This is a genomic window from Pseudomonas sp. FSL R10-0399 (genome assembly GCF_009600165.1).
Classification (GTDB): Bacteria; Pseudomonadota; Gammaproteobacteria; order Pseudomonadales; family Pseudomonadaceae; genus Aquipseudomonas; species Aquipseudomonas helleri.
The window spans coordinates 1-51,995 of sequence record NZ_WIWK01000034.1 but is presented as its reverse complement, the minus strand read 5'-3'; the positions used below and the strand labels follow the sequence as shown (position 1 = coordinate 51,995).

The 51,995-nt window shown below is 55.5% G+C and carries 56 protein-coding genes, 4 tRNA genes and 1 rRNA gene; 52 read left to right on the top strand and 9 right to left on the bottom strand.

All coding sequences use genetic code 11. The features are described 5' to 3' along the window. Nucleotides 1–213 precede the first annotated feature (213 nt). From rrf to bfr, 50 genes are all read left to right on the top strand, one after another. Nucleotides 214–329, top strand: a 5S ribosomal RNA gene (gene rrf, locus GHO41_RS12465). Nucleotides 330–524: 195 nt separating this feature from the next. Continuing rightward, a complete protein-coding gene (gene birA, locus GHO41_RS12460) occupies nucleotides 525–1,472 on the top strand; it encodes a bifunctional biotin--[acetyl-CoA-carboxylase] ligase/biotin operon repressor BirA (RefSeq protein ID WP_082148813.1) in 948 nt (315 codons plus the stop codon). Then, entirely contained in the window at nucleotides 1,462–2,205 is a 744-nt protein-coding gene (locus GHO41_RS12455; RefSeq protein WP_048373867.1) for a pantothenate kinase, read from the top strand. The genes birA and GHO41_RS12455 overlap by 11 nt, the downstream gene beginning before the upstream one ends. Nucleotides 2,206–2,212: 7 nt before the next feature. Continuing rightward, on the top strand, nucleotides 2,213–2,692 hold the full coding sequence (locus tag GHO41_RS12450; RefSeq protein WP_048373861.1) for a hypothetical protein: 480 nt from the start codon (nucleotides 2,213–2,215) through the stop codon (nucleotides 2,690–2,692). A 110-nt stretch (nucleotides 2,693–2,802) separates the two neighbouring features. Further along, a tRNA-Tyr gene (locus tag GHO41_RS12445) sits at nucleotides 2,803–2,887 on the top strand. Between the two features lie 24 nt (nucleotides 2,888–2,911). Then, nucleotides 2,912–2,985, top strand: a tRNA-Gly gene (locus tag GHO41_RS12440). Between the two features lie 25 nt (nucleotides 2,986–3,010). Continuing rightward, nucleotides 3,011–3,086, top strand: a tRNA-Thr gene (locus tag GHO41_RS12435). A 241-nt stretch (nucleotides 3,087–3,327) separates the two neighbouring features. Further along, a tRNA-Trp gene (locus tag GHO41_RS12430) sits at nucleotides 3,328–3,403 on the top strand. 45 nt (nucleotides 3,404–3,448) lie between these two features. Further along, nucleotides 3,449–3,817 carry a preprotein translocase subunit SecE gene (secE, locus tag GHO41_RS12425; protein WP_016779165.1) on the top strand — a complete coding sequence of 123 codons (369 nt, stop codon included), beginning with the start codon at nucleotides 3,449–3,451 and terminating at the stop codon, nucleotides 3,815–3,817. Nucleotides 3,818–3,826: 9 nt separating this feature from the next. Further along, complete coding sequence (nusG, locus tag GHO41_RS12420) at nucleotides 3,827–4,360, top strand: transcription termination/antitermination protein NusG (protein ID WP_026014126.1); 534 nt, start codon at nucleotides 3,827–3,829, stop codon at nucleotides 4,358–4,360. Nucleotides 4,361–4,480: 120 nt separating this feature from the next. Then, a complete protein-coding gene (gene rplK, locus GHO41_RS12415) occupies nucleotides 4,481–4,912 on the top strand; it encodes a 50S ribosomal protein L11 (protein WP_048362305.1) in 432 nt (143 codons plus the stop codon). Then, entirely contained in the window at nucleotides 4,912–5,607 is a 696-nt protein-coding gene (gene rplA / locus GHO41_RS12410) for a 50S ribosomal protein L1 (RefSeq protein ID WP_048373858.1), read from the top strand. Before rplK ends, rplA begins: the two co-directional genes overlap by 1 nt. Nucleotides 5,608–5,802: 195 nt before the next feature. Then, nucleotides 5,803–6,303: a 50S ribosomal protein L10 gene (gene rplJ / locus GHO41_RS12405; RefSeq protein ID WP_048373856.1), complete on the top strand. Its 501-nt coding sequence runs from the start codon at nucleotides 5,803–5,805 to the stop codon at nucleotides 6,301–6,303. Between the two features lie 80 nt (nucleotides 6,304–6,383). Beyond that, on the top strand, nucleotides 6,384–6,749 hold the full coding sequence (gene rplL, locus GHO41_RS12400; protein ID WP_048373854.1) for a 50S ribosomal protein L7/L12: 366 nt from the start codon (nucleotides 6,384–6,386) through the stop codon (nucleotides 6,747–6,749). A 219-nt stretch (nucleotides 6,750–6,968) separates the two neighbouring features. After that, nucleotides 6,969–11,042 (top strand): DNA-directed RNA polymerase subunit beta, encoded by a 4,074-nt coding sequence (gene rpoB, locus GHO41_RS12395; protein WP_048373853.1) that lies wholly within the window; start codon nucleotides 6,969–6,971, stop codon nucleotides 11,040–11,042. A gap of 64 nt (nucleotides 11,043–11,106) precedes the next feature. After that, nucleotides 11,107–15,306: a DNA-directed RNA polymerase subunit beta' gene (gene rpoC, locus GHO41_RS12390; RefSeq protein ID WP_048373851.1), complete on the top strand. Its 4,200-nt coding sequence runs from the start codon at nucleotides 11,107–11,109 to the stop codon at nucleotides 15,304–15,306. Between the two features lie 214 nt (nucleotides 15,307–15,520). Beyond that, entirely contained in the window at nucleotides 15,521–15,892 is a 372-nt protein-coding gene (rpsL, locus tag GHO41_RS12385; RefSeq protein WP_002555494.1) for a 30S ribosomal protein S12, read from the top strand. Between the two features lie 124 nt (nucleotides 15,893–16,016). Next, on the top strand, nucleotides 16,017–16,487 hold the full coding sequence (rpsG, locus tag GHO41_RS12380) for a 30S ribosomal protein S7 (RefSeq protein WP_019409900.1): 471 nt from the start codon (nucleotides 16,017–16,019) through the stop codon (nucleotides 16,485–16,487). 30 nt (nucleotides 16,488–16,517) lie between these two features. Continuing rightward, a complete protein-coding gene (fusA, locus tag GHO41_RS12375) occupies nucleotides 16,518–18,620 on the top strand; it encodes an elongation factor G (RefSeq protein ID WP_048373849.1) in 2,103 nt (700 codons plus the stop codon). 35 nt (nucleotides 18,621–18,655) lie between these two features. Continuing rightward, entirely contained in the window at nucleotides 18,656–19,849 is a 1,194-nt protein-coding gene (tuf, locus tag GHO41_RS12370) for an elongation factor Tu (protein WP_048373848.1), read from the top strand. A gap of 143 nt (nucleotides 19,850–19,992) precedes the next feature. Next, nucleotides 19,993–20,304: a 30S ribosomal protein S10 gene (rpsJ, locus tag GHO41_RS12365; RefSeq protein ID WP_003186070.1), complete on the top strand. Its 312-nt coding sequence runs from the start codon at nucleotides 19,993–19,995 to the stop codon at nucleotides 20,302–20,304. A gap of 81 nt (nucleotides 20,305–20,385) precedes the next feature. Then, nucleotides 20,386–21,021, top strand: coding sequence for a 50S ribosomal protein L3 (gene rplC / locus GHO41_RS12360; RefSeq protein ID WP_019409902.1), 636 nt, complete (start codon nucleotides 20,386–20,388; stop codon nucleotides 21,019–21,021). A 12-nt stretch (nucleotides 21,022–21,033) separates the two neighbouring features. Then, complete coding sequence (rplD, locus tag GHO41_RS12355) at nucleotides 21,034–21,636, top strand: 50S ribosomal protein L4 (RefSeq protein ID WP_048373846.1); 603 nt, start codon at nucleotides 21,034–21,036, stop codon at nucleotides 21,634–21,636. Next, nucleotides 21,633–21,932, top strand: coding sequence for a 50S ribosomal protein L23 (rplW, locus tag GHO41_RS12350; protein WP_003444375.1), 300 nt, complete (start codon nucleotides 21,633–21,635; stop codon nucleotides 21,930–21,932). Before rplD ends, rplW begins: the two co-directional genes overlap by 4 nt. Nucleotides 21,933–21,946: 14 nt before the next feature. After that, nucleotides 21,947–22,771 (top strand): 50S ribosomal protein L2, encoded by an 825-nt coding sequence (gene rplB / locus GHO41_RS12345; RefSeq protein ID WP_048373844.1) that lies wholly within the window; start codon nucleotides 21,947–21,949, stop codon nucleotides 22,769–22,771. Nucleotides 22,772–22,787: 16 nt separating this feature from the next. Further along, on the top strand, nucleotides 22,788–23,063 hold the full coding sequence (gene rpsS, locus GHO41_RS12340) for a 30S ribosomal protein S19 (protein WP_003232420.1): 276 nt from the start codon (nucleotides 22,788–22,790) through the stop codon (nucleotides 23,061–23,063). A 13-nt stretch (nucleotides 23,064–23,076) separates the two neighbouring features. Beyond that, the gene (gene rplV / locus GHO41_RS12335) at nucleotides 23,077–23,409 is read left to right on the top strand and encodes a 50S ribosomal protein L22 (RefSeq protein ID WP_003444373.1); all 333 of its coding nucleotides are present in this window, start codon (nucleotides 23,077–23,079) and stop codon (nucleotides 23,407–23,409) included. A 13-nt stretch (nucleotides 23,410–23,422) separates the two neighbouring features. Then, nucleotides 23,423–24,109, top strand: a complete 687-nt coding sequence (gene rpsC / locus GHO41_RS12330; RefSeq protein ID WP_003176422.1) for a 30S ribosomal protein S3 — start codon at nucleotides 23,423–23,425, stop codon at nucleotides 24,107–24,109. Nucleotides 24,110–24,121: 12 nt separating this feature from the next. Then, a complete protein-coding gene (rplP, locus tag GHO41_RS12325; protein WP_019409905.1) occupies nucleotides 24,122–24,535 on the top strand; it encodes a 50S ribosomal protein L16 in 414 nt (137 codons plus the stop codon). Further along, nucleotides 24,535–24,726 (top strand): 50S ribosomal protein L29, encoded by a 192-nt coding sequence (gene rpmC, locus GHO41_RS12320; protein ID WP_003444371.1) that lies wholly within the window; start codon nucleotides 24,535–24,537, stop codon nucleotides 24,724–24,726. Before rplP ends, rpmC begins: the two co-directional genes overlap by 1 nt. 2 nt (nucleotides 24,727–24,728) lie before the next feature. After that, nucleotides 24,729–24,995 (top strand): 30S ribosomal protein S17, encoded by a 267-nt coding sequence (gene rpsQ, locus GHO41_RS12315; RefSeq protein WP_003176419.1) that lies wholly within the window; start codon nucleotides 24,729–24,731, stop codon nucleotides 24,993–24,995. Nucleotides 24,996–25,018: 23 nt separating this feature from the next. Then, nucleotides 25,019–25,387, top strand: a complete 369-nt coding sequence (gene rplN / locus GHO41_RS12310) for a 50S ribosomal protein L14 (RefSeq protein WP_011063774.1) — start codon at nucleotides 25,019–25,021, stop codon at nucleotides 25,385–25,387. Between the two features lie 11 nt (nucleotides 25,388–25,398). Beyond that, on the top strand, nucleotides 25,399–25,713 hold the full coding sequence (gene rplX / locus GHO41_RS12305; RefSeq protein ID WP_048373841.1) for a 50S ribosomal protein L24: 315 nt from the start codon (nucleotides 25,399–25,401) through the stop codon (nucleotides 25,711–25,713). Between the two features lie 22 nt (nucleotides 25,714–25,735). After that, nucleotides 25,736–26,275, top strand: a complete 540-nt coding sequence (gene rplE, locus GHO41_RS12300) for a 50S ribosomal protein L5 (RefSeq protein WP_003186044.1) — start codon at nucleotides 25,736–25,738, stop codon at nucleotides 26,273–26,275. A 13-nt stretch (nucleotides 26,276–26,288) separates the two neighbouring features. Further along, a complete protein-coding gene (gene rpsN, locus GHO41_RS12295; RefSeq protein ID WP_048373839.1) occupies nucleotides 26,289–26,594 on the top strand; it encodes a 30S ribosomal protein S14 in 306 nt (101 codons plus the stop codon). Between the two features lie 212 nt (nucleotides 26,595–26,806). After that, nucleotides 26,807–27,199, top strand: a complete 393-nt coding sequence (rpsH, locus tag GHO41_RS12290; protein WP_048373837.1) for a 30S ribosomal protein S8 — start codon at nucleotides 26,807–26,809, stop codon at nucleotides 27,197–27,199. A 12-nt stretch (nucleotides 27,200–27,211) separates the two neighbouring features. Further along, a complete protein-coding gene (gene rplF, locus GHO41_RS12285) occupies nucleotides 27,212–27,745 on the top strand; it encodes a 50S ribosomal protein L6 (protein ID WP_003176412.1) in 534 nt (177 codons plus the stop codon). A 10-nt stretch (nucleotides 27,746–27,755) separates the two neighbouring features. Then, nucleotides 27,756–28,106: a 50S ribosomal protein L18 gene (gene rplR, locus GHO41_RS12280; protein WP_003444364.1), complete on the top strand. Its 351-nt coding sequence runs from the start codon at nucleotides 27,756–27,758 to the stop codon at nucleotides 28,104–28,106. Between the two features lie 3 nt (nucleotides 28,107–28,109). Continuing rightward, the gene (rpsE, locus tag GHO41_RS12275; RefSeq protein WP_003186035.1) at nucleotides 28,110–28,610 is read left to right on the top strand and encodes a 30S ribosomal protein S5; all 501 of its coding nucleotides are present in this window, start codon (nucleotides 28,110–28,112) and stop codon (nucleotides 28,608–28,610) included. 2 nt (nucleotides 28,611–28,612) lie between these two features. Continuing rightward, nucleotides 28,613–28,789 carry a 50S ribosomal protein L30 gene (rpmD, locus tag GHO41_RS12270; protein WP_003176408.1) on the top strand — a complete coding sequence of 59 codons (177 nt, stop codon included), beginning with the start codon at nucleotides 28,613–28,615 and terminating at the stop codon, nucleotides 28,787–28,789. A 3-nt stretch (nucleotides 28,790–28,792) separates the two neighbouring features. Further along, complete coding sequence (gene rplO, locus GHO41_RS12265; RefSeq protein WP_153433721.1) at nucleotides 28,793–29,230, top strand: 50S ribosomal protein L15; 438 nt, start codon at nucleotides 28,793–28,795, stop codon at nucleotides 29,228–29,230. Then, nucleotides 29,231–30,559 (top strand): preprotein translocase subunit SecY, encoded by a 1,329-nt coding sequence (gene secY, locus GHO41_RS12260; protein ID WP_003444361.1) that lies wholly within the window; start codon nucleotides 29,231–29,233, stop codon nucleotides 30,557–30,559. Between the two features lie 28 nt (nucleotides 30,560–30,587). Then, nucleotides 30,588–30,704, top strand: a complete 117-nt coding sequence (gene rpmJ, locus GHO41_RS12255) for a 50S ribosomal protein L36 (protein ID WP_002555468.1) — start codon at nucleotides 30,588–30,590, stop codon at nucleotides 30,702–30,704. Between the two features lie 129 nt (nucleotides 30,705–30,833). Beyond that, complete coding sequence (gene rpsM / locus GHO41_RS12250) at nucleotides 30,834–31,190, top strand: 30S ribosomal protein S13 (protein ID WP_048373831.1); 357 nt, start codon at nucleotides 30,834–30,836, stop codon at nucleotides 31,188–31,190. Between the two features lie 30 nt (nucleotides 31,191–31,220). Then, a complete protein-coding gene (gene rpsK / locus GHO41_RS12245) occupies nucleotides 31,221–31,610 on the top strand; it encodes a 30S ribosomal protein S11 (RefSeq protein WP_002555466.1) in 390 nt (129 codons plus the stop codon). An 18-nt stretch (nucleotides 31,611–31,628) separates the two neighbouring features. After that, nucleotides 31,629–32,249, top strand: a complete 621-nt coding sequence (gene rpsD, locus GHO41_RS12240) for a 30S ribosomal protein S4 (RefSeq protein ID WP_003444359.1) — start codon at nucleotides 31,629–31,631, stop codon at nucleotides 32,247–32,249. A 22-nt stretch (nucleotides 32,250–32,271) separates the two neighbouring features. Further along, on the top strand, nucleotides 32,272–33,273 hold the full coding sequence (gene rpoA, locus GHO41_RS12235; RefSeq protein WP_003176403.1) for a DNA-directed RNA polymerase subunit alpha: 1,002 nt from the start codon (nucleotides 32,272–32,274) through the stop codon (nucleotides 33,271–33,273). A 42-nt stretch (nucleotides 33,274–33,315) separates the two neighbouring features. Next, entirely contained in the window at nucleotides 33,316–33,702 is a 387-nt protein-coding gene (rplQ, locus tag GHO41_RS12230; RefSeq protein ID WP_016779185.1) for a 50S ribosomal protein L17, read from the top strand. Between the two features lie 173 nt (nucleotides 33,703–33,875). Further along, on the top strand, nucleotides 33,876–35,324 hold the full coding sequence (locus GHO41_RS12225) for a catalase (protein WP_048373827.1): 1,449 nt from the start codon (nucleotides 33,876–33,878) through the stop codon (nucleotides 35,322–35,324). A 155-nt stretch (nucleotides 35,325–35,479) separates the two neighbouring features. Continuing rightward, nucleotides 35,480–35,944, top strand: coding sequence for a bacterioferritin (gene bfr, locus GHO41_RS12220; protein ID WP_048373825.1), 465 nt, complete (start codon nucleotides 35,480–35,482; stop codon nucleotides 35,942–35,944). A gap of 70 nt (nucleotides 35,945–36,014) precedes the next feature. Here bfr and uvrA read toward each other — a convergent pair whose 3' ends face one another. After that, nucleotides 36,015–38,849: an excinuclease ABC subunit UvrA gene (uvrA, locus tag GHO41_RS12215; protein WP_048373823.1), complete on the bottom strand. Its 2,835-nt coding sequence runs from the start codon at nucleotides 38,847–38,849 to the stop codon at nucleotides 36,015–36,017. A gap of 227 nt (nucleotides 38,850–39,076) precedes the next feature. On the opposite strand from uvrA, the gene GHO41_RS12210 reads away from it, so the two are divergent. Further along, entirely contained in the window at nucleotides 39,077–40,468 is a 1,392-nt protein-coding gene (locus GHO41_RS12210; protein WP_153433720.1) for an MFS transporter, read from the top strand. Nucleotides 40,469–40,477: 9 nt separating this feature from the next. Next, entirely contained in the window at nucleotides 40,478–40,999 is a 522-nt protein-coding gene (locus GHO41_RS12205; RefSeq protein WP_048373818.1) for a single-stranded DNA-binding protein, read from the top strand. Between the two features lie 263 nt (nucleotides 41,000–41,262). On the opposite strand, the gene GHO41_RS12200 is transcribed toward GHO41_RS12205, so the two are convergent. The 8 genes from GHO41_RS12200 to GHO41_RS30095 all read right to left on the bottom strand — a co-directional run bounded on the left by GHO41_RS12200 (nucleotide 41,263) and on the right by GHO41_RS30095 (nucleotide 51,838). Continuing rightward, entirely contained in the window at nucleotides 41,263–42,840 is a 1,578-nt protein-coding gene (locus GHO41_RS12200) for an aldehyde dehydrogenase (NADP(+)) (RefSeq protein WP_153433722.1), read from the bottom strand. Nucleotides 42,841–42,910: 70 nt separating this feature from the next. Beyond that, nucleotides 42,911–44,335: an FAD-binding oxidoreductase gene (locus tag GHO41_RS12195; RefSeq protein ID WP_153433719.1), complete on the bottom strand. Its 1,425-nt coding sequence runs from the start codon at nucleotides 44,333–44,335 to the stop codon at nucleotides 42,911–42,913. After that, nucleotides 44,332–44,874, bottom strand: a complete 543-nt coding sequence (locus GHO41_RS12190; protein ID WP_153328512.1) for a permease — start codon at nucleotides 44,872–44,874, stop codon at nucleotides 44,332–44,334. Before GHO41_RS12190 ends, GHO41_RS12195 begins: the two co-directional genes overlap by 4 nt. A 46-nt stretch (nucleotides 44,875–44,920) precedes the next feature. Beyond that, the gene (locus GHO41_RS12185; protein ID WP_153433718.1) at nucleotides 44,921–46,012 is read right to left on the bottom strand and encodes an ABC transporter permease; all 1,092 of its coding nucleotides are present in this window, start codon (nucleotides 46,010–46,012) and stop codon (nucleotides 44,921–44,923) included. After that, nucleotides 46,005–47,000 carry an ATP-binding cassette domain-containing protein gene (locus GHO41_RS12180; RefSeq protein WP_153433717.1) on the bottom strand — a complete coding sequence of 332 codons (996 nt, stop codon included), beginning with the start codon at nucleotides 46,998–47,000 and terminating at the stop codon, nucleotides 46,005–46,007. Before GHO41_RS12180 ends, GHO41_RS12185 begins: the two co-directional genes overlap by 8 nt. 2 nt (nucleotides 47,001–47,002) lie before the next feature. Then, nucleotides 47,003–48,064 (bottom strand): TauD/TfdA family dioxygenase, encoded by a 1,062-nt coding sequence (locus GHO41_RS12175; protein ID WP_153433716.1) that lies wholly within the window; start codon nucleotides 48,062–48,064, stop codon nucleotides 47,003–47,005. A 25-nt stretch (nucleotides 48,065–48,089) separates the two neighbouring features. After that, complete coding sequence (locus GHO41_RS12170) at nucleotides 48,090–48,752, bottom strand: class I SAM-dependent methyltransferase (RefSeq protein WP_048373904.1); 663 nt, start codon at nucleotides 48,750–48,752, stop codon at nucleotides 48,090–48,092. A gap of 77 nt (nucleotides 48,753–48,829) precedes the next feature. Next, nucleotides 48,830–51,838, bottom strand: a complete 3,009-nt coding sequence (locus GHO41_RS30095; protein WP_218580255.1) for a citrate/2-methylcitrate synthase — start codon at nucleotides 51,836–51,838, stop codon at nucleotides 48,830–48,832. Between the last annotated feature and the right edge of the window lie 157 nt (nucleotides 51,839–51,995).

The window sequence follows — 51,995 nt, the reverse complement described above, 5'->3', positions numbered from 1 at the left end:
AAGCGCTGTGAGGCGTTGAGCTAACCAATACTAATTGCCCGTGAGGCTTGACCATATAACACCCAAGCAATTTGAGTAGGCTTTAACCAAAGCGACCAGATTGCGGTGTGTGAAGACGATACAAACCGAAAGTTTGCAACTCACAAAACACCGACTCTATTACATACCCATTCGCTGGAGCGTTACGTAAGTAACGACCTGGGTACCGAATTTCTTGACGACCATAGAGCATTGGAACCACCTGATCCCATCCCGAACTCAGTAGTGAAACGATGCATCGCCGATGGTAGTGTGGGGTTTCCCCATGTGAGAGTAGGTCATCGTCAAGATTAAATTCCAAAATCCCTGTCTGCTCACGCAGACAGGGATTTTGTTTTTGTGCTCGAAAAACACTGTCGACGGGGCAGGGTGCGTTACAGCGTTGCGTTGCTTGTCAGTGTTGTACAGTCCTTCTCTTACAGGGTTTCTATGCAATAGCGTGGCTCGTCGTTATTATGCGTGCCTGATTGTGAGGCGTAACTTGCATGCTGACGTTGTTGAAGCTTCTTAAAGATGGTCGTTTTCATTCTGGGCAAGCGCTGGGTGCTGCGCTCGGCATAAGCCGTAGTGCGGTCTGGAAGCAGTTGCAGCGTTTGGAAGCTGACCTGAACCTGCCTATCCATAAAGTTCGTGGTCGTGGCTATCAATTGGCCGCGCCGCTTGAGCTTCTCGAGCGCGATCAGCTCGCTGATAGCCCTTATCCTGTTTCCATACATGAGTCCCTCGATTCGACGAACGCAGAAGCTTTGCGCGAAATTTCGGGAGGAGTTCAGGCGCCTTTTGTAATTCTGGCCGAGCAGCAGAGCGCAGGTCGAGGACGCAGGGGGAGAAAGTGGATCAGCCCGTTTGCCGAAAATATTTATTACAGCCTGGTACTTCGAATTGATGGTGGCATGCGTCAGCTTGAAGGACTGAGTTTAATTGTCGGTCTGGCGGTTTTGAGTTCGCTTCGTGAATTTGGTAGTCGCGATGCGGGTTTAAAGTGGCCCAACGATGTACTGGTGGGCAATAAAAAAATCGCCGGTATTCTGCTGGAGCTGGTGGGTGATCCAGCTGATGTGTGTCATGTCGTTATAGGCATCGGCATCAACGTTAATATGATGGTCGCCAGTGATGTCGATCAGTCCTGGACATCCGTTCGCTTGGAGGCGGGTCAGGCGATCAATCGGAATGAGCTGATTGTTGCCTTGGGTCGCAATTTGCAGGGTTATCTGATTCGCCACGAGGCTGAAGGATTTGCTGCTATTCAGGCAGAGTGGGAGTCCAACCATTTGTGGCAAGGGCGTGAGGTTACGTTGATTGCGGGTACACACACTGTTGATGGCGTGGTCGCTGGTGTGGATCAGCAGGGGGCATTGCGTCTTAATGTCGCGGGTCAGGAGAAGGTTTTTAGTGGTGGCGAGCTGAGCTTGAGGTTGCGCCATGATTCTTGAAATGGATTGCGGTAACAGTTTTATCAAGTGGCGAGTACTTGATAGCAATACTGTGGTCGATGGTGGCGTTGTAGATTCCGATGTTGGTCTCATAGCCGCGCTCTTGGCTAGCCCGTTGCTGCGCATCACGCGCTGCCGTTTGGTGAGTGTGCGCAGTGACGGTGAAACTGCGAGTCTGGCTGCTCTTTTGTCGTCCACATTCTCGGTAGAAGTAGTGTGTGCAAGCCCGGCAAGAGTGATGGCGGGAGTAACGAACGGCTATGAGGACTTTGAGCGTCTAGGCTTGGACCGCTGGCTAGCCTTGATCGGCGCTTATGAGCTCTCCAGGCGCGCCTGTCTTGTCCTGGATCTGGGTACAGCCGTAACAGCCGATTTTGTGGCTAAAGACGGTAAGCATTTGGGTGGGTTCATATGCCCTGGATTACCGTTAATGCGTAACGAGTTGCGCACGCATACCCGGCGAATCAGATATGACAACCTTTCGGCTGAGCAGGCGTTGTTGCGAAATAGTCCCGGGCGGACGACTGTTGAAGCTGTGGAGCGTGGCTGTCTAATGATGTTGCGAGGGTTTGTCCTGAGTCAGTTGCAATTGGCACGTGATTACTGGGGGGATGATTTCGAGGTGTTTCTCACGGGCGGTGATGCAGATCTCGTGGCTTGCGCTGTGCCTGAGGGTCGTTTGGTGAAAGATCTTGTGTTCATAGGCTTGGCTGCAGCTTGTCCTATTTATTGAGGTTTCTATGCGCTGGTTGTTTCTGCTGCTTGTTGTATTGAATATTTTCTACTTTGTATGGCATCAGCAAGAGGCTCCTCTTAAAGCGAAGGAGGTTGTATCTCTATCGTTGTACAAAGGAAGCAAGCAGGAAATACAGCTGCTGAGTGAAACGCGAACAGGGCTTGTCCCTGTACAGTCTGGAGAAAGCGCGAGCAGTGATAAAGGTGTCTGCTTCTACCTGAGCGGGTTGATCCGTTCTGACGCTGAGGCCAAGATTAAAAAAAGTTTGTCAGATGCAGGAATAAAGAGTGGTTTGGACAGCCTGGAAGGTGCGGGCGCAGGTGATTTTGTCCTGGTCCTTTCTCCATCGGACAATGTGCAGGCTGTTGAAAAGGTTCTACAAAGTCTTCTCAATGAATTCAATGAGTTGAAATACGAAAAAAAGCAGTGCCAGGGGTTGCAAGCGTCCGATAGTTTGCATAGAATGGCGCCCGCTCCACAGTGAACACCGGAAACGGTTTTAAATGTGAAGTGAGTCATAAAGCTAACTTAATGATTTAATTGAGAAAAGCGGTTGACAAAGGGTTGGGATGCTGTAGAATCCCGCTCAGCTCAGGAGGGGTTCCCGAGCGGCCAAAGGGATCAGACTGTAAATCTGACGTCTACGACTTCGAAGGTTCGAATCCTTCCCCCTCCACCATATTTGCGCTAATCAGCATGATTTGCGGGTGTAGTTTAGTGGTAGAACCTCAGCCTTCCAAGCTGATGATGCGGGTTCGATTCCCGCCACCCGCTCCATTCGCGCTGGTTTCAATGGTGTTTTGCTCTTGTAGCTCAGTTGGTAGAGCACACCCTTGGTAAGGGTGAGGTCAGCGGTTCAAATCCGCTCAAGAGCTCCATATAAACAAGGCAGATATGAAAATATCTGCCTTTGTTTTAACGGGCTGAAAAGCTTGTCCGGAGTGTTTGCTGGTGGCGCTGTTGTAAGGTGTTGCTGCTCTGGTTGGCGATTGCTGTCGTTGGTGGCCTGCATTCTGCTGCTGACGTGTCGTTAGGTTTTGGGCTTGGCGATAAAGTAATTGCAAAGGTTGTTGAAAAGTCTCTCTCGGGTCTGCATAATCGGCGGCTCGATAATGTTTTAGGTCAGTAGCTCAATTGGCAGAGCGACGGTCTCCAAAACCGTAGGTTGGGGGTTCGATTCCCTCCTGACCTGCCAGATTCGCTCAATGCGTCTGGCTTTCTTTTCACAGGATCCTCTTTGATGACTCCCAAGGCTGAAGTTCAAGGCTCTCGCTTCGATCTCCTCAAGTGGCTAGTAGTGGTTGCCCTTGTGGTAGTTGGCGTTGTTGGGAATCAGTATTATTCTGGTTCGCCGATCCTGTATCGCGTCATTGCACTTCTTGTGATTGCTGCTGTTGCTGCCTATGTGGGTTTGCAAACCGCGAAAGGCAAGTCGTTTGCTGTCTTGGTAAAGGAAGCTCGTACTGAGATTCGTAAAGTCGTATGGCCGACTCGCCAAGAAACTACGCAGACTACGTTGATCGTAGTGGCTGTTGTTCTTGTTATGGCGTTGCTGTTGTGGGGTTTGGATTCCCTGCTCGGCTGGCTTGTTTCCTTGATTGTTGGCTAAGGGTGTCCCGTGGCTAAGCGTTGGTACGTAGTGCATGCTTATTCGGGTTACGAAAAGCATGTTATGCGCTCTTTGATTGAGCGTATTAAGCTGGCAGGCATGGAAGATGGCTTCGGCGAAATTCTGGTTCCCACTGAAGAAGTGGTTGAAATGCGTAATGGCCAGAAACGCAAAAGCGAACGCAAGTTCTTCCCTGGCTATGTGCTAGTCCAGATGGACATGAGCGAAGGTACTTGGCACTTGGTCAAGGATACCCCTCGTGTGATGGGATTCATCGGTGGCACTGCTGATAAGCCTGCACCGATTACAGACAAAGAGGCAGAAGCAATTCTGCGTCGCGTTGCTGATGGCAGCGACAAGCCCAAGCCGAAGACACTGTTCGAGCCGGGTGAAGTTGTTCGCGTCACCGACGGTCCGTTTGCCGACTTTAACGGCACGGTCGAAGAAGTTAACTACGAAAAGAGTCGCATCCAGGTGGCTGTACTCATTTTCGGACGTTCCACTCCGGTGGAGCTAGAGTTTAGCCAGGTCGAAAAGGTCTAGCTGGACACGCATCCCAACCCCACGGCTTCGGTCGTGGGGTTTTGTCGTCACTGGGATAAACACGCAAGTAACCGGGGAGCCTTTTAAGTTAGGCGTCTGAACCCGTAATTGGAGTGCCTCATGGCCAAGAAGATTACCGCTTACATCAAGCTGCAAGTGAAGGCCGCTCAGGCCAACCCAAGCCCACCTGTTGGTCCAGCTTTGGGTCAGCACGGTGTGAACATCATGGAATTCTGCAAAGCTTTCAACGCCCGTACCCAGGGTATTGAGCCAGGCCTGCCGACTCCAGTGATCATCACTGTATACAGCGACCGTAGCTTCACATTCGAAACCAAGTCGACCCCTGCTTCGGTTCTGCTGAAGAAGGCTGCTGGTCTGACTAGCGGTTCGGCTCGCCCTAACACCGTTAAGGTTGGCACCGTTACCCGTGCTCAGCTGGAAGAAATCGCGAAAACCAAAAACGCGGATCTGACTGCAGCTGATTTGGATGCAGCCGTGCGTACCATCGCCGGTTCTGCTCGTAGCATGGGCCTTAACGTGGAGGGTGTGTAATGGCTAAGCTGACTAAGCGTCAAAAGGCAATCGCCGGTAAAATTGAAGCTGGCAAGTCTTACAACTTTGTAGACGCTGCTGCTTTGCTGGCTGAGCTGTCGACTGTTAAGTTCAGCGAGTCTTTCGACATCGCTGTTAACCTGGGCGTAGACCCACGTAAATCTGACCAGGTTGTTCGTAGCGCAACTGTGCTGCCACACGGCACTGGCAAGACTGTACGTGTAGCTGTGTTCACCCAGGGTCCAGCTGCTGAAGCTGCTTTGGCTGCTGGCGCTGATCGCGTTGGTATGGACGACCTGGCTGCCGAAATGAAAGGCGGCGACCTGAACTACGACGTAGTTATTGCTTCCCCGGACGCAATGCGTGTTGTAGGTCAGTTGGGTCAGATCCTCGGTCCACGTGGTCTGATGCCTAACCCTAAGGTTGGTACTGTAACTCCAGACGTAGCGACTGCGGTTAAGAACGCAAAAGCTGGTCAGGTTCGTTATCGCACCGACAAAAACGGTATCATCCACACTTCCGTTGGCAAGGTCGGTTTCGACGCTGTTCAACTGAAGGAAAACGTTGAAGCCCTGATCGCTGATTTGAAGCGTATCAAGCCAGCTTCCTCGAAAGGTATTTATGTTAAGCGCGTTACTCTGAGCACCACTATGGGCCCAGGCCTGGTCATCGACCAAGGTTCGTTGAACGCGTAAGACAAATTGGCGCAGCATGCTGCGCCAATGAAAGATTGGGGTCCCTGCCTGGCGGGGGCTATCCAAGACCGTAGGCGGCGCAAGTCTTAAACCTCAAGCCTACGCAGATGGTGCTCCCGGTTCCTTACCGAATCAGACACCAAAACGACATCCGACTCAGGTCAGATGAAACGGTAACAAGCAGGAGTTAAACCCGTGGCAATTAAACTCGAAGACAAGAAGGCCATCGTCGCTGAAGTCAACGAGGCTGCCAAAGTTGCCCTGTCTGCTGTTGTGGCTGATGCCCGCGGCGTGACAGTTGGCGCTATGACCGGACTCCGTAAAGAGGCTCGTGAAGCTGGCGTATACGTACGTGTTGTACGTAACACCCTGCTCAAGCGCGCTGTTGCTGACACTGAATACAGTGTTCTCAACGACGTGTTCACTGGCCCGACCTTGATCGCATTCTCCAACGAACACCCAGGCGCTGCTGCCCGTTTGTTCAAAGAGTTCGCTAAAGGTCAGGATAAGTTCGAGATCAAGGCAGCTGCGTTCGAGGGCAAGTACCTCGCAGCTAATCAGATCGACGTACTGGCAAGCCTGCCGACCCGTGACGAAGCAATTTCTCAGCTGATGAGCGTGATTCAAGGCGCTACCAGCAAATTGGCTCGTACTCTGGCGGCACTTCGCGACCAGAAAGAAGCAGCTGCAGCTTAAGGCTGAGCAACTCCTTTCAGCGTTTATTGTTTATTTCGATGGCCGCATAGGCTGTCACCCCAATACAGGAATTTATAGTCATGTCTCTGACTAACGAGCAAATCATCGAAGCAATCGGCGAGAAATCCGTTCTGGAAATCGTTGAGCTGATCAAAGCAATGGAAGAGAAGTTCGGCGTTTCGGCTGCTGCTGCTTCTGCTGGTCCTGCTGTTGCTGCTGCTGTCGTTGAAGAGCAAACTGAATTCAACGTCATGCTGCTGGAAGCTGGCGAGAAGAAAGTTAACGTGATCAAGGCTGTTCGTGAACTGACTGGTCTGGGCTTGAAAGAAGCCAAGGCAGTAGTTGACGGCGCTCCAGCAATGGTTCTGGAAGCTGTTGCTAAAGACGCAGCTGACAAAGCCAAAGCTGCTCTGGAAGAAGCAGGCGCTAAAGTCGAGCTGAAGTAAGCATCGACCTTGCGTCTCCAGCCCAAGCGTTAAGCTGAGGCTGATGGCTGGTGGCTCATGCCACCGGCCTTTTTCCGTTCTTGGCAGCCGACTGGGTTGGCGCCATAAACGAGCTGTAACCACCCTGTGCGGTGGAGCAAACCAAGGGGTTTGCACGATTTTCTGGCTGCTCCCGTCGGGAGAGGCCAAACAAGCAGGTGACCAAGCTGGGGAACGCTGATGGCTTACTCATATACTGAGAAAAAACGTATCCGCAAGGACTTTAGCAAGTTGCCGGACGTCATGGATGTGCCGTATCTCTTGGCAATCCAGCTGGATTCGTATCGTGAATTCTTGCAGGCGGGAGCGACTAAAGATCAGTTCCGCGACGTGGGCCTGCATGCGGCCTTCAAATCCGTTTTCCCGATCATCAGCTACTCCGGCAATGCTGCGCTGGAGTATGTCGGTTATCGCCTGGGCGAACCGGCATTTGATGTCAAAGAATGCGTGTTGCGCGGTGTGACTTACGCCGTACCTTTGCGGGTGAAGGTTCGTTTGATCATTTTCGACAAAGAATCGTCGAATAAAGCGATCAAGGACATCAAAGAGCAAGAAGTCTACATGGGTGAAATCCCCCTGATGACTGAAAACGGTACCTTCGTAATCAACGGTACCGAGCGTGTAATTGTTTCCCAGCTGCACCGTTCCCCGGGCGTGTTCTTTGACCACGACCGCGGCAAGACGCACAGCTCCGGTAAGCTGCTGTATTCCGCGCGTATCATTCCTTACCGTGGTTCGTGGTTGGACTTTGAGTTCGACCCTAAAGACTGCGTGTTCGTACGTATTGACCGTCGTCGCAAGCTGCCTGCGTCCGTATTGCTTCGCGCGCTCGGCTATAGCACTGAGCAAGTACTGGAAGCGTTCTACACCACTAACGTTTTCCACGTTCAAGGCGAAAGCATCAGCCTGGAACTGGTGCCTCAGCGCCTGCGCGGTGAAATCGCGGCCATCGACATTACCGATGACAAAGGCAAGGTGATTGTTGAGCAGGGCCGTCGTATCACTGCTCGCCATATCAACCAGCTGGAAAAAGCCGGTATCAAAGAGCTCGTTATGCCTCTGGACTATGTCCTGGGTCGCACAACGGCCAAAGCTATCGTGCACCCGGCGACCGGCGAAATCATTGCTGAGTGCAACACCGAGCTGACCACTGAAATCCTGGCAAAAGTTGCCAAGAGCCAAGTCGTACGCATCGAAACGTTGTACACCAACGATATCGACTGCGGTCCGTTCATTTCGGACACGCTGAAAATTGACTCCACCAGCAACCAACTGGAAGCGCTGGTTGAGATCTATCGCATGATGCGTCCTGGCGAGCCTCCAACCAAGGATGCTGCCGAGACTCTGTTCAACAACCTGTTCTTCAGCCCTGAGCGCTATGACCTGTCTGCGGTCGGCCGGATGAAGTTCAACCGTCGTATCGGTCGTACCGAAATCGAAGGTTCGGGCGTGTTGTGCAAAGAAGACATCGTCGCGGTACTGAAGACTCTGGTCGACATCCGTAACGGCAAAGGCATCGTCGATGACATCGACCACCTGGGTAACCGTCGTGTTCGCTGCGTAGGCGAAATGGCTGAAAACCAGTTCCGCGTTGGCCTGGTACGTGTTGAGCGTGCGGTCAAAGAGCGTCTGTCGATGGCTGAAAGCGAAGGCCTGATGCCGCAAGACTTGATCAACGCCAAGCCAGTGGCTGCGGCAGTGAAAGAGTTCTTCGGTTCCAGCCAGCTGTCCCAGTTCATGGACCAGAACAACCCGCTGTCCGAGATCACCCACAAGCGCCGTGTTTCTGCACTGGGCCCGGGCGGTCTGACGCGTGAGCGTGCCGGCTTTGAAGTTCGTGACGTACACCCGACTCACTACGGTCGTGTATGCCCGATTGAAACGCCAGAAGGTCCGAACATTGGTCTGATCAACTCCTTGGCTGCCTATGCGCGCACCAACCAGTACGGCTTCCTCGAGAGCCCGTACCGTGTAGTGAAAGACGCGTTGGTTACCGACGAGATCGTGTTCCTTTCTGCTATTGAAGAAGCGGATCACGTTATCGCTCAGGCTTCGGCCACCATGAACGATCAGAAAGTCCTGGTTGATGAACTGGTAGCTGTTCGTCACTTGAACGAATTCACCGTTAAGGCGCCGGAAGACGTCACCTTGATGGACGTTTCGCCGAAACAGGTAGTTTCGGTTGCTGCGTCGCTGATTCCGTTCCTCGAGCACGACGACGCCAACCGTGCGTTGATGGGTTCGAACATGCAGCGTCAAGCTGTACCAACACTGCGCGCTGACAAGCCGCTGGTAGGTACTGGCATGGAGCGTAACGTAGCTCGTGACTCCGGCGTTTGCGTCGTGGCTCGTCGTGGCGGCGTTATTGATTCCGTCGATGCAAGCCGTATCGTGGTTCGTGTTGCTGATGATGAAGTTGAGACCGGCGAAGCTGGTGTTGATATCTACAACCTGACCAAATACACCCGCTCCAACCAGAACACCTGCATCAACCAGCGTCCGCTGGTGCGTAAAGGTGATCGGGTTCAGCGCAGCGACATCATGGCCGATGGTCCGTCCACCGATATGGGTGAATTGGCTCTGGGTCAGAACATGCGTATCGCCTTCATGGCATGGAACGGCTTCAACTTCGAAGACTCCATCTGCCTGTCGGAACGTGTTGTTCAAGAAGACCGTTTCACCACGATCCACATTCAGGAACTGACCTGTGTGGCCCGTGACACCAAGCTTGGCCCTGAAGAAATCACTGCAGACATCCCGAACGTGGGTGAAGCTGCACTGAACAAGCTGGACGAAGCCGGTATCGTTTACGTCGGCGCCGAAGTTGGCCCGGGCGACATCCTGGTAGGTAAGGTCACTCCGAAAGGCGAGACCCAACTGACCCCGGAAGAAAAACTGCTGCGTGCAATCTTCGGTGAAAAAGCCAGCGACGTTAAAGACACCTCCCTGCGCGTACCAACCGGTACCAAAGGTACTGTCATTGACGTACAAGTCTTCACTCGTGATGGCGTAGAGCGCGATGCTCGTGCCCTGTCGATAGAGAAGACTCAGCTGGACGAAATCCGCAAGGATCTGAACGAAGAGTTCCGCATTGTTGAAGGCGCTACATTCGAACGTCTGCGCTCTGCCCTGGTCGGTCAAATTGCCGAAGGTGGTGCCGGTCTGAAGAAAGGCCAGGAAATCACCAATGAAGTCCTGGACGGTCTTGAGCACGGTCAGTGGTTCAAGCTGCGCATGGCTGAAGATGCTCTGAACGAGCAACTTGAGAAAGCTCAGGCTTACATCATCGATCGCCGTCGTCTGCTGGACGACAAGTTCGAAGACAAGAAGCGCAAACTGCAGCAGGGCGATGACCTGGCTCCAGGCGTGCTGAAAATCGTCAAGGTTTACCTGGCAATCCGTCGTCGCATCCAGCCGGGTGACAAGATGGCCGGTCGTCACGGTAACAAAGGTGTGGTCTCCGTGATCATGCCGGTTGAAGACATGCCGTACGATGCCAATGGCACCCCGGTTGATGTTGTCCTCAACCCGTTGGGCGTACCTTCGCGTATGAACGTTGGTCAGATTCTCGAGACCCACTTGGGCCTTGCAGCCAAAGGTTTGGGCGAGAAGATCAACCTCATGATTGAAGAACAGCGCAAGGTTGCTGACCTGCGTAAGTTCCTGCATGAGATCTACAACGAAATTGGCGGTCGTCAAGAAAGCCTGGATGACTTCTCTGATCAAGAAATCCTTGATCTGGCGAAGAACCTTCGCGGCGGTGTACCGATGGCTACCCCGGTGTTCGACGGTGCCAAAGAAAGCGAAATCAAGGCAATGCTTCGTTTGGCAGACCTGCCAGACAGCGGCCAGATGGTGCTGACTGATGGTCGTACCGGCAACAAGTTCGAGCGTCCGGTTACCGTTGGCTACATGTACATGCTGAAGCTGAACCACTTGGTAGACGACAAGATGCACGCTCGTTCTACTGGTTCTTACAGCCTGGTTACCCAACAGCCGTTGGGTGGTAAGGCGCAGTTCGGTGGTCAGCGTTTCGGGGAGATGGAGGTCTGGGCGCTGGAAGCTTACGGCGCGGCATACACTCTGCAAGAAATGCTCACAGTGAAGTCGGACGATGTGAACGGTCGTACCAAGATGTACAAAAACATCGTGGACGGCGATCACCGTATGGAGCCGGGCATGCCCGAGTCCTTCAACGTGTTGATCAAAGAAATTCGTTCCCTCGGCATCGATATCGATCTGGAAACCGAATAACACGTGACGCGAATCGAGAGCGGGGCTGCACTGCCCGCTCTCTGCTCCGCCAGGAGGAAAGGCCTTGAAAGACCTACTGAATTTGCTGAAAAACCAGGGTCAAGTCGAAGAGTTCGACGCCATCCGTATTGGATTGGCATCGCCTGAGATGATCCGCTCGTGGTCGTTCGGTGAAGTTAAAAAGCCGGAAACCATCAACTACCGTACGTTCAAGCCTGAGCGTGACGGCCTGTTCTGCGCCAAAATCTTTGGCCCGGTAAAGGATTACGAGTGCCTGTGCGGTAAGTACAAGCGCTTGAAGCACCGCGGTGTGATCTGTGAGAAGTGCGGCGTTGAAGTTGCACTGGCCAAGGTCCGTCGTGAGCGCATGGCTCACATTGAACTGGCCTCGCCAGTTGCCCATATCTGGTTCCTGAAATCGCTGCCGTCCCGTATCGGCTTGCTGATGGACATGACCCTGCGTGATATCGAACGTGTTCTCTACTTCGAGAGCTATGTTGTTATCGATCCAGGCATGACCACCCTTGAAAAAGGTCAGCTGCTGAACGACGAGCAGTATTTCGAAGCGCTGGAAGAGTTCGGCGACGACTTCGATGCCCGTATGGGTGCCGAGGCTGTACGTGAGCTGCTGCACGCTATCGATCTGGAACACGAGATTGGCCGTCTGCGTGAAGAAATTCCGCAAACCAACTCCGAAACCAAAATCAAGAAGCTGTCCAAGCGCTTGAAGTTGATGGAAGCCTTCCTGGGCTCCGGCAACCTTCCTGAGTGGATGGTGCTGACCGTTCTGCCGGTTCTGCCGCCAGATCTGCGTCCGTTGGTTCCGTTGGACGGTGGTCGTTTCGCGACTTCCGACCTCAACGATCTGTATCGTCGAGTGATCAACCGTAACAACCGCTTGAAGCGCCTGCTTGATCTGTCCGCTCCGGACATCATCGTGCGTAACGAAAAGCGTATGTTGCAAGAAGCTGTCGACGCCTTGCTGGACAACGGTCGTCGTGGCCGCGCCATCACGGGTTCGAACAAGCGTCCTCTGAAATCCTTGGCTGACATGATCAAGGGTAAACAAGGTCGTTTCCGTCAGAACTTGCTCGGTAAGCGTGTTGACTACTCGGGTCGTTCGGTAATTACCGTAGGTCCGACCCTGCGTCTGCACCAGTGCGGTCTGCCTAAAAAAATGGCACTCGAGCTGTTCAAACCGTTCATCTTCGGCAAGCTGGAAATGCGTGGTCTTGCTACCACCATTAAAGCTGCCAAGAAAATGGTTGAGCGTGAGCTGCCAGAGGTATGGGACGTTCTTGCTGAAGTAATTCGCGAACACCCGGTGCTCCTCAACCGTGCGCCAACGCTTCACCGTCTGGGTATTCAGGCATTTGAACCGGTACTGATCGAAGGTAAGGCTATCCAGCTGCACCCTCTGGTCTGTGCTGCGTACAACGCCGACTTCGACGGCGACCAGATGGCTGTACACGTACCGCTGACACTGGAAGCCCAGTTGGAAGCCCGTGCGTTGATGATGTCGACCAACAACATTCTGTCGCCAGCGAACGGTGAGCCAATCATCGTTCCTTCGCAGGACGTTGTATTGGGTCTGTACTACATGACTCGTGAAGCGATCAACGCCAAAGGCGAAGGTCGTGTATTCGCGGATCTGCAAGAAGTTGACCGTGTGTTCCGTGCCGGCGAAGCCGCACTGCACGCCAAGGTTAAAGTACGGATCACCGAAACCGTTAACGACCGTGATGGCGGCAGCGTGACCAACACCCGTATCGTCGACACCACTGTCGGCCGTGCGCTGTTGTTCCAGGTTGTTCCAAAAGGCCTGTCGTACGACGTCGTCAACTTGCCAATGAAGAAAAAGGCAATCTCCAAGCTGATCAACCAGTGCTACCGCGTGGTTGGTTTGAAAGAGACTGTGATCTTCGCTGACCAGTTGATGTACACCGGTTTCGCTTACTCGACTATTTCCGGCGTTTCGATCGGTGTTAACGACTTCGTTATCCCGGATGAAAAAGCGCGCATCATCGGTGCTGCTACCGACGAAGTGAAAGAAATCGAAAGCCAGTACGCCTCGGGCCTGGTTACACAGGGCGAGAAGTACAACAAAGTAATCGACCTTTGGTCGAAAGCTAACGATGAAGTTTCCAAGGCGATGATGTCGAACCTCTCGAAAGAGAAGGTTATCGACCGTCACGGTGATGAAGTTGAGCAAGAGTCGTTCAACTCCATGTACATGATGGCCGACTCCGGCGCACGGGGTTCTGCTGCGCAGATCCGTCAGCTGGCCGGTATGCGTGGTCTGATGGCCAAGCCGGACGGTTCCATCATCGAAACGCCGATTACTGCGAACTTCCGTGAAGGTTTGAGCGTACTTCAGTACTTCATCTCCACTCACGGTGCTCGTAAGGGTCTTGCGGATACCGCCTTGAAAACGGCTAACTCCGGTTACTTGACGCGTCGTCTGGTAGACGTAGCGCAGGATCTGGTAGTAACTGAAGTCGACTGCGGTACCGAACACGGTCTGCTGATGACTCCGCACATTGAAGGCGGCGACGTTGTAGAGCCGTTGGGTGAGCGCGTACTGGGTCGAGTAATCGCCCGTGACGTATTCAAGCCAGGTACTGATGAAGTTATCGTTCCTGCTGGCACCCTGGTTGACGAGAAGTGGGTTGAGTTCATCGAGCTGAACAGCATCGACGAAGTGATCGTTCGTTCGCCAATCAGCTGCGAAACCCGTTTCGGTATCTGCGCCAAGTGCTACGGTCGCGATCTGGCTCGTGGTCACCAGGTGAACATCGGTGAAGCTGTCGGCGTAATCGCTGCTCAGTCGATCGGTGAGCCAGGTACACAGCTGACAATGCGTACGTTCCACATCGGTGGTGCGGCAAGCCGGACCTCTGCTGCTGACAGCGTTCAGGTGAAGAATGGCGGTACTGTCCGTCTTCACAACCTGAAGCACGTTGAGCGTGTAGATGGTTGCCTGGTAGCAGTATCGCGTTCGGGTGAGCTGGCAATCGCTGATGACTTCGGTCGTGAGCGTGAGCGTTACAAACTGCCGTATGGTGCCGTAATTTCGGTTAAAGAAGGTGACAAGGTTGACGCTGGCTCGATCGTAGCCAAGTGGGATCCGCACACTCACCCAATCGTTACCGAAATGAAAGGTACCGTGACCTACGTGGGCATGGAAGAAGGCATCACGATCAAGCGTCAGACTGACGAATTGACCGGTATGACCAACATTGAAGTGCTTGACGCCAAAGACCGTCCAGCTGCCGGCAAAGAAATTCGCCCGGCCGTTAAGATGGTAGGTGTTGATGGTAAGGATCTGCTGTTGCCAGGTACCGACGTACCGGCCCAGTACTTCCTGCCAGCCAACGCATTGGTTGGTGTAGCGGATGGTGCGGAAATCGCGATCGGTGACGTTATCGCTCGTATTCCGCAAGAAACTTCGAAAACTCGAGACATCACCGGTGGTCTGCCACGCGTTGCTGACTTGTTCGAAGCGCGTCGTCCGAAAGAAGCCTCTATTTTGGCTGAAGTCAGCGGCACCATCGCGTTCGGTAAAGAAACCAAAGGCAAGCGCCGTCTGGTTATTACCCCGAACGACGGTACCGATCCGTACGAAGAGCTGATTCCAAAGTGGCGTCACCTGAACGTCTTCGAAGGCGAGCAAGTGAACCGCGGCGAAGTTATCTCCGACGGTCCAAGCGATCCACACGACATCCTGCGTTTGCTGGGTGTGAGTGCGCTGGCCAAGTACATCGTTAACGAGATTCAAGACGTTTACCGTCTGCAAGGCGTGAAGATCAACGACAAGCACATCGAGACCATCCTGCGTCAGATGTTGCGTAAAGTTGAAATTTCCGAGTCTGGCGATTCCTCCTTCATCAAGGGCGACCAGATGGAGCTCACGCAGGTACTGGTCGAAAACGAGCGCCTGGGTAACGAAGACAAATTTGTCTCCAAGTTCACTCGCGTTCTGTTGGGTATCACCAAAGCGTCGTTGTCGACTGAATCGTTCATCTCCGCGGCCTCTTTCCAAGAGACAACCCGCGTACTGACCGAAGCAGCGGTAACTGGCAAGCGCGACTACCTGCGCGGCCTGAAAGAAAACGTTGTCGTGGGTCGTTTGATTCCGGCAGGTACTGGTTTGGCCTACCACAGCGAGCGTAAGCGTCGCCGTGATGCAGACAAGCCATTGCGCGTAAGCGCCAGTGAAGTGGAAGCTGCACTGACCGAAGCGCTGAACTCCAGCGGTAACTGAGTTCTGCGATAAATAAGGGTAGGCCCCGGTCTTTCCGTTCATCGAATCAAGACAATTAGTCGAGCTTTGATGGGGGAGGGGTCGGGGCTTTGCCTTGACTGGGGGCAGGATCCTCTTTAGACTCTTGTACCCCTAAATTTGGCGGGGATTCGTTCCTGCCATTTTGCTTTTCTTGCAAGACAATAGCGTCGCAAGACAACAGTGGAGCTAGTAGATGGCAACTATCAACCAGCTGGTACGTCAGCCGCGTAAGCGTATCGTCGAGAAATCCGACGTACCTGCGCTGCAAAACTGCCCGCAACGTCGTGGCGTATGCACCCGTGTGTATACCACTACGCCGAAAAAACCTAACTCGGCACTGCGTAAAGTATGCCGTGTGCGCCTGACCAACGGTTTCGAGGTTTCCTCGTACATCGGTGGTGAAGGTCACAACCTGCAAGAACACAGCGTGGTACTGATCCGTGGCGGTCGTGTAAAAGACTTGCCAGGTGTTCGTTATCACACCGTTCGCGGCTCTTTGGATACTTCCGGCGTTAAAGGTCGTAACCAAGGTCGTTCGAAGTACGGTACCAAGAAGCCGAAGTAGTCTTCGGTCGCTGGTAAATAAATGCAGATTTCTTTTTTTCTGAGTCGATAAGAGTAAGGTCGGGCGTGCATCCACAGGATGTAATGGTCCCGAGCTAACCTGAAGACCGTTTGAGGGCTTATCCATGCCAAGAAGACGCGTAGCAGCCAAGCGCGAAGTGCTTGACGATCCAAAATACGGAAGCCAAATCCTGGCCAAGTTCATGAACCACGTGATGGAAAGCGGTAAAAAAGCCGTTGCCGAGCGTATCGTTTATGGCGCGCTGGAAAAGGTTAAAGAACGTAAGAACGGCGATCCCCTGGAACTCTTCGAGAAAGCACTCGACGCCATCGCTCCGCTGGTCGAAGTGAAGTCGCGCCGTGTAGGCGGTGCTACTTACCAGGTTCCGGTCGAAGTTCGTCCTTCCCGTCGTAACGCTTTGGCAATGCGCTGGTTGGTAGACTTCGCACGTAAGCGTGGCGAAAAGTCTATGGCTTTGCGCTTGGCTGGCGAACTGCTGGACGCTGCTGAAGGCAAGGGCGCAGCAGTTAAGAAGCGTGAAGACGTGCACCGTATGGCTGAAGCTAACAAAGCTTTCTCGCACTACCGCTTCTAATTTCAGCGCTATTCACTTTGCGAGGGCTTTATGGCTCGTACTACACCGATTAACCGCTACCGTAACATTGGTATCTGTGCACACGTGGACGCGGGTAAAACCACGACTACTGAGCGGGTACTTTTTTACACTGGCAAAAGTCACAAGATGGGCGAGGTGCATGATGGCGCCGCGACCACAGACTGGATGGTGCAGGAGCAGGAGCGTGGTATTACCATTACTTCTGCTGCGATCACTACCTTTTGGCAGGGTTCTAACAAGCAGTACGATAACTACCGCTTCAACGTAATCGATACCCCGGGCCACGTAGACTTCACTATTGAAGTTGAGCGTTCCCTGCGTGTACTCGATGGCGCGGTTGTTGTGTTCTGCGGCACCTCGGGTGTTGAGCCTCAGTCCGAAACCGTATGGCGTCAGGCCAACAAGTACGGCGTTCCGCGTCTTGTTTACGTAAACAAGATGGACCGTGCTGGTGCGAACTTCCTGCGCGTGATCGGTCAGATCAAAACTCGTCTGGGTCACACTCCGGTGCCTATCCAGTTGGCTATCGGTTCCGAAGACAACTTCCAGGGTCAGATCGATCTGATGACCATGGAAGCGGTTTACTGGAGCGATGCTGACAAGGGTATGACTGCTCGTCGTGAAGCTATTCCTGCAGAACTGCAAGAGTTGGCTGAAGAGTGGCGCAGCAACATGGTTGAGGCAGCTGCCGAAGCCAGCGAAGAGCTGATGAACAAGTACCTGGAAGGTGAAGAACTCACCATCCCGGAAATCAAAGCGGCTCTGCGTCAGCGTACTATCGCCGGCGAGATCGTTTTGGCTGTTTGCGGTTCTTCCTTCAAGAACAAGGGCGTTCCCCTGGTTCTCGACGCCGTGATCGACTACCTGCCGGCCCCGGTAGATATTCCTGCCATCAAGGGTACTGACCCGGATGACGAGACTATCGAGCTGGAGCGTCATGCAGATGACGCAGAACCGTTCTCGGCTCTGGCGTTCAAGATCGCGACTGACCCATTCGTTGGTACTTTGACCTTCGTCCGCGTTTACTCGGGCGTGTTGAACTCCGGTGACGGCGTAATCAACTCGGTTAAAGGCAAGAAAGAGCGCGTGGGTCGTATGGTGCAAATGCACGCTAACGCCCGCGAAGAGATCAAGGAAGTACGCGCTGGTGACATCGCGGCCTTGATCGGCATGAAGGACGTCACCACTGGTGAAACCTTGTGCAACGCTGACAAGCCAATCATCCTGGTTCGCATGGACTTCCCGGAGCCGGTTATTTCGGTTGCCGTTGAGCCAAAAACCAAGGATGACCAGGAAAAAATGGGTATCGCACTGGGCAAACTGGCTCAGGAAGACCCGTCTTTCCGCGTTAAAACTGATGAAGAGACTGGTCAGACGATCATCTCCGGCATGGGCGAATTGCACCTCGACATCCTGGTTGACCGGATGAAGCGTGAGTTCAACGTTGAAGCCAACATCGGTAAGCCTCAGGTTTCTTATCGTGAGCGCATCACGAAGAACTGTGAAATCGAAGGCAAGTTCGTTCGTCAGTCCGGCGGTCGTGGTCAGTTTGGTCACTGCTGGATCCGTTTTGCACCTGCTGACGAAGGTCAGGAAGGTCTGCAGTTCGTGAACGAAGTGGTAGGTGGTGTGGTTCCTAAGGAATACATCCCGGCTATCCAGAAGGGTATCGAAGAGCAGATGAAGAACGGTGTTGTTGCCGGCTATCCGCTGATCGGCCTGAAGGCTACCGTGTTTGATGGTTCTTACCACGACGTCGACTCCAACGAGATGGCGTTTAAGGTGGCTGCTTCCATGGCTACCAAGCAACTGGCCCAGAAGGGCGGTGGTGAGTTGCTTGAGCCGATCATGGCGGTAGAGGTTGTTACACCTGAAGACTATATGGGTGACGTGATGGGCGACTTGAACCGTCGTCGCGGCATGATCCAGGGTATGGAAGATACGGTCTCCGGCAAAGTTATTCGTGCTGAAGTTCCGTTGGGCGAGATGTTCGGTTATGCGACCGACGTTCGTTCCATGTCTCAGGGTCGCGCAAGCTACTCTATGGAATTCAAAAAATACGATACAGCGCCGTCGCACATCGTCGATGCTGTTACTAAAAAACAAGGCTGATTTAGTTCAGTCCTTTAGGCAAGGAGTTAATTGTCGTGGCTAAAGAAAAATTTGATCGTTCCCTACCGCACGTCAACGTTGGCACTATCGGTCACGTTGACCATGGTAAAACCACGCTGACCGCAGCTCTGACTCGTGTTTGCTCCGAAGTTTTCGGTTCTGCTCGTGTTGACTTCGACAAGATCGACAGCGCGCCAGAAGAAAAAGCTCGTGGTATCACCATCAACACTGCTCACGTTGAGTACAACTCGACTATTCGTCACTACGCTCACGTTGACTGCCCAGGTCACGCTGACTACGTGAAGAACATGATCACTGGTGCTGCCCAAATGGATGGCGCGATCCTGGTTTGTTCGGCTGCTGATGGTCCGATGCCACAAACTCGTGAGCACATCCTGCTGTCCCGTCAGGTAGGCGTTCCGTACATCGTGGTTTTCCTGAACAAGGCTGACCTGGTAGACGACGCTGAGCTGCTGGAACTGGTTGAGATGGAAGTGCGCGATCTGCTGAGCACTTACGACTTCCCAGGCGACGACACTCCGATCATCATCGGTTCTGCTCGTATGGCTCTGGAAGGTAACGACGAAAACGAAATGGGCACCACTGCCGTTCGTAAACTGGTTGAAACTCTGGATACCTACATCCCAGAACCAGTTCGTCTGACCGACAAGCCGTTCCTGATGCCAATCGAAGACGTATTCTCGATCTCTGGTCGCGGTACTGTTGTAACTGGTCGTATCGAGCGCGGTATCGTTCGCGTTCAAGATCCACTGGAAATCGTTGGTCTGCGTGACACAACTGTTACCACTTGCACCGGCGTTGAAATGTTCCGCAAACTGCTCGACGAAGGTCGTGCTGGCGAGAACTGCGGCGTTCTGCTGCGTGGTACCAAGCGTGACGACGTTGAGCGTGGTCAGGTTCTGGTTAAGCCAGGCACTGTTAAGCCTCACACCAAGTTCACCGCAGAAGTATACGTTCTGAGCAAAGAAGAAGGCGGCCGTCATACTCCGTTCTTCAAAGGCTACCGTCCACAGTTCTACTTCCGTACTACTGACGTGACTGGTAACTGCGAGCTGCCAGAAGGCGTTGAAATGGTAATGCCAGGTGACAACATTCAAATGACTGTTACCCTGATCAAAACCATCGCAATGGAAGATGGTCTGCGTTTCGCTATCCGTGAAGGCGGTCGTACCGTCGGCGCTGGCGTCGTAGCCAAAATCATCGAGTAATCGATGATTGCATGAAAAAGCCCCCGCTCAGCGGGGGCTTTTTTTATTGAGTTGACACCTAGTGGGGTCGTCTATAGAATTGCGCCTCCTTTAAACGGGCGTATTGCGCTCGGTGGGAACAGCAATCTGGAGTCTGAAATCCAATGCAAAATCAGCAAATCCGTATCAGGTTGAAGGCTTTTGACCATCGCCTGATCGACCAATCAACCCAGGAAATCGTGGAAACCGCGAAACGTACTGGTGCTCAAGTGCGTGGTCCAATTCCACTGCCTACCCGTAAAGAGCGGTTCACCGTTCTGGTCTCCCCGCACGTCAACAAAGACGCGCGTGACCAGTACGAGATCCGTACTCATAAGCGCGTTCTGGACATCGTTCAGCCAACGGATAAAACCGTTGATGCACTTATGAAGCTTGATCTTGCGGCCGGTGTGGAAGTGCAGATCAGCCTCGGCTAAGACTTGGGTCTTAGTCGTGTAACGCTCTGAAATGGGCGGCCATAGCGGGTGAAAGCCCCGTACACTCATGAGGTTTACAACATGACTATTGGTGTAGTCGGTCGTAAATGCGGTATGACCCGTATTTTCACCGAAGAAGGTGTCTCCATTCCGGTCACGGTCATTGAGATCGAGCCGAATCGCGTCACCCAGTTCAAAACTGAAGAAACCGATGGCTATCGTGCAGTGCAAGTCACTGTCGGCGAGCGTCGCGCTTCGCGTGTAACCGCTGCTCAGGCGGGTCACTTCGCCAAGGCAAACGTTGCTGCTGGTCGTACCGTGCTGGAATTCCGTCTTGAAGAAGGCGAGTACCAAGCTGGCGATCTGATCAACGCTGAAATCTTCGCTGCTGGTCAACTGGTTGATGTAACCGGTCAGTCCAAAGGTAAAGGCTTCCAGGGTACGATCAAGCGTTGGAATTTCCGTGGCCAAGATAACACTCACGGTAACTCCGTTTCCCACCGCGTCCCGGGCTCTATTGGCCAGTGCCAGACTCCTGGTCGTGTATTCAAGGGCAAAAAAATGTCCGGTCATATGGGCGCTGAGCGCGTGACCGTGCAGTCCCTCGAAGTAGTGCGCGTCGACGCTGAACGCAATCTGTTGTTGGTCAAGGGTGCTGTTCCTGGCGCTACTGGCGGCAACCTGGTTGTACGTCCAGCGGCCAAGGCTCGCGGTTAAGGGGAAGCTGACATGCAATTAAACGTAAATGACGCTCAGGCGATCGAAGTTTCCGAACTGACTTTCGGCGGCGAATTCAACGAGACGCTGGTTCACCAAGCAGTCGTGGCCTACATGGCCGGCGGCCGTCAAGGTAGCAAGCAGCAAAAGACCCGTTCTGATGTTCGTGGTGGCGGTAAGCGCCCTTGGCGTCAGAAAGGTACTGGCCGTGCTCGTGCTGGTACTATCCGTAGCCCAATCTGGCGTGGCGGCGGTACCACTTTCGCAGCTCGTCCACAGGATCACTCTCAGAAGCTCAACAAGAAGATGTACCGCGCAGCACTGCGCTCCATCCTTGCTGAACTCGTGCGTACTGATCGTCTGGTCGTGGTTCAGGACTTCGCTGTTGAAGCGCCAAAAACCAAAGATCTGCTGAACAAACTGAATGGCATGGGTCTGACTGACGTCCTGATCGTGTCCGAAGTTGTTGATCAGAACCTGTACCTGGCTGCTCGCAACCTGCCACACGTTGATGTACGTGACGTGCAAGGTTCCGATCCAGTTAGTCTGATCGCATACGACAAGGTGTTGATCACCGTGTCGGCCGTGAAGAAATTCGAGGAGCTGCTGGGATGAACCAGGAACGCGTATTTAAAGTTCTGCTTGGCCCGCACGTTTCCGAGAAGGCTACGGTTCTGGCAGACAAGAAAGGCCAGTTCGTTTTCAAGGTTGCTACAGACGCAACCAAGCTGGAAATCAAGAAGGCCGTCGAAAGCCTGTTCAGCGTGAAAGTTGAGCGTGTTACTACCCTGAACGTTCTGGGTAAGAGCAAGCGCACCGCTCGCGGCGTGGGCAAGCGTAATGACTGGAAGAAGGCAGTAATCTCCCTTCAGCCAGGCCAAGATCTCGATTTCAGCAGCAGTGCTGAGTAAGGAAGGGGTGCATCATGGCAATCGTTAAATGCAAACCGACTTCCCCTGGCCGCCGTCATGTGGTCAAGGTGGTCAACAAGGAGCTGCACAAAGGCGCTCCTCACGCACCGCTGCTCGAGAAAAAATCGAAGTCTGGTGGTCGTAACAACAATGGCCGCATTACCACGCGTCACATCGGTGGTGGTCATAAGCAGCATTACCGTATGGTCGACTTCCGTCGCAACGACAAAGATGGCATTCCAGCCACTGTTGAGCGTATCGAATACGATCCAAACCGTACTGCTCACATTGCTCTTATGCTGTACGCAGACGGCGAACGCCGTTACATCATCGCCCCTAAAGGCGTGAGCGCTGGTGACCAGCTGATCTCGGGTGCTTTGGCCCCGATCAAGCCAGGTAACTCGCTGCAACTGCGCAGCATTCCAGTAGGTAGCACCGTACACGGCATCGAATTGAAGCCAGGTAAAGGCGCGCAAATCGCTCGTTCCGCTGGTGCTTCGGCTCAGCTGGTAGCTCGCGAAGGTGTCTACGTGACCCTGCGTCTGCGTTCTGGTGAAATGCGTAAAGTATTGGCTGAATGCCGTGCAACGCTGGGCGAAGTCTCGAACTCCGAGCACAGCCTGCGTTCGCTGGGTAAAGCTGGTGCCAAACGCTGGCGTGGCGTTCGCCCAACCGTTCGTGGTGTTGCCATGAACCCGGTTGACCACCCACATGGTGGTGGTGAAGGTCGTACCTCTGGTGGTCGTCATCCGGTATCGCCATGGGGCTTCCCGACTAAGGGCGCGAAGACTCGTGGTAATAAGCGTACCGACAAAATGATCGTCCGTCGTCGCAAGTAAATAGAGGGATACGACAGTGCCACGTTCTCTGAAAAAAGGTCCTTTTATTGATCTTCACCTACTGAAGAAGATCGAAGTGGCGGCGGAAAAGAACGATCGCAAACCGGTGAAAACCTGGTCGCGTCGTTCGATGATCCTGCCACAAATGGTCGGTCTGACCATCGCTGTGCATAACGGTCGTCTGCATGTTCCAGTTCTCGTGAACGAAGACATGGTTGGCCATAAACTAGGCGAGTTTGCCGGTACCCGCACTTATCGTGGGCACGTGGCTGACAAGAAAGCCAAGCGTTAAGGGGTAAGGAACGATGGAAGTAGCCGCTAAGTTGTCGGGCGCTCGAATCTCCGCCCAGAAAGCCCGCTTGGTCGCCGACCAGATCCGCGGGAAGAAGGTGGGCGAAGCGCTCAACCTGTTGGCTTTCAGCAACAAGAAAGCCGCCGAGATCATCAAAAAAGTGCTGGAGTCGGCCGTAGCCAACGCCGAGCATAACGAAGGCGCTGACGTTGACGACCTGAAAGTCGCCACCGTTTTCGTCAACGAAGGGCGTTCGCTGAAGCGCATCATGCCGCGTGCCAAAGGCCGCGCTGATCGCATCGTCAAGCGGTCTTGCCATATCACTGTCAAGGTTGCTGACAAGTAACGGAGTCGAAGAGATGGGTCAGAAAGTACATCCCATTGGCATTCGCCTGGGAATCGTCAAGGAGCACACCTCCGTCTGGTACGCAGACGGCCGGACTTATGCGGACTACTTGTTCGCTGATCTGAAGGTGCGTGAATACCTCCAAGACAAACTAAAAAGCGCGTCCGTAAGCCGTATCGATATCCATCGTCCGGCCCAAACTGCACGCATCACCATCCACACCGCTCGTCCAGGTATCGTTATCGGGAAGAAAGGTGAAGATGTTGAGAAGCTGCGTCAGGACCTGACCAAGCAAATGGGTGTGCCTGTGCACATCAATATCGAAGAGATCCGCAAGCCGGAACTCGACGGTATGCTGGTTGCGCAGAGCGTAGCTCAGCAGCTGGAGCGTCGTGTAATGTTCCGTCGCGCGATGAAACGCGCTGTACAGAACGCTATGCGCATTGGTGCCAAAGGCATCAAAATCCAAGTGAGCGGTCGTCTCGGCGGTGCTGAAATCGCACGTACTGAATGGTATCGCGAAGGTCGTGTGCCATTGCACACCCTGCGTGCCGACATCGACTATGCCAACTACGAAGCTCACACCACTTACGGTGTGATCGGTGTAAAGGTTTGGATCTTCAAAGGCGAAGTAATCGGTGGTCGCCAAGAAGAGCTGAAGCCACAAGCACCAGCGCCTCGTAAAAAAGCTGCTAAGTAAGGGGTACGCAAAATGTTACAACCTAAGCGTACGAAGTTCCGCAAGCAAATGACTGGCCACAACCGTGGCTTGGCACTGCGCGGTAGCAAAGTCAGCTTCGGCGAGTATGCGCTGAAGTCTGTTGCTCGTGGTCGTCTCACCGCTCGTCAGATCGAATCAGCGCGTCGTGCACTGACCCGTCACGTTAAGCGTGGCGGCAAGATCTGGATCCGTGTATTCCCGGACAAGCCTATTTCCAAAAAGCCTCTCGAAGTTCGGATGGGTAAAGGTAAGGGTAACGTGGAATACTGGGTTGCCCAGATTCAGCCAGGCAAAGTCCTGTATGAAATCGAGGGTGTTTCTGAAGAGCTGGCGCGTGAGGCTTTCGCCCTGGCTGCTGCAAAGCTGCCGCTCGCCACCTCCTTTGTTAAACGGACGGTGATGTGATGAAAGCGAATGAACTTCGTGAAAAATCCGCACAGCAGCTGAACGAGCAACTGCTCGGCTTGCTGCGCGACCAGTTCAATCTGCGCATGCAGAAAGCAACTGGCCAGTTGGGGCAGTCGCATCTGCTCTCGCAAGTTAAGCGTGACATCGCTCGCGTGAAGACTGTGCTCAAACAGCAGGCAGGTAAGTAATCATGGCTGAAGCCGAAAAAACTGTCCGTACGCTGACTGGCCGTGTTGTCAGCGACAAGATGGACAAGACCATCACCGTTCTGATCGAACGTCGCGTTAAGCACCCGATCTACGGTAAATACGTTAAGCGTTCGACTAAGCTGCACGCGCACGACGAAACCAATCAGTGCCACATCGGCGACAAAGTCACTATTCGTGAAACTCGTCCGCTGGCCAAGACTAAGTCTTGGGCTCTGGTTGATGTTCTCGAACGCGCTGTGGAAGTCTAAGGACTAGGGGTCGGAGAAATTATATGATTCAGACTCAATCCATGCTCGATGTGGCCGATAACAGCGGCGCACGCCGTGTTATGTGCATCAAGGTGCTGGGTGGCTCCCATCGTCGTTACGCTGGTATCGGTGACATCATCAAAGTTACCGTCAAGGAAGCAATTCCTCGCGGTAAAGTGAAAAAAGGCCAAGTGATGACTGCTGTAGTAGTCCGCACTCGTCACGGCGTACGTCGTGCTGATGGCTCCATTATCCGCTTTGATGGCAACGCTGCTGTTCTTCTGAACAACAAGCAAGAGCCGATCGGCACCCGTATCTTTGGGCCAGTGACCCGTGAACTTCGCAACGAGAAGTTCATGAAGATCGTCTCGCTCGCCCCAGAAGTGCTGTAAGGAGATCCGACATGCAAAAGATTCGTCGTGACGACGAGATCATCGTGATCGCCGGCAAAGACAAAGGTAAGCGCGGTAAGGTGCTTAAGGTTCTCGCTAACAACCGTCTGGTTGTTGGTGGTCTGAACCTGGTTAAGCGTCATACCAAGCCTAACCCGATGTCGGGCGTGCAAGGCGGTATCGTCGAGAAAGAAGCTCCACTGGACGCTTCTAACGTGGCCATTTTCAACGGCGAAACCAACAAGGCTGACCGCGTTGGTTTCAAAGTAGAAGAAGGCAAAAAAATTCGTGTCTTCAAGTCGACCCAAAAAGCGGTTGATGCTTGAACACTGCTAGGTAGATGAGACCATGGCACGACTAAAAGAGATTTACCGGAAGGAAATCGCTCCGAAACTTAAGGAAGAACTTAAGCTTTCGAACGTGATGGAAGTTCCGCGCGTTACCAAAATCACCCTGAACATGGGCTTGGGCGAAGCGATCGGCGACAAAAAAGTCATCGAGCACGCAGTAGCTGATTTGGAAAAAATCACCGGTCAAAAAGTTGTTGTGACCTACGCTCGCAAATCCATCGCTGGCTTTAAAGTCCGTGAAGGTTGGCCGATCGGCGTCAAAGTAACTCTGCGCCGTGAGCGTATGTACGAATTCCTGGATCGTCTGCTGTCGATCTCCCTGCCTCGGGTTCGCGACTTCCGCGGCCTGAATGCCAAGTCCTTCGATGGTCGTGGCAACTACAGCATGGGCGTTAAAGAGCAGATCATTTTCCCGGAAATTGACTACGACAAAATCGATGCTCTTCGCGGTCTGGACATCACCCTGACCACCACTGCTCGGACGGATGACGAAGGTCGCGCATTGCTGCGTGCTTTCAAATTCCCGTTCCGCAACTGATTGGAGTAGGACCATGGCCAAGATGAGCATGAAAAACCGCGAGCTGAAACGTCAGCTCACGGTTGCCAAGTTCGCCAAGAAGCGTGCTGAGCTGAAAGCTATCATCGTTGATCTGAACGCAAGTCCAGAAGCACGTTGGGAAGCTCAAATCGCTCTGCAGAAGCAGCCACGTGACGCAAGCGCTTCGCGCATGCGTAACCGCTGCCGCCTGACTGGTCGTCCGCACGGTGTTTACCGCAAGTTCGGCCTGGGCCGTAACAAATTGCGTGAAGCAGCAATGCGCGGTGACGTACCAGGTCTGGTTAAAGCTAGCTGGTAAGGCGTACCGACAAAGTTATCGCTGTCGGGGTCGCAAGATCCTGACAGCCGGTGACCTTGTACATGAATCAAGCCCCTATTGGGGCTTGATTCATTTCTGGCGTGTGTCTAGAATGACCGGCTCGCCAGAGCCTGTGCTTTTTGAGTACAGAGTCACTCGGTGACAGTTGTAGCCGCAAGGCTAATTCTTTTTGTATCAGGAGCGTCTAGCCCATGAGTATGCAGGACCCGTTAGCGGACATGCTAACTCGAATCCGTAATGCCCAGATGGCTGAAAAGTCTGTCGTAAGCATGCCGTCTTCCACGTTGAAGGTAGCTGTAGCCAAAGTTCTGAAGGACGAAGGTTACATCGCGGATTTTCAGATCAGCAGCGAAATCAAACCACTGCTGTCTATCGAGCTGAAGTACTTCGAAGGCCGTCCGGTTATCGAAGAAGTTAAGCGCGTTAGCCGTCCAGGTCTGCGTCAGTACAAGTCCTCCGATGATCTGCCAAAAGTTCGTGGCGGCCTCGGTGTGTCCATCGTCTCCACCAACAAAGGTGTGATGACGGATCGTGCTGCGCGCGCTGCCGGTGTCGGCGGCGAAGTTCTTTGCACAGTGTTCTAAGGGGGGATAAGCATGTCACGCGTCGCTAAGAACCCCGTTAAGCTGCCAGCTGGTGTCGAAGTTAAATTCGCCGGCCAACAGCTTTCGGTGAAGGGTGCTAAAGGCACTCTAGAACTGAACATCCATTCGTCGGTTGAAATCGTTGAAGAAGCTGGTGAGCTGCGTTTCGCTGCTCGCAATGGCGATCAACAAACTCGCGCAATGGCTGGTACCACTCGTGCGTTGGTAAACAACATGGTCCAAGGCGTAAGCCAAGGCTTCGAGCGTAAGCTCCAGCTGGTCGGTGTTGGTTACAAAGCGCAAGCAAAAGGCACAGTGCTGAACCTGGCTCTTGGCTTCTCGCACCCAGTGGATTACGAACTGCCGGAAGGCATCACCGCTGAGACTCCTAGCCAGACCGATATCCTGATCAAGGGCATCGACAAGCAGCTGGTAGGTCAAGTGGCCGCTGAGATCCGCGACTTCCGTCCACCAGAGCCTTACAAAGGTAAAGGTGTGCGTTACGCGGACGAAGTCGTCCGCCGTAAAGAAGCCAAGAAGAAGTAGGGCCTAGCAAATGACCGACAAAAAAGTTACTCGACTGCGTCGCGCTCGCAAAGCACGTCTGAAAATGCACGAATTAGAAGTCGTGCGTCTCTGCGTGTTCCGCTCTTCGCAGCACATCTATGCCCAGGTCATCTCGGCCGACGGCAGCAAAGTCCTGGCAAGCGCCTCGACTTTGGACAAAGAACTGCGTGATGCTGCCACTGGCAACATCGACGCGGCCACAAAGGTTGGCCAGCTGGTCGCTACGCGTGCAAAAGCCGCTGGCGTCTCGCAGGTGGCTTTCGACCGCTCTGGCTTCAAGTACCACGGCCGCGTGAAAGCGCTGGCTGAGGCTGCTCGTGAAGCTGGGCTGGAGTTCTAAGTTATGTCAAATAACGACCAAAAGCGCGACGAAGGCTACATTGAGAAGCTGGTTCAAGTTAACCGCGTAGCCAAAACCGTTAAAGGCGGCCGTATCTTCACTTTCACCGCGTTGACCGTGGTTGGTGATGGTAAAGGGCGCGTTGGCTTCGGCCGTGGCAAGTCACGTGAAGTGCCTGCTGCGATCCAGAAGGCAATGGAAGCTGCTCGCCGCAACATGATTCAAGTTGACCTGAACGGCACAACTCTGCAGTACGCAATGAAGTCTGCTCACGGCGCTTCGAAGGTGTACATGCAGCCTGCTTCTGAAGGTACCGGTATCATCGCTGGCGGCGCTATGCGTGCTGTCCTCGAAGTTGCTGGCGTTCAGAACGTTCTGGCTAAGTGCTACGGCTCGACTAACCCGGTAAACGTGGTTCACGCCACTTTCAAGGGTTTGAAAGCTATGCAATCTCCTGAGTCCATCGCTGCTAAGCGTGGCAAAAGCGTCAAGGAGATCTTCTGATCATGGCTACCGTAAAAGTAACGCTGATCAAAAGCATGACCGGCCGCATCCCTAACCACAAATTGTGCGTTAAGGGTCTGGGTCTGCGTCGCATCGGTCACACTGTAGAAGTCCAGGATACTCCCGAGAATCGCGGGATGATCAACAAGGCTTACTACATGCTGCGTGTCGAGGGTTAATCGATGAAACTCAATGATCTGAGTCCAGCGCCGGGTTCCCGTCGCGAAAAGCATCGTCCGGGCCGTGGTATCGGTAGTGGTTTGGGTAAGACTGGTGGCCGTGGTCACAAAGGTCAAACTTCCCGCTCCGGTGGCACAATTGCTCCAGGCTTTGAAGGCGGTCAACAGCCGCTGCATCGTCGTCTGCCTAAGTTCGGTTTCGTTTCCCTGAAAGCTATGGATCGCGCAGAAGTGCGTCTGTCCGAGCTGGCTAAAGTGGAAGGCGACATCGTAACTCTGCAGACCCTGAAAGATGCCAACGTGATCAACGTCAACGTACTGCGTGTGAAAATCATGCTGTCCGGTGAAGTTGCTCGCGCTGTCACAATCGGCAAGGGAATCGGCGCCACCAAAGGTGCGCGTTCGGCTATCGAAGCAGCTGGCGGCAAGTTCGAGGAATAAATGGCTAAGCAAGGTGCTCTCTCAGCGCTCAGCAAAGGCGGGTTATCCGAGCTCTGGGCTCGTCTGCGTTTTCTATTCCTGGCGATTATCGTCTACCGGATAGGCGCACACATTCCAGTTCCAGGCATTAACCCCGACCGGCTGGCGGACCTGTTTCGACAGAATGAGGGGACCATACTTAGCTTGTTCAACATGTTTTCCGGCGGTGCGCTGGAGCGGATGAGTATTTTTGCGCTGGGGATCATGCCGTACATTTCGGCATCGATCATCATGCAGCTTATGTCCGCTGTCAGCCCACAGCTGGAGCAGTTGAAGAAGGAAGGTGAAGCTGGTCGTCGCAAGATAAGCCAGTACACCCGCTACCTCACTGTCGCTCTCGCTCTCGTCCAGGCCATTGGCATGTCCATAGGTCTGGCGGGGCAGGGCGTAGCGTTCACTGGTGATCTAGGCTTCCATTTCGTTGCAGTAACCACATTTGTGGCGGGTGCAATGTTCATGATGTGGCTGGGTGAGCAGATTACTGAGCGTGGTGTTGGCAACGGTATCTCGATGTTGATTTTTTCGGGTATCGTCGCCGGTCTTCCGAGAGCAATTGGGCAGTCTTTTGAGTCTGCGCGTCAGGGCGATATCAATATCTTCGCCTTGGTTGCTATCGGTTTGCTGGCAGTAGCGATTATCGGTTTCGTGGTGTTCATTGAGCGTGGTCAGCGTCGTATTGCTGTTCACTACGCCAAGCGTCAGCAAGGCCGCAAGGTGTTTGCTGCGCAGACTAGCCACCTACCGCTGAAAGTGAATATGGCCGGTGTTATTCCGGCTATTTTTGCGAGCAGCATTTTGCTGTTCCCGGCTTCGCTGGGTGCCTGGTTCGGTCAGTCTGAAGGTATGGGCTGGTTGCAGGACATCTCGCAGTCGATCGCTCCTGGTCAGCCGTTGAATATTCTGCTGTTTAGTGCAGGGATTATTTTCTTCTGCTTCTTCTATACGGCGTTGATGTTCAATCCGAAAGACGTAGCGGAAAACCTGAAGAAGTCCGGTGCCTTTATTCCGGGTATCCGTCCAGGTGAGCAGTCGGCACGCTATATTGATGGCGTTTTGACTCGTTTGACTCTGTTCGGTGCTCTTTATATGACGGCCGTATGTCTGCTGCCCCAGTTCCTGGTGGTTGCGGCAAACGTTCCGTTCTACCTTGGCGGGACCTCGTTGCTGATCGTGGTCGTGGTTGTTATGGACTTTATGTCGCAAGTACAATCGCACCTCGTTTCGCACCAGTACGAATCCCTGATGAAGAAAGCCAACCTGAAGGGCTACGGCAGCGGCATGCTGCGCTGAAGTTCCCATAAGGTTAGAGGAGTTGGTGATGAAAGTTCGTGCATCGGTGAAAAAGCTGTGCCGTAACTGCAAGATTATTCGCCGCGAAGGTGTTGTTCGGGTAATTTGCAGCGCGGAACCACGTCACAAACAGCGCCAAGGCTGAGTGTGATCTGTTTGAAGCCCAGCAGCTAGTGCGCTGCTGGGTTGATTATTTGTTATTACAGCGATATTATCTCGCGCCCTATTTCTTGGCTTCCGGGGCGTAGGTAGCTGTCAATTGGAGTCCCACTGAATGGCCCGTATTGCAGGCGTTAACATTCCAGATAACAAGCACACTGTTATCTCGCTGACCTACATCTTTGGTGTTGGTCGCACTACTGCACAGAAAATCTGTGTGGATGCTGGTGTAAACCCAGCCGCTAAGATCAAGGATCTGAGCGACGAGCAGATTGAGTTGCTGCGTGGCGAAGTGGCAAAGTTCACCACTGAAGGTGACCTGCGTCGTGAAGTCAACATGAAAATCAAACGCTTGATGGACTTGGGCTGCTACCGCGGTCTGCGCCATCGTCGTGGTCTTCCAGTGCGCGGTCAGCGTACCAAGACCAACGCGCGTACTCGCAAAGGTCCGCGTAAGCCGATCCGCAAGTAATCGCACCAGCGAATCGACAGGAATTTAGTCATGGCAAAACCTGCTGCTCGTCCTCGTAAAAAAGTAAAAAAGACAGTGGTTGATGGCATCGCCCACATCCACGCGTCTTTCAACAACACAATCGTGACCATCACCGACCGTCAGGGTAACGCGCTTTCTTGGGCTACCTCCGGTGGTTCGGGTTTCCGCGGTTCTCGCAAGTCCACCCCGTTCGCTGCTCAAGTAGCTGCTGAACGTGCTGGTCAAGCTGCGCTGGAATATGGCCTGAAAAACCTTGACGTTAACGTTAAGGGCCCAGGTCCAGGTCGTGAGTCCGCTGTCCGTGCTTTGAACGGCTGTGGCTATAAGATCGCCAGCATCACCGACGTGACGCCAATCCCGCACAACGGGTGCCGTCCGCCGAAGAAGCGCCGCGTGTAATCCAGGAGACTGTAAAGAATGGCTCGTTACATTGGTCCAAAATGCAAACTGGCACGTCGTGAAGGCACTGATCTCTTCCTGAAGAGTGGTGTGCGCGCTATCGAATCGAAGTGCAATATTGAAGCTGCTCCAGGCATCCACGGCCAACGCCGCGGTCGCCAATCCGACTACGGCACCCAACTGCGTGAAAAGCAGAAGGTCCGTCGTATCTACGGCGTTCTCGAGCGTCAATTCAGCGGCTACTACAAACAAGCTGCTGGCAAGAAAGGCGCAACTGGCGAAAACCTGTTGCAACTGCTCGAATGCCGTCTGGATAACGTCGTATACCGTATGGGCTTCGGTTCTACTCGTGCCGAATCCCGTCAGTTGGTATCGCACAAGTCGATCAGCGTAAACGGTCAAACCGTTAACGTTCCGTCCTACCAGGTTCGTGCTGGTGACGTGGTCGCTATCCGCGAGAAAGCAAAGAACCAGCTTCGCATTGTCCAAGCTCTCGATCTGTGTGCCCAACGTGGCCGCGTAGAATGGGTAGAAGTAGACACTGAGAAGAAGTCGGGCGTTTTCAAGAACGTTCCAGCTCGCAGTGATCTGTCCGCCGACATCAACGAAAGCCTGATTGTCGAGCTCTACTCCAAGTAAGGGCTAGAAAATAGGTGCATCCATGCAGATTTCGGTAAATGAGTTCCTGACACCCCGCCACATTGATGTGCAGGTTGTCAGTCCAACCCGCGCTAAAATCACTCTCGAGCCTCTCGAGCGTGGTTTTGGCCACACCCTGGGCAACGCGCTGCGCCGCATCCTGTTGTCCTCAATGCCAGGCTGTGCAGTAGTCGAGGCCGAGATTGATGGTGTGCTCCACGAGTACAGCGCCATCGAAGGTGTACAGGAAGACGTAATTGAAATCCTGTTGAACCTTAAAGGTCTGGCTATCAAGCTGCACGGCCGTGACGAAGTTACGCTGACCTTGTCGAAGAAGGGTTCGGGGGTGGTTACCGCTGCCGATATTCAGCTGGATCATGATGTCGAGATCGTTAATCCCGATCACGTAATCGCCAACCTGGCGTCTAACGGCGCCTTGAACATGAAGCTCACCGTAGCTCGTGGTCGTGGTTATGAACCAGCCGACTCGCGTCAGAGCGATGAAGACGAAAGCCGCAGCATCGGTCGCTTGCAGCTCGACTCTTCGTTCAGCCCGGTTCGCCGTATCGCATACGTGGTGGAAAACGCCCGTGTCGAGCAGCGTACTAACCTGGACAAGTTGGTAATTGATCTGGAGACCAACGGTACACTGGATCCTGAAGAGGCTATCCGTCGTGCTGCAACCATCCTGCAACAGCAGTTGGCTGCATTCGTCGACCTCAAAGGTGACAGCGAGCCAGTGGTTATCGAACAGGAAGACGAGATCGATCCGATCCTGCTTCGTCCGGTTGACGATCTGGAACTGACCGTGCGTTCGGCCAACTGCCTTAAGGCGGAGAACATTTACTACATTGGTGACCTGATTCAGCGCACCGAAGTAGAACTGTTGAAGACTCCGAACCTGGGCAAGAAATCCTTGACCGAAATCAAGGACGTTCTGGCCTCCCGTGGTCTGTCCCTCGGCATGCGCCTCGACAACTGGCCGCCTGCAAGTCTTAAGAAGGACGACAAGGCGACTGCCTGATCGTCGTAATCACCGAACGTTGTGTTTGGTAAGGAATGAACCATGCGTCATCGTAAAAGTGGTCGTCACCTGAGCCGCACTAGCTCGCACCGCAAGGCTATGTTTCAAAACATGGCAGTGTCGCTGTTCGAGCACGAGCTGATCAAAACGACTCTGCCGAAAGCCAAAGAATTGCGTCGCGTTGCTGAGCCGCTGATTACTCTGGCCAAGATTGATTCTGTTGCTAACCGCCGTCTGGCTTTCGACCGTACTCGTTCGAAAGCTATGGTTGGTAAGCTGTTCAACGATCTGGGCAAGCGTTATGCAACTCGTGAGGGTGGCTACCTGCGCATCCTCAAGTGCGGTTTCCGCGCTGGCGACAACGCGCCTATGGCGTACGTCGAGTTGGTTGATCGTCCAGTTGGCGGTGAAGCTGTATCCGCTGAGTAAGACGTCAGTCTCTACAAAGAACCGGGCCTAGTGCCCGGTTTTTTGTGTCTGTTCGATTGTAAAAAGCTATTGAGTTCGACAATTTAATGCATTTGCCCACACAGGTATCGTGGTCAATACTCTTCCTCAGCCGATTAGCCGGCAGCATCAAGACTGACTGAGGAAGGATTAGCATGAGCCAGACCAAAACCCTGACGACCGCCAGCGGCGCCCCTGTTGCTGACAACCAGAACTCTCGTTCGGCTGGGCCTCGGGGCCCGTTGTTGCTCGATGACTTTCACCTGATCGAAAAACTCGCGCACTTCAACCGCGAAAATATTCCAGAACGTCGCGTGCACGCCAAAGGTTCGGCTGCCCATGGCACGTTCACACTGACCCGTGACATCAGCCAATACAGCAGCGCCAAGCTGTTTGACACCGTTGGCAAGCAAACCCCGACTTTCTTGCGCTTCTCAACCGTGGGCGGTGAACGTGGCTCTGCTGACACCGAGCGCGACCCGCGTGGTTTTGCCCTCAAGTTCTACACCGAAGAAGGTAACTGGGACATCGTGGGCAACAACACCCCGGTTTTCTTCATTCGTGATCCGCTGAAATTCCCTGACTTTATCCACACCCAAAAACGCTTGCCGCAAAGCAACCTGAAAAGTGCACAGATGAAGTGGGATTTCTGGTCGCATTCACCAGAGTCGCTGCACCAGGTCACCATCCTGTTCTCGGACCGCGGCATTCCTGATGGCTACCGCCATATGCACGGTTTTGGCAGTCACACCTACAGCCTGATCAATGCGGCCGGTGAGCGTCATTGGGTCAAGTGGCATTACAAAACCAAGCAAGGCATCAAAAACTTGCCGCCAGAAGAAGCCGCACGTCTGGCAGGCACTGACCCGGACTACGCCCAGCGCGACCTGTTCGAAGCCATCGAGCGCGGGGACTATCCGAAATGGCGTGTGTGCATCCAGATCATGACCGAGGCCCAGGCAGCGACGCATCGTGACAACCCGTTCGACGTCACCAAAACCTGGTCGCAAAAAGAGTTTCCGCTGATCGAGATCGGTGAACTTGAGCTCAACCGCAACCCGCTCAACTACTTTGCAGAAGTTGAACAGGCAGCATTTGGCCCAAGCAACATGATCCCGGGTGTCGGTCTGTCCCCTGATCGCATGCTCCAAGGCCGTGTATTCGCTTATGCAGATGCTCATCGCTACCGTGTAGGCACCAACCACCAGCACCTGCCCATCAACGCCCCGCGTGTGCCTGCGCACAACTATCAGCGCGACGGTTCGATGGCCTATGGCAACAATGGGGGTGCTGCGCCTAACTACGAACCCAACAGCTACGCTGACGCGCCCAAGCAGGCCCCGCAGTACGCTGAACCACCCTTGGCGCTCAGTGGCGCAGCAGACCGCTACGACCACCGTGAAGACACCGACTACTACAGCTACGCCGGTGCTCTGTTCCGCTTGATGAATGATGACCAGAAAGCCCTGCTCATCAACAACATCGCCGGTGCGATGGAAGGCGTGACCGACGACGTTGTTCAGCGTCAGTTGCAGCACTTCCTCAAAGCAGACCCGGCCTATGGTCAAGGCGTTGCCAAAGCCTTGGGTGTAACGGTGAAGTAAGTCTAAGTGAGAAGCAGAACCGCCCTCAAATGGGCGGTTTTTGCGTTATTTAGACGTGTTTTCTGTGAAAATTAGCGTTTTTATTGCGATTGAGCCGTGACCTCTCAGTCAGCTTGGTTCAAACTACAGCCTTTCAAGCAGGGAGATGTGGGGCGATGCTAGGGCACCCGGACGTAATCGATTACCTCAACACGTTGTTAACCGGCGAGCTGGCTGCACGTGACCAATATTTTGTCCATTCCCGTATGTACGAGGACTGGGGCTTCACCAAGTTGTACGAGCGTATCAACCACGAAATGGAAGAAGAGGCACAACACGCTGATGCGTTGATGCGCCGGATTCTCATGCTCGAGGGTACGCCACGCATGCGCCCGGACGATCTGGACGTCGGCACCACCGTGCCAGAGATGCTCGCCGCCGATTTGCGCCTGGAATACAAAGTCCGTGCTGCACTGTGCAAAGGCATCGAGTTGTGTGAGCTGCACAAAGACTACGTAAGCCGCGACATCCTGCGCATTCAGTTGGCAGACACCGAAGAAGACCACACCTACTGGCTGGAAAAACAGCTGGGCCTGATCAAGTCCATCGGTCTGCAGAACTACCTGCAATCGCAGTTCTGATCGGCAGTCTTCACGCCCAACAAAAAGCCCCTGTCATTTCGCAATGACAGGGGCTTTTTAATACCGCGAATTAAGCGCGGTCGCGGATCAGTAACGGCTTCAGGTAGAAGCCGGTGTGAGACTGCGTCATCTCAGCCACTGCTTCCGGCGTGCCGGTCGCAATGATCTGCCCACCTTTCGAGCCGCCTTCCGGGCCGAGGTCCACCAGCCAGTCTGCGGTTTTGATCACATCCAGGTTGTGCTCAATCACCACCACCGTGTTGCCGTGGTCGCGCAGCCTGTGCAGCACTTCCAGCAATTGCTTGATGTCCGCAAAGTGCAGGCCGGTAGTCGGCTCATCAAGGATGTACAGCGTTTTGCCGGTGTCGCGCTTGGACAGCTCGCGAGACAACTTGACCCGCTGTGCTTCACCGCCTGACAGCGTCGTGGCGGATTGCCCAAGCTTGATGTACGACAAACCTACGTCCATCAAGGTTTGCAGCTTACGCGCCAATGCAGGGACTGCATCAAAGAACTCACGCGCTTCTTCGATCGTCATCTCCAGCACTTCATGGATGCTCTTGCCCTTGTACTTGATCTCAAGGGTTTCGCGGTTATAGCGCTTGCTCTTGCAGACGTCGCACGGCACGTAGATATCCGGCAGAAAGTGCATTTCTACCTTGATAAGGCCATCGCCCTGACACGCCTCGCAGCGCCCGCCTTTCACGTTGAACGAGAAACGCCCCGGGCCATAACCCCGTGAACGGGACTCAGGCACGCCCGAAAATAGCTCGCGGATCGGCGTAAACAGCCCCGTGTAGGTTGCCGGGTTGGAACGCGGCGTCCGGCCAATCGGGCTTTGATCAATGTCGACGACTTTATCCAGGTGCTCCAGCCCTTTGATGCTGTCATGGGCAGCAGCTTCCAGGGTGGTGGCGCCATTGAGTGCGGTGGCACTCAGCGGATACAGCGTGTTGTTAATCAGCGTCGACTTGCCCGACCCCGAAACACCGGTCACGCAGGTCAGAAGACCAATCGGGATCTCAAGGTCGACGTTGCGCAAGTTGTTGCCGCGGGCGCCCTTGAGCGACAGCGTCAGCTTCTTGTTGCGTGGCGTACGTTTGGCAGGGACTTCAATTTTCACCCGGCCAGACAAGTACTTGCCGGTGAGCGAGTCAGGGTGCGCCATCACTTCGGCAGGCGTCCCCTCGGCCACGATATGCCCGCCATGCACCCCGGCACCCGGGCCGATGTCCACCACGTAATCCGCAAGACGAATCGCGTCTTCGTCGTGCTCAACCACAATCACCGTGTTGCCGATATCGCGCAGGTGCTTGAGCGTGCCCAGCAAACGGTCGTTATCGCGCTGGTGCAAACCAATCGAGGGTTCGTCGAGGATGTACAGAACACCCACCAAACCGGCGCCAATCTGGCTGGCCAGACGAATCCGCTGCGCTTCACCGCCCGACAGCGTGTCGGCACTGCGGTCCAGCGACAGGTAGTCGAGGCCCACATTCACCAAAAACTGCAGGCGCTCGCGGATTTCCTTGAGGATCTTGTCCGCGATTTCACCACGCCGTCCGGTCAGGCTCAGGCTACTGAAATACTCAGTCGCATCACCAATCGGCATATTGGTCACGGCCGGCAGATTTTTCTCACCCACCCACACATGACGAGCCTCTCGGCGCAGGCGGGTGCCACGGCAATCCGGGCAAGACTGCGTACTGAGGAACTTGGCCAGCTCTTCACGCACCGTGGCAGACTCGGTTTCCCGATAGCGGCGCTCAAGGTTCGGCACAATCCCTTCAAACGGGTGCGCGCGCTTCACAATGTCGCCGCGATCATTCAGATAGCGGAAGTCCACATTCTGAGAGCCACTGCCGTACAGAATGACTTTCTGCTTGTCGGCAGGCAGTTCATTGAACGGCACTTCAAGGCTGAAATCGTAATGCTTGGCCAGGGCCCCGAGCATCTGGAAGTAATAGACGTTGCGCCTGTCCCAACCGCGAATGGCGCCCTCGGCCAGGGTCAGCTCACCGTTCACCAGGCGCTTGATATCAAAGAACTGCTTCACCCCCAGACCGTCGCAGGTCGGGCACGCGCCAGCCGGGTTGTTAAAGGAAAACAGCTTGGGTTCAAGTTCACTGATGGCATGGCCACAGATCGGGCAGGCGAAGCGCGCAGAGAAGATGATCTCCTCACCCGGCTCATCGTCCATCGGTGCGACCAGCGCAATACCGTCCGCCAGCTTCAGGGCCGTTTCAAACGACTCCGCCAAGCGCTGCTGCAGGTCCGCACGCACTTTAAAGCGGTCTACCACCACATCAATGGTGTGCTTCTTCTGTTTGTCGAGTTTAGGCAGCTCATCCAGCTCACAGAGCTTGCCGTCCACACGGGCCCGCACAAAACCCTGCGCACGCAACTCCTCAAACACCGACAGGTGCTCACCTTTACGCTCGCGGATAACCGGCGCCAGCAGCATCAACTTGCTGCCTTCGGGCTGAGCCAGCACCAGGTCAACCATCTGGCTGACCGTCTGGGCTTCCAGAGGGATGTCGTGATCCGGGCAACGCGGGATACCGACGCGGGCGTACAGCAGGCGCAGGTAATCATAAATCTCGGTGATCGTACCGACCGTAGAGCGCGGGTTGTGCGAGGTCGACTTCTGCTCGATCGAAATCGCCGGTGACAACCCTTCGATGGTATCGACGTCGGGCTTTTCCATCATCGACAAGAACTGGCGGGCATAAGCCGACAAGGACTCGACGTAACGCCGCTGGCCTTCGGCATACAACGTGTCAAACGCCAGGGATGATTTGCCGGAGCCAGACAGTCCGGTGATGACGATCAGTTTGTCCCTTGGCAGGGTCAGGTCGATGTTCTTCAGGTTGTGGGTTCGTGCCCCACGTATCAGGATCTTGTCCACTGCGGCCTCGCTTGGCGGGCATAACGTAAACGACTGAGTATACGTATCTGCGGGAAAACTGTGCAGGTCCTTGATGGCTGCATGTCATCAGCGGCTGCTGACGTTGGGTGTGTGTTCTGTCAGGCGTTTCTTAACTTTTACGTGACAAAGCGTCGCGGCCCGCTCCTGTGTGTGCTGTTACTCGATGGGACTGATAGAATCGCCGCCGGTTCACATGAGGTTTTTCCATGCACGATCCCCAAAGCGAACGCATGAGTGGCAGAGAGACCCGCGCAGCCAGCGGTCTGGCACTTGTGTTTGCGTTCCGAATGCTTGGCATGTTTATGGTGTTGCCGGTTCTGGCGACCTATGGCATGGACCTGGCAGGCGCTACACCTGCACTGATTGGATTGGCGATAGGCGCTTACGGCCTGACTCAGGCGCTCTTTCAAATCCCTTTCGGGATCATTTCCGACCGCATTGGCCGACGCCCGGTCATCTACCTCGGGTTGATCGTGTTTGCCCTGGGCAGCGTGCTGGCGGCTCAATCGGACTCTATTTGGGGCGTGATTGCAGGGCGCGTCCTGCAAGGCGCTGGCGCCATTTCGGCGGCCGTGATGGCGCTGCTCTCCGACCTCACCCGCGAACAGCACCGCACCAAGGCCATGGCCATGATCGGCATGACCATCGGCTTGTCCTTTGCCGTTGCCATGGTCGTCGGGCCGCTGCTGACCCGCGCCTTCGGCCTGTCCGGGTTGTTCCTGGCCACGGGGGCGATGGCGCTGCTGGGCATCGTGATCATCCGGTTTATGGTGCCGCGTTCTACCGACACCTTGCAGCACCGCGAATCCGGTGTGGCCAAGCAGGCCTTGTTGCCGACCTTGCGCCATCCCGACCTGCTGCGCCTGGATTTGGGCATCTTTGTGTTACACGCCATGTTGATGTCCAGCTTCATTGCCTTGCCGCTGGCGCTGGTCGAAAAAGCCGGCCTGCCCAAGGAGCAGCACTGGTGGGTGTACCTCACCGCGCTGCTGATTTCTTTCTTCGCCATGATCCCGTTCATCATCTACGGCGAAAAGAAACGCAAAATGAAACGAGTTTTGCTCGGCGCCGTCAGTACGTTGATGCTGACTGAGCTATTCTTCTGGCAGTTCGGTGACAGTTTACGAACGTTGGTGATCGGCACGGTGGTGTTCTTCACCGCGTTTAACCTGCTGGAGGCGTCATTGCCTTCATTGATCAGCAAGGTGTCACCGGCGGGCGGCAAAGGGACGGCGATGGGGGTGTATTCCACCAGCCAATTCCTCGGTTCGGCACTGGGCGGCATACTCGGCGGCTGGTTTTTCCAGCATGGCGGTTTGTCGGCTGTGTTCCTGGGATGCGCAGCTCTGGCTGCACTCTGGCTGGTCTTTGCTGTTACCATGCGCGAACCACCTTACGTAACAAGCCTGCGCTTGCCGTTGTCACCTCAAGCGTTGCGCGAAGCAGGTCTGGCAGAGCGTTTAAAGGCCGTTAAGGGCGTTACAGATGCAGTGGTCGTGACTGAAGAGTCTGCGATTTATATCAAATTGGACACCGAACTATTGGATCGCGCGACACTTGAGCAGCTGGTTAACCCGGCGCCGGTGCGCGAAGCCTAGGAGAACGTTATGGCCCGTGGGGTTAACAAAGTTATATTGGTCGGCACATGCGGCCAGGATCCCGAAGTTCGCTACTTGCCTAACGGTAATGCCGTGACCAACCTGAGTCTGGCAACCAGCGAACAATGGACCGACAAACAAACCGGTCAGAAAGTCGAAAAGACTGAATGGCACCGTGTATCGATGTTCGGCAAAGTGGCCGAAATCGCTGGTGAATACCTGCGCAAGGGTTCGCAGGTGTACATCGAAGGCAAGCTGCAAACCCGTGAGTGGGAAAAAGACGGTATCAAGCGTTACACCACCGAAATCGTGGTCGACATGCAAGGCACCATGCAGTTGCTGGGTGGCCGTCCACAGGGCGACCAACAAAACCAGGGCGGCGGTAACAACTACCAGCAATCCGCTCCGCGTCAGCAGGCACAACGCCCTGCGCCGCAGCAACAGCAGCAACAGTCGCGTCCAGCGCCGCAACAGCAGGCTCCACAGCCAGCCGCGGACTTCGACAGCTTCGACGACGATATTCCGTTCTGAGGAACACCTGAGACCTAAATCTAAGGTTTCTTTCTGAAAGCCCCTGTACAGGGCAATGCTGTTCACATAAGCGAAAGCGAACCCTGTAGGAGCGAGCTTGTCTCGCGATCTTTTGATCTTTTAAAAGCTCGCGAGACAAGCTCGCTCCTACAGTTACTCGTACGCATCTCATAAGTGAACAGCATTACCTGTATAGGGGCTTTTTTATGGTTTTACGACGCGAAGTTTTAAACCTTGAAGTGTTGTCCCCATCAGGAAAAAGCTCAGGCAAGCACACATTCACCATTGACCGTCCGCCAGAGTTCTAGCGGATTGCCATCCTGTAGTGCTGCCGGCATCAAAGCCGCAGGCAGGTCCTGATAACACACGGGCCGCAGGAATCTGTCGATGGCGCTGGCGCCGACCGCGCTGCTGCGACTGTCCGAACTGGCCGGGAACGGGCCGCCGTGCACCATGGCGTGCGAGACCTCGACGTTGTTCGGGTAACCGTTCGCCAAAATCCGCCCCGCTTTGCGCTCAAGCACGGGCAACAGTTTTCGTGCCAGCCCATGATCAGCCTCATCCAGTTGCAAGGTCGCCGTCAGTTGGCCTGACAGGTGCTCGGCGACTGCCAGCATTTCTTCTTCATTCTTGCAGGCGACTATTAGCGAGCTGGGGCCGAATGTTTCGTCGCTCAGTCGTCCTGTCGTCACAAAGGTGGCTGCATCCGTTACGAACAATGCGGCTTGCGCTGCACATGGCTTTTGCGCGGGACCACCTTGCCCTAACGTCGTAACACCGTTGGTAGCGGCCGTCTCCTCGACACCGGCGAGGTAAGCCTGATGAATGCCCGGCGTCAGCAGGGTTGCCGCCGCCTTTGTGCGCAGGGTATCCAGGGCTGTATCGCAAAACTGGGTCAGAGACGGGCCTTCCAGGGCAATCACCAAGCCCGGATTGGTGCACAGTTGCCCCGCACTCATTGTCAGCGCCTCGACGAATCCGCGGCCGATTTCGCTGGCGCGCATCGACAGCGCATACGGCAACAGGAACACGGGATTGATGCAGCTCATTTCGGCGTACACCGGAATCGGTTCGCTGCGTTGCGCCGCCGTACGCATCAGCGCCAGGCCGCCTTGTCGCGAACCTGTAAAGGCGACGGCCTTGATCGCGGGATGGCTGACCAGGGTCTGGCCGAACAGGTTGCCGTCGCCTATGAGCAGGGAAAACACGCCCTCTGGTAACGAGTGGGCAGCGGCTGCCTGCTGAATCACCAGGCCAACCAGTTCAGACGTACCCAGATGAGCCTCGTGCGCCTTGACCACGATCGGGCAGCCAGCGGCCAGGGCGGCGGCGCTATCGCCGCCGGCAACCGAAAACGCCAGGGGAAAATTGCTTGCACCAAATACAGCCACCGGGCCGAGCGCGATCTTGTGCAATCTCAGGTCGGGGCGAGAAGGGAGGCGCGTCGGCAACGCGCTGTCCAGGGTGGCGCCGAGGTAGTGGCCATCGCGAGCAACCTTGGCAAACAGCCGCAACTGGCTGACGGTGCGGCCCCGCTCGATGATCAGGCGCGCGGCAGGTAATCCCGACTCCAGAGACGCGCGCTCGATCAGCGCAGCCCCCAACGCCAAAATGCCCGTGGCAATCGCTTCCAGAAATTGAGCACGCTGCTCTGCCGTGGTCGCGCGGTAGCGATCAAAGGCTTGCTGCGCCAGCGTGCAGGCCTGATCAATCTCAGTCATACCGCCGACGCCGAAGTCGGGGCTCAGCGTTTCATGGGTGGCCGGGTTGATTGCACGCAGCGATCCGTTGTCGCCACGCACAGCCGACTGGCCGATGAGCATTTTGCCGGTAATCATCATGTTTCCTTTCGCTTGCTGTGCCATTGTCAGGCCTGATTTTCGTTGAAATGAACTGCGCAGGCGGTTCGCTCTAGGTATAGCGGTAGCGGCCCAGCACAGCCTGCGGGTCCATCAACTGCTGCATGGCCCTGCTGATGTGCTGCACCACAGGCGTCGTGTACCTGCTGTAATAAGCGGCATTCATTGGCCCGACACCATGCTCTGCACTGAAGCAGCCGCCGTTTTCGGACACCCGCTTATAAATGCCGCTGCGCACAGCGACGATCTTGGCGATGCCGTACTGGGCGATATGCGCGTGCGGGACAAGCACAATCAAATGGCAGCCGCCGTCGGCAAAATGGCCGAAATCGTAAAGCTGCAGCAGCGGGTGTTCCTGCGCTAGCCACTGCGCAGCCTGATCTCTGAAAGCCACTAATTGTGAGCGCGAAAACGCCACGTCGAACGAGAGCGGAATGCCTTCCTTGGCGATGGCCAACGGCAGGTTGTCTCGCAGTGGCCAAAAGCTGCTGGTGTTACCCAGGACAGCGTCGAGAACCCGGCCGCTTTCATACAGCGCTTCCAGCACCTGTTCGGTTCGTTGCGCAAACATCGTGTGCAAGCCAGGCATGCTGCTGGCGATCTCAATCAGGGCATAACAGCTGGCCGACGATTGGCTGAACGGGTGGCGCAGGGTGGGGAAGTTGCGCAACGTAATGGCGAGCGCCGCCTCGGATATCACTTCGAACGCGCACAGCAGGTCGCCGAATTGCAGTTCGAAGGCGTGCAGCACCTCAAGCGCTGTCCCATGGTCAGGCAAGGCAACAAACATGCTCTGTGTCGACTGGTCGATGCGTTTGAGCTCAAGCGTGGCCGCCGTAATGATCCCGAAGGCACCGCCGGTGCCGACAAACATCTGCTTGAGATCGAGCCCGGTATTGTTCTTGCGCAACGGCGCGAGCAGCTGCACCACGGTGCCGTCGCCATCGGCCAGCACCACCTCGATGCCGAGCAAGTTATGGCGCACGTCGCCATGCTTGAGCAAGCGGCTGCCACCGGCATTGGCGCCGATCAGTCCGCCTATCGCCGGATCGCTGCCGACATCGATAGGGAAGCACAGCGAATGGGGCTCCAGTTGGCGATTCAACTCAGACAAGAGCACACCAGCGTCGACAATGACCGTGCGGTTCAAGGGATCAATCTCGCGCACTCGGCGTAAGCGCGAAAGGGACACGATCACTTGCGTGCCGGAGTTGTCGGTGACGGCGCCGCCCACCAACCCGCTGCGGTTACCTTGGGCGATCAGCCGTATGCGATGGCGCACCGCGATGCGCATCAGCGCGCTGACCGCCTGGGTATCGCTCGGGAGGACGACCGCCGCCGCCTTGCCCCGGCACTGCGCGACGTCGATTTCATAAGGTGCACAGGCCGCCCCGGTCAGCAGTGACGCCTGCCCCAGCACGTCGGCGACTTCGGTCAGGAACGCGTGGAGCCCCGATGCAGGTTCCAGGTTGCTCATGGCGTCGCAACCACGCGTTTGAGCAGTTGGCTGCGTGTGAGCACCAGCGCGACGATGGGCAATACGCCTCCCAGCAACGTGTTATGGCGAAAAGCCAGTGACACCGCGACGGCGATGGCAGCGGCCACCAGCAGCATCACCGAGAGTTTTCTGATCAACCCATGATCGCTGCTGGCTTCGCCGATAAACCCCAGTGGCGAAAGCCGGGTAGCGCCCAAGCCAATCACCAAGACGCACGCCAGCACGGGTGCAGCCCCCAGCTCCTGCCCCCACACTTGCAACGCAGCGGTAGAGACCCACGCCAGCAGGGCGCCAATCATCAGGTACAAGTCGACACCCAGTGCGATCCAGTGACCAGGACGGTATTTGAACAGCCAGAACACGTGCGCAATGCTCAGAATACCGCTGACCACATACGCGGTATCCCAGCGCACGCCTGCCTCACCTGGGCCAAAACGGCCATACAAAAGGAACACGATAACTGGAATGAATGCGCTGGCATTCGACAAATAGGCACGGCCTAGCTTGCTGATAGACATGCTGCTTTCCTTGAATAGAGATGCAATGAAATGCCCGGGTCGGGGCTTAACTTTTGTGCCAGCGGAACATGAAGGTCGCGGCGCTGAGGAACAAAGCGGTCCAGCCTGCCAGGGTCAGCAAGGGCAGCCACAGCGAAGGCAGGGATGCGCCGTCGAGCATCACTTGGCGCAGTACCGAGACAAACTGGTTGATCGGAATCACCGAGAGAATGTTTTTGATCCAGGCGGGCGCATCGTTTAACGGGATGGTCAGGTTGCCGAAGAACAGGGCCGGGTAATGGATCAGATGGCAGAGCAATTCGGTTTCTTTTATCGAGGCAGTACGGCTGGCCAGCAGGGTACCGAGGCACAGCAACATGACGCCGCCCAGCACAATCACCGGCAACGCACGCAAGGTCTGCACACTCCACAGCGAGAGGTCGATGCCGTATCCAAACCGCGCCACCAGCAGCAAGGAGCCCACCGAAATCAGCATCATGACCACCCGCGACACGAGGATAGAGGCCAGAAAAACCAGCTTCGGCACAGGAAAGCAGGCGTAGATCTTGAGCGCGTTGTGTTCACGCAAGCTGGCAATCGACAAGGCGGTGGACATGATGCCGAGTGACATCAAACAGATGACCAAAATGCCGGTGGTAAAAAACTGGCCGTAGTCGAAGGGCTTGGCGCCGGAGGCCGTGTCTTCGAAATGCACCAGGTCAGCCGACACAATGCCGCGCTGGGCCGCCGAACACCTGACCGCAGCAATCTCAATCACACGTGCGGCGGCGCGTACCGCAAGCTGGCCGTTGAAGTCGTATTGCACCTGCAACGGGCCATCGCCTGCCGGGAATACAATGCGCACAGTGTCTGCTGCGATGGCGGCAGTGTTGCTGACGGTTGAAAATTCAGCCTTTACAGGATCACCGCCCGCAAACGCCTGCTGGATCGCCACCTTGCAACTGGTGTCCGGGCTGGCCTGGACGCCTGCCTCCACAAACTCAACCTTGACCGTACCGAGTGAGCCTCGATGACCGAAAGCCATCAGCATCACGGTCAACAGCAGGATCGGGAAGGCCAGCGCCCAAAACAGCGCCGACTTGCTGCGAAAAAACCCCAGCAGTTCGTTGCGCGTCAATATCGCCAGTACGCTAAGCATCCAGTTCTCCTTGGGCGCAGAGGTGCAACATATCGCGGTAGTGGGTGGGGCCGAATTCACAATGTTGGAACGCAACATTGCCGATCAGGCGACGTATCGACGGCTCCAGCTCCTGCGTGCCATACACGCTGATTTCATTGCGTGATGGCATCGACAACCGCAGCGTGGCGCTTTCGCGTTGCAACTGGTGATAGATGGCGTTGACCTGATCAACATCGTCCAACTGCAAATAAGCATGGAAGGCGCCGACGAGGCGGTTCTTCAGTGATTCTTTATCGCCTCGATACTCAACCCCGCCGTTGCACACCCACACCACGTCGCTGGCGGCATCCAGCTCTTCTTCCGAGTGGCAAATCATGATGATCGTCAAGCCGGCCAGGTCGTAGCGCAGCAGGTGTGCGACGCGCTCGATATACGCGCGGTCAAGCCCGGTAAACGGCTCGTCAAGGACAGCAAGTTCCGGGTGGTGGGCCAGCGCGACGAACAAATCGAGCCGCTGTTTCTGGCCGCGTGACAGTGCCCGATAAGGCAGTTTGCGCAGCGCTTCGATATCCAGAGCCTGCGCCACCTGCGGGTCTTGCTTGCCGTACAGGGCCAGATGCAAATCGAGGATCTCCCGCACATTCGACGAGTCTTCATACTCGACTCGCTGCAATTGCACTCCCAGTCGCTTGCGATGCCGGGTGCTTTGCAGAAAATGCGCCGCCGCCACCCCCAGAATCTGCGCCTCTTCCAGATGCGCCTGACGGAACCCGAGCAAGGCTTCGATCAGCGTGGTCTTGCCGGCGCCATTGGGACCGATGATGGCGGTATGCCGACCGCGGCGAAAATGCAGATCGCGGACCTCGAAGCGGAAACTGCCGGCGCTGACCCGGGTCAGTTTGGCTTCCATCGCATAAGTGGGCGTGGGTGCCAACTGCACCTCACGGTGCACGGCAGGTTCAGGCAGCCCGTGTTTGTCGTCTGTCAGCAGGATTGGACTGTTCATGGTCAATCGAACAACGCGACTTGGACATCGCGTTGGCCTTTGAAAGGATTGCGGCCATGGGCAACGGCAATGTTATCGATCAACAGCATGTCACCGCTGCGCCAGGGAAAAGCGATCTCCTGCGCCTCCAGCGCGTCGTAGATTGGCGCGATGTCAGCCTCCGGGATCGGCGTGCCGTCGCCCAGCCGCACATCGTAAGGGCGGGCCGGTTTGTCCTGATAGGCGTGCTGAATGTAGGCGTAACCCGGTTTGCCGAGGGAGCGGGCATTGTTGTGTTGGGTCGACAGTTGGTTGAACCAGATGGGCTCGCCCGTCAGCGGATGTTTCAAGACGGCGTCACCGGTATGCGACACCGTGATGCTGCCGTCTTCGAGCCACTGGTAATCGAGGTGTGTCTCGCGGCACAGCTGTTCCACCCGCTGCGGATCATCGGTCAGAAACGCCTCATCCCAGGGCCGGTGGTATTCGCGCATATGGGTGTTGCGCGGTTCATTCTCGGGTGTGCTGGGGGCACGGAAGTTGCGCACATACTGAATGCGTGCGGCGCTGAGGCGTTCGATCAAAGGCGCTGGCAAGCGGCGAGTAACGGCCCGCATGTCACACAGAATGGTTTCGCCGCCTTCTACCGAGGGCTGTTTGCAAAAGAAGGCAAGTTTCTGCGGGTAGTGCGCCATGTAGGCCTTTTCTTGATGCAGGCCGATTTTCAGGGTGGGCGGGATACGGGTCGATTCGTAGACTCTGCCCTCAATGTTCTTGCGTGGCGTGGCGCCGCCGATATAACCGAACGCGTGCTCAGGATAGTTTTGCGCAATCACCTGGAAGTCCGCGTTTTCGCGCAAGGCAAAACCACGGAACAACAGGCAGCCGAACTCCAGCAGCAAGCTGTCAAAGACCGCCCGGTGCTGGCGATACCACGTCGCAAACGCTTCACTGTCAGTGCTTAGCGTGTTGTCTACAGGCGTTATGACCAGTGGCATGGGCCCGTGTGACAGGAACCCACACTGCACCTGCGAGCTGCCCAGCATTGCCTGAAAGTGCTCAACCCGATCTGTACGTTGATCCATAGCCTTGTCCCCGGCGAGTTGCGTATCAAGCCAACAAAGGTTTTTTAATGAGGATTTCGAAACCCAGTGCGCCCATGCCCGAACGGGGGCTGGTCACCACTGTGCAATGCTCCAGACCCGCCTCGATAACCAACTCGCGCGCTTCTTGCAGGGTGACTTTTTCTTCGACGTGGGTCGGTGGATAACCCACCGACGCGCGCATTTGAGTGAATTTTTCCAGCAACTCCGGGGCGACGTCGCGGCGCATGTCGTGCACCAGACCGACGCCGCCGGGCTGCAGTACGCGGTACATCTCGGTCAGGCTTTTCACCTTGTCCGGCAAGTGATGCAAGGTGGCGCGGCTGACCGCCATGGTCAGGCTGTTGTCCGCGAAGGGCAGGTCCAGGGCGTCGCCCACCTTGAGTTCGATGGTGTCGCTCAGGCCTAACGCTTCGATGCGCGGTCGGCCACCCTCGAGCATGGTTTCGTCCAGATCCAGGCCGATGAAATGCCAGCCTTTTAATACCGGATCGGCCGCCAGCCGTACCGGCACCACGACGGTGGCCGTGCCGATATCGACCAGGGCGCCGGGCGGCAGGTCGCGGGCAATCTGGCGGATGCGGGTAACGAACATCACGTCCCAGGGTTCCAGTGCTTGCGAGGCAAAGCGGTCGTATTCGTCGGCAGGCCGCAGGTTTTTCAATAACATTTTTAAGCTCCAGCAGTAGAGGGCGTTAAAAGAGGTTTCGGCGTTGGCATAGCAAGGGTGGTGTGCGTCTGGTTGTCTTACAGCCACCCCACGGGAACGGTGGCCAACAACGTGCGGGCGGCTTTGCTGCCGACCCCGAAAGCAGGACGATCACGCCGTTCGATGGCATGCGCGACCATGGCCGTCACCCGGCCACAAAGCCCCAGACCGACACCCCAGCGGGCTTGCGTCACACCGAGATCGAGCAAGGCTGCGGCGGTGATGAAATCAATGTTCGGACGCAGGCCTTTACGCTCCAGGACGTGGGCACACACAACGTCGAAAACCTCCAGGTAGCGCCCCCCGAATCCCCATTCTGCAAACAGGGCTCTGAGGTGCGGCGGCCGTGGGTCCTGCACGAACAGCGGATGGCCGAAACCAAACAACAGGTTGCCGGGCTGATCCAGCGCGTGATCGACCGCCTGGCGTATGTCCGCAGAGCTGGCTTGCGCACTGATGGTCTTGAGCCAGGTCATCGCTTCTTCGGCTGCGCCGACATGGTTAGGTCCGCTGGCCATAAACCCGGCCGCCACGGCTTGGGCAATGCTGACACCGGTGCCGATGGCGGTACGGGGTACCAGCACCGTTGGCGTGATGTAGCCGAACCCGGCGTGCCAGGCCACCAGCAGGGCGTCGATGACACGAATGGACAGGGCGTCGATGCGCGTCGCGCCCATGGCAGCCAGCACGGCCTCGGCGTGTTGGATCGGTGCTGCGCCGTGGGCGGCATAACCGAGCGCCGCGTGTAGAAAGTGCGGCGTCGAGGCAATGCTGACCAGGCCCTGGATAAAGTCCGCATGCGTGGGCAAACCGCGCGCGCTCGCTTCAATCAGGGCGATATTTTCCAGCGTTGCCAAATCGCCGAGCAGGCCACAGGCGGCTGCCTGAACGATGCCGGCACCGCTGGCGGCCACGGCTTCGATGCCACGCCGGTAGGCGGGCTCCTGCGACAAGTGGCTGGCAATGCGGACCAGGACCGCGTCAATGGCCTGGCTCTGCGTCGTGGACGGCAGGTTGCCAAACCATGCCAGCCATAGCGCCGTGGGGAAGTCGACGCTGCCGATCAGGTCATTGAGGTTGCGTCCCCTGACCCATAGGCCTTCATTGGGCTCCAGTGTGGCGCCGTCGATATTGGTGCCGCGATACAGCGTGCGCGGTCCGCCAAACAGGCTCTGCGCCGGCGCGGGTGTGGGCGTGGGCGTGTCGGCCTGGACCAATTCATCCAGCGTAATGCTGCCGTGGGCAACCAGCAGGTTTTCTATGGCGTGGGCGTGCTGCGTCACAGTCGGCAGAATGTTGGCGAAAAAATACTGGGCGGTCTTGATCTTGCCACGGTAAAAAGCCGCTTCTTCAGCGCTTTGTGGTTGGCGCAACTGACGCTCTGCCAGGCAGGCCGATTCCAGCAAGACCCAGGCGCTGGCGGTGAGGCCGAGCATTTCCAGGAAACGCGTATAAAACTGGCTGGTTTCGTGTGTGCGACCGGCACGCACGTGCTCATTGATCCATGAGAGCGCCTGCTCAACGGCGACCATGGCGTTTTCCAGCAGCGGGAATTGGCCTTGCAACTCAGTACCGGCCCCCAGTGTGCTGTTCAAGAAGGCATCCAGCTCTTCGCGCAGAAACTTGATCAGGCGTGAGTTCCTGCCAAAACCCAGCTTGTCGCGCACCAGGTCCTGGGACTGGATGTAATTGGTCCCTTCCCAGATCGACAGGATTTTCACGTCGCGGGCATTTTGCTCCACAGGGTAAGCATCGGTGTAGCCGATGCCGCCATGCACCTGGATCGCCAGCTCGCAGATTTTCCAGGCCTGGTCCGAGACGAAAGCCTTGCAGATCGGCGTGAACAGCAGCACCAGTTTGCGGAATTTTTCGACCTGGGCTTCGTCCAGTACCGGCTCCGCTTCCAGGGCAAACGCCTGGGTCGATGCGCCGGTCAATTTGCCGAGCAGCCCACGGCAGCCCTCTACCCGAGCCTTCATTTCCAGCAGCATGCGCTGCACGTCGGCGTGTTCGATGATGGGCACAGCAGGGGCGCTGGCATCGGACGTGCGGCTGATGGCTCGCCCTTGCAGCCGTTTGCCGGCGAAATCGGCTGAGTGCAGATAAGCGCTGGAAGCCAGGCCCAGGCCGATAATCGCCGTGCTCATACGCGCCTGGTTCATCAAGGGCACCAGTTGCAGCAACCCGGCATTCTTGCGATCGCCCAGCAGGACAGCGCGGGTGGTGCCGCTTCGACCAAACACCAGTTGGGTATTGGCGCAGCCCTTCAAGCCCATTTTGCGCAGCAAGGACGTGCACTCGACATGGTTGTCTTCCAGCTCTCCCGTTTCCGGGTTAGGCCAGAAGCGAGGCACCAGCAGGCAGGACAGCGAGTAGGAGGTCGAGGTGGTGGTATTAATGCGGCCCAAGACAAAATAAACGGTGTTTTCGGTCAGCGTATGCATGCCCGCCGAGATGTAGACCTTTTCGCCGCTGACCGCGTATTCGCCGTTTTCAAGGGGCTTTGCGACGGTGGTGACAGCCGTCAGGTCGCTGCCCGCCTGCTGCTCGGTGGCGCAGAAGCACGCGTCCCAGTCGTAGTGCTGAAGCTTGCGCAGGTACGTTGCCTTTTGCGCTGCGGTACCGTGCATCTTCAACAGTTTGATGGCCGGAAAATTGAAGCCGCCATAGGTCATGAACGCCGGATTGGCGCCCATGAACATTTCCTGGATGGCTTGCCGAATCAGCGGTGGCAAAGCCGGTTGCTGCGATTCGCTGTCGTTGCCCAGTACCTGAATCCACTCATCCTTATAGCGTTGCCAAAGCCCGTGGAACTCTTTGGGGATTTCGACTGTGCCGTTTTCCAGCAAGCGGCACTCCTGCCGGTCAGAGGCTTGATAGGCTTTGCCCAGCTCATAAGCGAACGCTCTGGCGCGCTCCAGCAAGGCATCGTAGTAGGCACGGTTCTTGGCGTTGAACGGCGCCCGAGCGAGAAAAGTCTGGTCGGTTTTATGCAGCTCCCATAAAAAAAAGCGAAGCTCACGCAGGCTGACTTTATAAGCAGACATAGGTTTTCCTGATTAATAAGCGGTGTGTCTGGGGTCAGGCGCCAGCCTGGATCTCGGCCACAATGGCCCCGGCGGTGCCGCACAAGGCCGCATCCCACAGCAAGGCGGTGGCCGTTTTACCGGGGGGGAGGCTGGCGCGCAGGCGCAGGAGCGACAG

Coding starts and splice junctions, on each gene's coding strand:
- birA (WP_082148813.1), top strand. CDS start 525: ATGCTGACGTTGTTGAAGCTTCTTAAAGATGGTCGTTTTCATTCTGGG.
- GHO41_RS12455 (WP_048373867.1), top strand. CDS start 1,462: ATGATTCTTGAAATGGATTGCGGTAACAGTTTTATCAAGTGGCGAGTA.
- GHO41_RS12450 (WP_048373861.1), top strand. CDS start 2,213: ATGCGCTGGTTGTTTCTGCTGCTTGTTGTATTGAATATTTTCTACTTT.
- secE (WP_016779165.1), top strand. CDS start 3,449: ATGACTCCCAAGGCTGAAGTTCAAGGCTCTCGCTTCGATCTCCTCAAG.
- rplK (WP_048362305.1), top strand. CDS start 4,481: ATGGCCAAGAAGATTACCGCTTACATCAAGCTGCAAGTGAAGGCCGCT.
- rplA (WP_048373858.1), top strand. CDS start 4,912: ATGGCTAAGCTGACTAAGCGTCAAAAGGCAATCGCCGGTAAAATTGAA.
- rplL (WP_048373854.1), top strand. CDS start 6,384: ATGTCTCTGACTAACGAGCAAATCATCGAAGCAATCGGCGAGAAATCC.
- rpoB (WP_048373853.1), top strand. CDS start 6,969: ATGGCTTACTCATATACTGAGAAAAAACGTATCCGCAAGGACTTTAGC.
- rpsL (WP_002555494.1), top strand. CDS start 15,521: ATGGCAACTATCAACCAGCTGGTACGTCAGCCGCGTAAGCGTATCGTC.
- rpsG (WP_019409900.1), top strand. CDS start 16,017: ATGCCAAGAAGACGCGTAGCAGCCAAGCGCGAAGTGCTTGACGATCCA.
- fusA (WP_048373849.1), top strand. CDS start 16,518: ATGGCTCGTACTACACCGATTAACCGCTACCGTAACATTGGTATCTGT.
- rpsJ (WP_003186070.1), top strand. CDS start 19,993: ATGCAAAATCAGCAAATCCGTATCAGGTTGAAGGCTTTTGACCATCGC.
- rplC (WP_019409902.1), top strand. CDS start 20,386: ATGACTATTGGTGTAGTCGGTCGTAAATGCGGTATGACCCGTATTTTC.
- rplD (WP_048373846.1), top strand. CDS start 21,034: ATGCAATTAAACGTAAATGACGCTCAGGCGATCGAAGTTTCCGAACTG.
- rplW (WP_003444375.1), top strand. CDS start 21,633: ATGAACCAGGAACGCGTATTTAAAGTTCTGCTTGGCCCGCACGTTTCC.
- rplB (WP_048373844.1), top strand. CDS start 21,947: ATGGCAATCGTTAAATGCAAACCGACTTCCCCTGGCCGCCGTCATGTG.
- rplV (WP_003444373.1), top strand. CDS start 23,077: ATGGAAGTAGCCGCTAAGTTGTCGGGCGCTCGAATCTCCGCCCAGAAA.
- rpsC (WP_003176422.1), top strand. CDS start 23,423: ATGGGTCAGAAAGTACATCCCATTGGCATTCGCCTGGGAATCGTCAAG.
- rplP (WP_019409905.1), top strand. CDS start 24,122: ATGTTACAACCTAAGCGTACGAAGTTCCGCAAGCAAATGACTGGCCAC.
- rpmC (WP_003444371.1), top strand. CDS start 24,535: ATGAAAGCGAATGAACTTCGTGAAAAATCCGCACAGCAGCTGAACGAG.
- rpsQ (WP_003176419.1), top strand. CDS start 24,729: ATGGCTGAAGCCGAAAAAACTGTCCGTACGCTGACTGGCCGTGTTGTC.
- rplN (WP_011063774.1), top strand. CDS start 25,019: ATGATTCAGACTCAATCCATGCTCGATGTGGCCGATAACAGCGGCGCA.
- rplX (WP_048373841.1), top strand. CDS start 25,399: ATGCAAAAGATTCGTCGTGACGACGAGATCATCGTGATCGCCGGCAAA.
- rplE (WP_003186044.1), top strand. CDS start 25,736: ATGGCACGACTAAAAGAGATTTACCGGAAGGAAATCGCTCCGAAACTT.
- rpsN (WP_048373839.1), top strand. CDS start 26,289: ATGGCCAAGATGAGCATGAAAAACCGCGAGCTGAAACGTCAGCTCACG.
- rpsH (WP_048373837.1), top strand. CDS start 26,807: ATGAGTATGCAGGACCCGTTAGCGGACATGCTAACTCGAATCCGTAAT.
- rplF (WP_003176412.1), top strand. CDS start 27,212: ATGTCACGCGTCGCTAAGAACCCCGTTAAGCTGCCAGCTGGTGTCGAA.
- rplR (WP_003444364.1), top strand. CDS start 27,756: ATGACCGACAAAAAAGTTACTCGACTGCGTCGCGCTCGCAAAGCACGT.
- rpsE (WP_003186035.1), top strand. CDS start 28,110: ATGTCAAATAACGACCAAAAGCGCGACGAAGGCTACATTGAGAAGCTG.
- rpmD (WP_003176408.1), top strand. CDS start 28,613: ATGGCTACCGTAAAAGTAACGCTGATCAAAAGCATGACCGGCCGCATC.
- rplO (WP_153433721.1), top strand. CDS start 28,793: ATGAAACTCAATGATCTGAGTCCAGCGCCGGGTTCCCGTCGCGAAAAG.
- secY (WP_003444361.1), top strand. CDS start 29,231: ATGGCTAAGCAAGGTGCTCTCTCAGCGCTCAGCAAAGGCGGGTTATCC.
- rpmJ (WP_002555468.1), top strand. CDS start 30,588: ATGAAAGTTCGTGCATCGGTGAAAAAGCTGTGCCGTAACTGCAAGATT.
- rpsM (WP_048373831.1), top strand. CDS start 30,834: ATGGCCCGTATTGCAGGCGTTAACATTCCAGATAACAAGCACACTGTT.
- rpsK (WP_002555466.1), top strand. CDS start 31,221: ATGGCAAAACCTGCTGCTCGTCCTCGTAAAAAAGTAAAAAAGACAGTG.
- rpsD (WP_003444359.1), top strand. CDS start 31,629: ATGGCTCGTTACATTGGTCCAAAATGCAAACTGGCACGTCGTGAAGGC.
- rpoA (WP_003176403.1), top strand. CDS start 32,272: ATGCAGATTTCGGTAAATGAGTTCCTGACACCCCGCCACATTGATGTG.
- rplQ (WP_016779185.1), top strand. CDS start 33,316: ATGCGTCATCGTAAAAGTGGTCGTCACCTGAGCCGCACTAGCTCGCAC.
- GHO41_RS12225 (WP_048373827.1), top strand. CDS start 33,876: ATGAGCCAGACCAAAACCCTGACGACCGCCAGCGGCGCCCCTGTTGCT.
- bfr (WP_048373825.1), top strand. CDS start 35,480: ATGCTAGGGCACCCGGACGTAATCGATTACCTCAACACGTTGTTAACC.
- GHO41_RS12210 (WP_153433720.1), top strand. CDS start 39,077: ATGCACGATCCCCAAAGCGAACGCATGAGTGGCAGAGAGACCCGCGCA.
- GHO41_RS12205 (WP_048373818.1), top strand. CDS start 40,478: ATGGCCCGTGGGGTTAACAAAGTTATATTGGTCGGCACATGCGGCCAG.
- GHO41_RS12200 (WP_153433722.1), bottom strand. CDS start 42,840: ATGATGATTACCGGCAAAATGCTCATCGGCCAGTCGGCTGTGCGTGGC.
- GHO41_RS12195 (WP_153433719.1), bottom strand. CDS start 44,335: ATGAGCAACCTGGAACCTGCATCGGGGCTCCACGCGTTCCTGACCGAA.
- GHO41_RS12190 (WP_153328512.1), bottom strand. CDS start 44,874: ATGTCTATCAGCAAGCTAGGCCGTGCCTATTTGTCGAATGCCAGCGCA.
- GHO41_RS12185 (WP_153433718.1), bottom strand. CDS start 46,012: ATGCTTAGCGTACTGGCGATATTGACGCGCAACGAACTGCTGGGGTTT.
- GHO41_RS12180 (WP_153433717.1), bottom strand. CDS start 47,000: ATGAACAGTCCAATCCTGCTGACAGACGACAAACACGGGCTGCCTGAA.
- GHO41_RS12175 (WP_153433716.1), bottom strand. CDS start 48,064: ATGGATCAACGTACAGATCGGGTTGAGCACTTTCAGGCAATGCTGGGC.
- GHO41_RS12170 (WP_048373904.1), bottom strand. CDS start 48,752: ATGTTATTGAAAAACCTGCGGCCTGCCGACGAATACGACCGCTTTGCC.
- GHO41_RS30095 (WP_218580255.1), bottom strand. CDS start 51,838: ATGTCTGCTTATAAAGTCAGCCTGCGTGAGCTTCGCTTTTTTTTATGG.